This window comes from Streptomyces sp. NPDC101776 (assembly GCF_044766845.1).
In the GTDB taxonomy this organism is placed as follows: Bacteria; Actinomycetota; Actinomycetes; order Streptomycetales; family Streptomycetaceae; genus Streptomyces.
In genome coordinates, this window is the sequence record NZ_JBIWMV010000035.1 from 1 (window position 1) to 53,921 (window position 53,921).

52 protein-coding genes and 4 pseudogenes are annotated in these 53,921 nt (G+C 69.8%); 31 read left to right on the plus strand and 25 right to left on the minus strand.

Annotated elements, in window-relative coordinates:
- Positions 1-138 precede the first annotated feature (138 nt).
- Together ACIRRY_RS49105 and ACIRRY_RS49110 are read right to left on the minus strand one after the other, a co-directional pair.
- Positions 139-1,437: an MFS transporter gene (locus ACIRRY_RS49105; RefSeq protein ID WP_403986777.1), complete on the minus strand. Its 1,299-nt coding sequence runs from the start codon at positions 1,435-1,437 to the stop codon at positions 139-141.
- Positions 1,438-1,577: 140 nt separating this feature from the next.
- Positions 1,578-2,282, minus strand: a complete 705-nt coding sequence (locus tag ACIRRY_RS49110) for an SDR family oxidoreductase (RefSeq protein WP_403986780.1) — start codon at positions 2,280-2,282, stop codon at positions 1,578-1,580.
- An 80-nt stretch (positions 2,283-2,362) separates the two neighbouring features.
- Between ACIRRY_RS49110 and ACIRRY_RS49115 the strand changes: the two genes are divergently transcribed.
- On the plus strand, positions 2,363-2,722 hold the full coding sequence (locus ACIRRY_RS49115; RefSeq protein WP_403986783.1) for a winged helix-turn-helix transcriptional regulator: 360 nt from the start codon (positions 2,363-2,365) through the stop codon (positions 2,720-2,722).
- A 303-nt stretch (positions 2,723-3,025) separates the two neighbouring features.
- Here the strand turns inward: ACIRRY_RS49115 and ACIRRY_RS49120 are convergent, their stop codons facing one another.
- Complete coding sequence (locus ACIRRY_RS49120; protein ID WP_403986919.1) at positions 3,026-3,526, minus strand: GNAT family N-acetyltransferase; 501 nt, start codon at positions 3,524-3,526, stop codon at positions 3,026-3,028.
- A gap of 174 nt (positions 3,527-3,700) precedes the next feature.
- Between ACIRRY_RS49120 and ACIRRY_RS49125 the strand changes: the two genes are divergently transcribed.
- A complete protein-coding gene (locus ACIRRY_RS49125; protein WP_403986786.1) occupies positions 3,701-4,279 on the plus strand; it encodes a hypothetical protein in 579 nt (192 codons plus the stop codon).
- Between the two features lie 69 nt (positions 4,280-4,348).
- Here ACIRRY_RS49125 and ACIRRY_RS49130 read toward each other — a convergent pair.
- The 3 genes and pseudogenes from ACIRRY_RS49130 to ACIRRY_RS49140 all read right to left on the minus strand — a co-directional run.
- Positions 4,349-4,426 (minus strand): annotated as a pseudogene (locus ACIRRY_RS49130) (cysteine dioxygenase); the annotation flags it as partial.
- Positions 4,423-4,572, minus strand: a complete 150-nt coding sequence (locus ACIRRY_RS49135) for a hypothetical protein (RefSeq protein ID WP_403986789.1) — start codon at positions 4,570-4,572, stop codon at positions 4,423-4,425. The pseudogene ACIRRY_RS49130 and the gene ACIRRY_RS49135, both read right to left, overlap by 4 nt.
- A 376-nt stretch (positions 4,573-4,948) precedes the next feature.
- Positions 4,949-5,623: a TetR/AcrR family transcriptional regulator gene (locus ACIRRY_RS49140; RefSeq protein WP_403986792.1), complete on the minus strand. Its 675-nt coding sequence runs from the start codon at positions 5,621-5,623 to the stop codon at positions 4,949-4,951.
- Between the two features lie 69 nt (positions 5,624-5,692).
- Between ACIRRY_RS49140 and ACIRRY_RS49145 the strand changes: the two genes are divergently transcribed.
- Positions 5,693-7,168 carry an MDR family MFS transporter gene (locus ACIRRY_RS49145; RefSeq protein WP_403986795.1) on the plus strand — a complete coding sequence of 492 codons (1,476 nt, stop codon included), beginning with the start codon at positions 5,693-5,695 and terminating at the stop codon, positions 7,166-7,168.
- A gap of 225 nt (positions 7,169-7,393) precedes the next feature.
- Here the strand turns inward: ACIRRY_RS49145 and ACIRRY_RS49150 are convergent, their stop codons facing one another.
- Positions 7,394-8,200, minus strand: a complete 807-nt coding sequence (locus tag ACIRRY_RS49150) for an alpha/beta fold hydrolase (protein WP_403986798.1) — start codon at positions 8,198-8,200, stop codon at positions 7,394-7,396.
- Positions 8,201-8,533: 333 nt separating this feature from the next.
- On the minus strand, positions 8,534-9,004 hold the full coding sequence (locus tag ACIRRY_RS49155) for a response regulator transcription factor (RefSeq protein ID WP_403986801.1): 471 nt from the start codon (positions 9,002-9,004) through the stop codon (positions 8,534-8,536).
- Positions 9,005-9,283: 279 nt separating this feature from the next.
- On the opposite strand from ACIRRY_RS49155, the gene ACIRRY_RS49160 reads away from it, so the two are divergent.
- Entirely contained in the window at positions 9,284-9,850 is a 567-nt protein-coding gene (locus tag ACIRRY_RS49160; protein ID WP_403986804.1) for a TetR family transcriptional regulator, read from the plus strand.
- 82 nt (positions 9,851-9,932) lie between these two features.
- Positions 9,933-10,622 carry a LuxR C-terminal-related transcriptional regulator gene (locus ACIRRY_RS49165; protein WP_403986806.1) on the plus strand — a complete coding sequence of 230 codons (690 nt, stop codon included), beginning with the start codon at positions 9,933-9,935 and terminating at the stop codon, positions 10,620-10,622.
- Between the two features lie 725 nt (positions 10,623-11,347).
- Here the strand turns inward: ACIRRY_RS49165 and ACIRRY_RS49170 are convergent.
- Positions 11,348-12,520 carry an acyl-CoA dehydrogenase family protein gene (locus tag ACIRRY_RS49170; RefSeq protein ID WP_403986809.1) on the minus strand — a complete coding sequence of 391 codons (1,173 nt, stop codon included), beginning with the start codon at positions 12,518-12,520 and terminating at the stop codon, positions 11,348-11,350.
- A 146-nt stretch (positions 12,521-12,666) separates the two neighbouring features.
- Here ACIRRY_RS49170 and ACIRRY_RS49175 point away from each other — a divergent pair, with 146 nt between their 5' ends.
- Positions 12,667-13,872, plus strand: coding sequence for an RNA-guided endonuclease InsQ/TnpB family protein (locus ACIRRY_RS49175; RefSeq protein WP_403986812.1), 1,206 nt, complete (start codon positions 12,667-12,669; stop codon positions 13,870-13,872).
- A 213-nt stretch (positions 13,873-14,085) separates the two neighbouring features.
- Here ACIRRY_RS49175 and ACIRRY_RS49180 read toward each other — a convergent pair whose 3' ends face one another.
- A complete protein-coding gene (locus ACIRRY_RS49180; protein WP_403986815.1) occupies positions 14,086-15,069 on the minus strand; it encodes a ScbA/BarX family gamma-butyrolactone biosynthesis protein in 984 nt (327 codons plus the stop codon).
- Between the two features lie 898 nt (positions 15,070-15,967).
- On the opposite strand from ACIRRY_RS49180, the gene ACIRRY_RS49185 reads away from it, so the two are divergent.
- Complete coding sequence (locus ACIRRY_RS49185; RefSeq protein WP_403986818.1) at positions 15,968-16,615, plus strand: ScbR family autoregulator-binding transcription factor; 648 nt, start codon at positions 15,968-15,970, stop codon at positions 16,613-16,615.
- A gap of 1,055 nt (positions 16,616-17,670) precedes the next feature.
- Complete coding sequence (locus ACIRRY_RS49190) at positions 17,671-18,396, plus strand: HAD-IB family hydrolase (RefSeq protein WP_403986821.1); 726 nt, start codon at positions 17,671-17,673, stop codon at positions 18,394-18,396.
- Positions 18,397-18,625: 229 nt separating this feature from the next.
- On the opposite strand, the gene ACIRRY_RS49195 is transcribed toward ACIRRY_RS49190, so the two are convergent.
- From ACIRRY_RS49195 to ACIRRY_RS49210, 4 genes are all read right to left on the minus strand, one after another.
- On the minus strand, positions 18,626-19,105 hold the full coding sequence (locus tag ACIRRY_RS49195) for a hypothetical protein (RefSeq protein WP_403986824.1): 480 nt from the start codon (positions 19,103-19,105) through the stop codon (positions 18,626-18,628).
- 624 nt (positions 19,106-19,729) lie between these two features.
- A complete protein-coding gene (locus ACIRRY_RS49200) occupies positions 19,730-21,097 on the minus strand; it encodes an extracellular solute-binding protein (RefSeq protein WP_403986827.1) in 1,368 nt (455 codons plus the stop codon).
- Positions 21,097-23,706: a caspase family protein gene (locus ACIRRY_RS49205; protein ID WP_403986830.1), complete on the minus strand. Its 2,610-nt coding sequence runs from the start codon at positions 23,704-23,706 to the stop codon at positions 21,097-21,099. Before ACIRRY_RS49205 ends, ACIRRY_RS49200 begins: the two co-directional genes overlap by 1 nt.
- Positions 23,707-23,710: 4 nt before the next feature.
- Positions 23,711-24,103 carry a hypothetical protein gene (locus ACIRRY_RS49210; RefSeq protein WP_403986833.1) on the minus strand — a complete coding sequence of 131 codons (393 nt, stop codon included), beginning with the start codon at positions 24,101-24,103 and terminating at the stop codon, positions 23,711-23,713.
- A gap of 266 nt (positions 24,104-24,369) precedes the next feature.
- Here ACIRRY_RS49210 and ACIRRY_RS49215 point away from each other — a divergent pair, with 266 nt between their 5' ends.
- Positions 24,370-25,074 (plus strand): response regulator, encoded by a 705-nt coding sequence (locus ACIRRY_RS49215; protein WP_403986836.1) that lies wholly within the window; start codon positions 24,370-24,372, stop codon positions 25,072-25,074.
- 127 nt (positions 25,075-25,201) lie between these two features.
- On the opposite strand, the gene ACIRRY_RS49220 is transcribed toward ACIRRY_RS49215, so the two are convergent.
- Complete coding sequence (locus ACIRRY_RS49220) at positions 25,202-25,672, minus strand: M23 family metallopeptidase (protein ID WP_403986839.1); 471 nt, start codon at positions 25,670-25,672, stop codon at positions 25,202-25,204.
- Positions 25,673-26,532: 860 nt separating this feature from the next.
- Here ACIRRY_RS49220 and ACIRRY_RS49225 point away from each other — a divergent pair.
- From ACIRRY_RS49225 to ACIRRY_RS49235, 3 genes and pseudogenes are all read left to right on the plus strand, one after another.
- Positions 26,533-26,832 (plus strand): DUF1778 domain-containing protein, encoded by a 300-nt coding sequence (locus ACIRRY_RS49225; RefSeq protein WP_403986842.1) that lies wholly within the window; start codon positions 26,533-26,535, stop codon positions 26,830-26,832.
- Positions 26,829-27,215, plus strand: coding sequence for a fic family toxin-antitoxin system, toxin component (locus ACIRRY_RS49230; RefSeq protein ID WP_403986845.1), 387 nt, complete (start codon positions 26,829-26,831; stop codon positions 27,213-27,215). The genes ACIRRY_RS49225 and ACIRRY_RS49230 overlap by 4 nt, the downstream gene beginning before the upstream one ends.
- Positions 27,216-27,422: 207 nt before the next feature.
- Positions 27,423-27,575 (plus strand): annotated as a pseudogene (locus ACIRRY_RS49235) (IS256 family transposase); the annotation flags it as partial.
- Between the two features lie 61 nt (positions 27,576-27,636).
- Here the strand turns inward: ACIRRY_RS49235 and ACIRRY_RS49240 are convergent.
- Both ACIRRY_RS49240 and ACIRRY_RS49245 read right to left on the minus strand, forming a co-directional pair.
- Positions 27,637-28,377, minus strand: coding sequence for a methyltransferase domain-containing protein (locus tag ACIRRY_RS49240; RefSeq protein WP_403986848.1), 741 nt, complete (start codon positions 28,375-28,377; stop codon positions 27,637-27,639).
- A gap of 260 nt (positions 28,378-28,637) precedes the next feature.
- Positions 28,638-29,174 carry a TetR/AcrR family transcriptional regulator gene (locus tag ACIRRY_RS49245; protein WP_403986851.1) on the minus strand — a complete coding sequence of 179 codons (537 nt, stop codon included), beginning with the start codon at positions 29,172-29,174 and terminating at the stop codon, positions 28,638-28,640.
- Positions 29,175-29,249: 75 nt separating this feature from the next.
- Between ACIRRY_RS49245 and ACIRRY_RS49250 the strand changes: the two genes are divergently transcribed.
- The 5 genes and pseudogenes from ACIRRY_RS49250 (at position 29,250) to ACIRRY_RS49270 (ending at position 33,053) form a co-directional block, all read left to right on the plus strand.
- Positions 29,250-30,299 (plus strand): aldo/keto reductase, encoded by a 1,050-nt coding sequence (locus ACIRRY_RS49250; protein WP_403986854.1) that lies wholly within the window; start codon positions 29,250-29,252, stop codon positions 30,297-30,299.
- Positions 30,296-31,015: a DUF998 domain-containing protein gene (locus tag ACIRRY_RS49255; RefSeq protein ID WP_403986857.1), complete on the plus strand. Its 720-nt coding sequence runs from the start codon at positions 30,296-30,298 to the stop codon at positions 31,013-31,015. The genes ACIRRY_RS49250 and ACIRRY_RS49255 overlap by 4 nt, the downstream gene beginning before the upstream one ends.
- Before the next feature lie 10 nt (positions 31,016-31,025).
- Positions 31,026-32,060 (plus strand): NAD-dependent epimerase/dehydratase family protein, encoded by a 1,035-nt coding sequence (locus ACIRRY_RS49260; protein WP_403986860.1) that lies wholly within the window; start codon positions 31,026-31,028, stop codon positions 32,058-32,060.
- A gap of 308 nt (positions 32,061-32,368) precedes the next feature.
- A pseudogene (locus ACIRRY_RS49265) lies at positions 32,369-32,569 on the plus strand (ISAzo13 family transposase); the annotation flags it as partial.
- Positions 32,570-32,594: 25 nt separating this feature from the next.
- Entirely contained in the window at positions 32,595-33,053 is a 459-nt protein-coding gene (locus ACIRRY_RS49270; protein ID WP_403986863.1) for a hypothetical protein, read from the plus strand.
- A gap of 365 nt (positions 33,054-33,418) precedes the next feature.
- On the opposite strand, the gene ACIRRY_RS49275 is transcribed toward ACIRRY_RS49270, so the two are convergent.
- From ACIRRY_RS49275 to ACIRRY_RS49285, 3 genes are all read right to left on the minus strand, one after another.
- On the minus strand, positions 33,419-34,219 hold the full coding sequence (locus ACIRRY_RS49275; protein ID WP_403986866.1) for a maleylpyruvate isomerase family mycothiol-dependent enzyme: 801 nt from the start codon (positions 34,217-34,219) through the stop codon (positions 33,419-33,421).
- Positions 34,220-34,373: 154 nt separating this feature from the next.
- The gene (locus ACIRRY_RS49280) at positions 34,374-34,922 is read right to left on the minus strand and encodes a hypothetical protein (protein WP_403986869.1); all 549 of its coding nucleotides are present in this window, start codon (positions 34,920-34,922) and stop codon (positions 34,374-34,376) included.
- A gap of 438 nt (positions 34,923-35,360) precedes the next feature.
- Positions 35,361-36,350, minus strand: a complete 990-nt coding sequence (locus ACIRRY_RS49285; protein WP_403986872.1) for a GlxA family transcriptional regulator — start codon at positions 36,348-36,350, stop codon at positions 35,361-35,363.
- Positions 36,351-36,479: 129 nt separating this feature from the next.
- On the opposite strand from ACIRRY_RS49285, the gene ACIRRY_RS49290 reads away from it, so the two are divergent.
- From ACIRRY_RS49290 to ACIRRY_RS49305, 4 genes are all read left to right on the plus strand, one after another.
- On the plus strand, positions 36,480-37,445 hold the full coding sequence (locus ACIRRY_RS49290; RefSeq protein ID WP_403986922.1) for an NADP-dependent oxidoreductase: 966 nt from the start codon (positions 36,480-36,482) through the stop codon (positions 37,443-37,445).
- 30 nt (positions 37,446-37,475) lie between these two features.
- Positions 37,476-37,796, plus strand: coding sequence for an NIPSNAP family protein (locus ACIRRY_RS49295; RefSeq protein WP_403986875.1), 321 nt, complete (start codon positions 37,476-37,478; stop codon positions 37,794-37,796).
- A 63-nt stretch (positions 37,797-37,859) separates the two neighbouring features.
- A complete protein-coding gene (locus ACIRRY_RS49300) occupies positions 37,860-38,306 on the plus strand; it encodes a heme-binding protein (RefSeq protein WP_334586781.1) in 447 nt (148 codons plus the stop codon).
- A 448-nt stretch (positions 38,307-38,754) separates the two neighbouring features.
- Positions 38,755-38,904 carry a hypothetical protein gene (locus tag ACIRRY_RS49305; protein ID WP_402516218.1) on the plus strand — a complete coding sequence of 50 codons (150 nt, stop codon included), beginning with the start codon at positions 38,755-38,757 and terminating at the stop codon, positions 38,902-38,904.
- A gap of 13 nt (positions 38,905-38,917) precedes the next feature.
- Here the strand turns inward: ACIRRY_RS49305 and ACIRRY_RS49310 are convergent.
- A pseudogene (locus tag ACIRRY_RS49310) lies at positions 38,918-39,550 on the minus strand (ISAzo13 family transposase); the annotation flags it as partial.
- Positions 39,551-39,708: 158 nt separating this feature from the next.
- On the opposite strand from ACIRRY_RS49310, the gene ACIRRY_RS49315 reads away from it, so the two are divergent.
- The 6 genes from ACIRRY_RS49315 (at position 39,709) to ACIRRY_RS49340 (ending at position 46,597) form a co-directional block, all read left to right on the plus strand.
- Positions 39,709-40,320 (plus strand): hypothetical protein, encoded by a 612-nt coding sequence (locus tag ACIRRY_RS49315; protein ID WP_403986878.1) that lies wholly within the window; start codon positions 39,709-39,711, stop codon positions 40,318-40,320.
- A 616-nt stretch (positions 40,321-40,936) separates the two neighbouring features.
- Positions 40,937-42,469: a hypothetical protein gene (locus tag ACIRRY_RS49320; RefSeq protein ID WP_403986881.1), complete on the plus strand. Its 1,533-nt coding sequence runs from the start codon at positions 40,937-40,939 to the stop codon at positions 42,467-42,469.
- A 635-nt stretch (positions 42,470-43,104) separates the two neighbouring features.
- A complete protein-coding gene (locus ACIRRY_RS49325; RefSeq protein ID WP_403986884.1) occupies positions 43,105-44,280 on the plus strand; it encodes a 3-oxoacyl-[acyl-carrier-protein] synthase III C-terminal domain-containing protein in 1,176 nt (391 codons plus the stop codon).
- Positions 44,281-44,358: 78 nt separating this feature from the next.
- Positions 44,359-44,622, plus strand: a complete 264-nt coding sequence (locus ACIRRY_RS49330; RefSeq protein WP_403986887.1) for an acyl carrier protein — start codon at positions 44,359-44,361, stop codon at positions 44,620-44,622.
- Positions 44,619-45,851, plus strand: a complete 1,233-nt coding sequence (locus ACIRRY_RS49335; RefSeq protein ID WP_403986890.1) for a beta-ketoacyl-[acyl-carrier-protein] synthase family protein — start codon at positions 44,619-44,621, stop codon at positions 45,849-45,851. The genes ACIRRY_RS49330 and ACIRRY_RS49335 overlap by 4 nt, the downstream gene beginning before the upstream one ends.
- Before the next feature lie 311 nt (positions 45,852-46,162).
- Positions 46,163-46,597 (plus strand): hypothetical protein, encoded by a 435-nt coding sequence (locus tag ACIRRY_RS49340; RefSeq protein ID WP_403986893.1) that lies wholly within the window; start codon positions 46,163-46,165, stop codon positions 46,595-46,597.
- A 114-nt stretch (positions 46,598-46,711) separates the two neighbouring features.
- Here the strand turns inward: ACIRRY_RS49340 and ACIRRY_RS49345 are convergent, their stop codons facing one another.
- The 3 genes from ACIRRY_RS49345 to ACIRRY_RS49355 all read right to left on the minus strand — a co-directional run bounded on the left by ACIRRY_RS49345 (position 46,712) and on the right by ACIRRY_RS49355 (position 47,598).
- Complete coding sequence (locus ACIRRY_RS49345; protein ID WP_403986896.1) at positions 46,712-46,954, minus strand: hypothetical protein; 243 nt, start codon at positions 46,952-46,954, stop codon at positions 46,712-46,714.
- Positions 46,955-47,077: 123 nt separating this feature from the next.
- Complete coding sequence (locus ACIRRY_RS49350; RefSeq protein ID WP_403986898.1) at positions 47,078-47,380, minus strand: hypothetical protein; 303 nt, start codon at positions 47,378-47,380, stop codon at positions 47,078-47,080.
- A gap of 92 nt (positions 47,381-47,472) precedes the next feature.
- Positions 47,473-47,598 (minus strand): hypothetical protein, encoded by a 126-nt coding sequence (locus ACIRRY_RS49355; RefSeq protein WP_403986901.1) that lies wholly within the window; start codon positions 47,596-47,598, stop codon positions 47,473-47,475.
- A 1,889-nt stretch (positions 47,599-49,487) separates the two neighbouring features.
- Between ACIRRY_RS49355 and ACIRRY_RS49360 the strand changes: the two genes are divergently transcribed.
- The 3 genes from ACIRRY_RS49360 to ACIRRY_RS49370 all read left to right on the plus strand — a co-directional run bounded on the left by ACIRRY_RS49360 (position 49,488) and on the right by ACIRRY_RS49370 (position 51,910).
- The gene (locus ACIRRY_RS49360; protein ID WP_403986904.1) at positions 49,488-49,748 is read left to right on the plus strand and encodes a hypothetical protein; all 261 of its coding nucleotides are present in this window, start codon (positions 49,488-49,490) and stop codon (positions 49,746-49,748) included.
- Positions 49,749-49,881: 133 nt separating this feature from the next.
- On the plus strand, positions 49,882-51,090 hold the full coding sequence (locus ACIRRY_RS49365; protein WP_403986907.1) for a cytochrome P450: 1,209 nt from the start codon (positions 49,882-49,884) through the stop codon (positions 51,088-51,090).
- A 49-nt stretch (positions 51,091-51,139) separates the two neighbouring features.
- Positions 51,140-51,910, plus strand: a complete 771-nt coding sequence (locus tag ACIRRY_RS49370) for a crotonase/enoyl-CoA hydratase family protein (RefSeq protein WP_403986910.1) — start codon at positions 51,140-51,142, stop codon at positions 51,908-51,910.
- Positions 51,911-52,010: 100 nt separating this feature from the next.
- On the opposite strand, the gene ACIRRY_RS49375 is transcribed toward ACIRRY_RS49370, so the two are convergent.
- A complete protein-coding gene (locus ACIRRY_RS49375) occupies positions 52,011-52,256 on the minus strand; it encodes a DUF3761 domain-containing protein (protein WP_403986913.1) in 246 nt (81 codons plus the stop codon).
- Between the two features lie 86 nt (positions 52,257-52,342).
- Between ACIRRY_RS49375 and ACIRRY_RS49380 the strand changes: the two genes are divergently transcribed.
- Positions 52,343-52,588 (plus strand): hypothetical protein, encoded by a 246-nt coding sequence (locus ACIRRY_RS49380; protein WP_403986916.1) that lies wholly within the window; start codon positions 52,343-52,345, stop codon positions 52,586-52,588.
- Positions 52,589-53,921 lie beyond the last annotated feature (1,333 nt).

Consider the following 53,921-nt stretch of genomic DNA (forward strand, 5'->3'; position numbering starts at 1 on the left):
CGCAGAGAACTCCGGCGCTGCGCGCCTCCGGGCCGAGGATCGCATTCCCGCCCGGCCTGAAGGCCGGGATTCCCTGCGAAGAACAAGGGATGGACGCCGTTGCCCGTCACGATGCATGCAGGAGGAACACCCGCCCGCCTAGCCCGGATTGTGCGCACGCAGGCGGTCGGACCAGTTCACGACGAGCGGGATGACCTGGCCGGTGGCCAGGAAGAGGACTCCCATGGCGAGCCAGCCCGGTTCGCCCCAGCCGATGCAGACCAGGCCGAGCAGCGGCGGGCCGATCGCGTTGGACAGCCCCTGGCCGATGGCGAACAGGCCCGAGTACTGGCCCTGTGCGTATTCCGGGGCGAGACCGAAGGACAGTTCGAACGAGGCGGCGCTGTGCCACAGTTCGCCCACGGTGTGGACGACCACGCCGAGCACGACGACGACCACGGCGATCCATCCGGGCGCACCGCCCGCCGCCGCGATGAGAGCGGTGGCGAGGAGGAACGCCGCCCCCGCGCGGCGCGCTGTCCGGCCGGCCGCCGCGTTGTTGTCGACGCCGCGGCTGACCCGCACCTGCAGGCAGACCACGAGGGCGGTGTTGACCGCCACGCTGGCGCCGACGAACCATCGCGGCGCCTCGGTGTGCCCGATGATCCACAGCGGCAGGGCGAAGATCAGCACCTGGGTCTGGATGGACATGATGCCGTCCAGGACGGTGAGCACCACGTACGGCTTGTCCTTCAGCGCCAGCCAACGGCCTCCCTCCGCCGGGGCGTTGACCGGCAACACGGGCGGGACGCGGGAGGTGAAGGCCGCGGAGACGAGGAACGCGACGGCGGTGCCGAGGATGAGGCTCACGTACGCGGTCCTGGTGTCCAGCTGGACGGCGACGCCGGCCGCGAGGGCTCCGCAGCCGACGGCGATGTTGTTGAGGGCGCGCAGGTAGGAGCGGTACCGGGTGGGGTTCGGGGCACCCAGGGAGCGGGTCAGCGGGCCGCGGGCGGCCTGGCCGGCCGCGGTGGCGAGCTCGGCCACGCACAGGACCGCGATCAGCGACGGGACGGAGCGCACGAACACCAGTGCCGCCACGGCGAGGGCCTGCACGACGATCGCGAGCCGGAAGACCTCGCGCGGGCCGCGCCGGTCGGCCAGGTGGCCCACGGGGATGCCTGCGGCGAGTCCGATCAGGGCTGCGGCGCCCAGGGCGAATCCGACATGGGAGACCGGGAGGCCTACGGAGCGGGTGAAGAACAACGCGGCCCCGGAAATGAAGAGGCCCTTGCCGATCTGATTGATGAAGGTCGCGGTGGCGAAGGCGCGTTTGGGGCTCGTCTCGGGTATGAGGCCACGGGCCGCCAGCCAGGACAGTAACCCTCCTTCGGTGCCCCCCTTCCCTGCCGCCGTCTCGGTTGGTTCGCTTTGCCGGCGCCGGCTCCTGGTGTCCAACTGGCTCTCCCTCCGACTCTGGGTGATGACATGTGCTCGGGTGTCCTCATGCCGAGAACGCCGTCCGTCGCCGCCTGGCTGCCGAGTGCTTCCGAGGTCGCGAGCGCTGCCTCGCACGGCTTGACGGACGCCGTTGCCGGTCAGGCGGACTTGTGGCGGGCGCCGCCCTCGATGTGGATCGTCTCGCCGGAGACAAAGCCCGCGCGCAGGAGCCACATCACTGTGTCGACGACGTCGTCGGCCTCGCCGTGGCGTCCTACGAAGGTCCGGGCCGCGCTCTTGCTCAACAAGGCGGCCTTGTTGTCGCCAAGGCGATCCCATGCGCCCGAGTCCACGACACCGGGCGAGACGGCATTGACCCGTACCGGCGCCAGATCCGCCGCCAGGTGGCGCGCGGCGTACTCGACCGCACCGTTCGTGACGCCCTTGACGAGTGATCCCGGCCCAGGGCGCCAGCCGACCACACCGGAGAACAGCACCATCGACCCGGTCGGCCGCAGGATCGACGCGAAGTGCTTGGCCACCAGCATCGGGCCGACCACCTTCGCCGTGAACGCGGCCAGCAGCTTGTCGCGATCCAGCTCGCTCGCGCGAACGTCGTGCGGCGCCGAACCGGTCGTCACGATGTGGTCGATTCCGTCCTTCAGCCGTTCTGCCGCGGCTGCGAGCGTCGACTCGTCCTGCAGATCGACCCGCACCGCTGTGGCGCCGATCTCGCGCGCCAGCGCGTCGGCCGCAGCCAGCTCGCGGGCACCGACAACAACCTCGTACCCGTCCTTCGCCGCACGCCTCGCGACGGCCGCGCCGAGCGCCCGTGCACCGCCGATGACCAGGATCCGTTCCATGTTTCCCGACTCCCTTTCATAGGATCGAGCACCACGGTATGGTTTTGATACCGGTATCTTCAACGAAACTGGGAGCAGCGATGGGCAAGGCGTACAACGTGATGGCAGCGACCTGTCCGAGCCGCACGGTGCTGCACCGTATCGGCGCCCGCTGGACCGTGTTCGTCGTCAACGCCCTCGACGAGGGACCTCGTCGCTTCAGCGAACTGAAGGGGCACATCCGGGGCATCACCCCGAAGACCCTCACCGAGACTCTGCGCTCCCTGGAAGCCGACGGTCTGATCAGCCGCCACGCGTACGCCGAGAACCCGCCCCGCGTCGAGTACACCCTGACACCGCTGGGCCGCTCGCTGCTCATCCCGCTCCGCGCCGTACGGCTCTGGGCCGAGGAGCATGTCCCGGACATCGAGGCGGCCCGATGCCGCCAGCCGATTCCCTGACCCAGGAGTCGACTGCCGACATGCACCGTTCCTATTCCGGGGGCACCGACGGAACTCGCTGGTCAGGGGATACGCCGGGGCATCTGAAGATCGTTTCCCGCGCGGTACCCCCGTTTTTCCCGCATACCTGGTCAACTGCGCACTGGGGGAAGCTCACGCCAGGAGTCCACGGCCCTCACCACTCTCGCTGTGGACCGTGCGGTGCCGCACCGTTGTGGAGAAGTCCGCCGCCAGCACGTTGCTCAGGGGTCTCCACCTCGCCCTCCCGAACAAGACCGGACGCCCCTCGCCAGCGGCGGATAGTCACTCTGAACAGCCTGACGATGTTGGCCGCAGGCCCCACGTCTGCAGGGCATAGGGCCGTCCCTTCTCCTCTCCCTCGATCAGCGGCACGTCCAGCCGGCCGAAGCCCGCCTTGGTGGCCACGGCGACACTGGCAGCATTTTCGGCCTCCAACTCCAAGATCACCTGTTCCACGCCCAGTTGCCCGAAGGCATATGCGGCCATCACCCGCACCGCCCGCGCGGCCAGCCCCTGGCCGCGGTACGCCGGGCCGACCGCGTAGCCAATCTCTGTGCCCTCTGGAGCGCGCCGCAGCATCACCTCGCCGAGCGGCACGCAGCCGTCAACGGTGATGGCGAGCGGGATGGTCGTGCCATCCGCCCGCATCTGCCGGTCCTGGTCCAGCCGTGCGCGAGCGGCCGCTTCGTCGAAGGGTGAGACCATCGGCGTCCAGTGCGCGATGTCGGGATGATCGAACAAATCCGGCATCGCGGCCAGGTCTGCTTCCGTCCAGTCACGCAGGACGAGCCCTGTCGGCGGTCACGTAATTCCCCACCAGCGGCGTCAGCCTCCCCGCCCGCACGTTCGAACGAGGCGGGTTTCTCCTGCGACTGGTGATCCGCATGTGGTTTGATCCGGTCGGCTCAGCTGATAAAAGCTGGTTCGTGCCCCGTCTCGTGCGTGAAGATTCCCGGTGTGGCGGACAAGGAACCTACCGAAGAAGAAGCACCGGACGGACTGTTGGGGTGGTGCCTGGTGGCCAACGTGGCGCAGGAAACCACGCACGGCGAGGACGGCCTCGACATCCAGCGCGGCACGAAGCACTTCCCGGTAGGCGCCCTGCTGTGGATCCCGCCCACGATCTGGGACCCCGGCCCGGGCCGCTGGCGCGCGGTCGGACGGCACAGGGGCAACGGCCGCCGGTACGTCAACATGGTCGTACGCGCGGACGACCTGGAGAACTTCCGGGTCAAGGGTGTCTACAGCGAAGGTCTCGTCCGCAGCCTCAACGGCTACGGCCACGACCCCGCCGCCCCGCGCACCCTCCAGAACCCGTGGACTCGTGAGCGGGCCCAGAGCTGGGCGGACGGCCGGAACGACCTCCGGGAGAGGATCGTCATCGACGGCCGGCGTCACCCGCAGATCAGGGTCCCCAACCCGCCGCCAGCAGAACTCCAGGTCGGCGGCGAAATCCTGCACCTCGCCCAGTACGGCATCAGGGGACCCCACTACAGCCGCATGCCTCCTCCCGTGGAATGGGTCCCCGAGACCTGAGACATGGTGTTCGAACATGCGGGCGGGGAAGCTGACGCCGCTGGTGGGGAATTACGTGACCTTCCACACCGGATGCTCCCGCGGAGGCTGCATGAGGTGCGGGACCTCAAGGATGTCACCGGCGATCTGGGGGTCGCTGTCACTCACGCACCGACCGCCCTGGTCGCCGACAGCCGGACCGCAGTGGGTTTGGCGGCTGTCGCGGACTCCGGGCCCCGGACCTCGGCCGGGAGGCCCGCGGTGACGGAGGCGGTGTGGGCGAGGACTGTGAACGGACCGTCGTCAAAGGACATGAGGTGGGCACAGCACCGGGCACGCATCAGGCTGGAGGCTTCCATCGTGTTCATTACTGTTCGGGACGACGCCCAAGTCGCGCAGCCCGCCGAAACGACGAACCCGTGCATGGCCGGCGGAAACTCAACGATCGCATCCGGTAGGACAACGGCTTCGCAGTCCAGGGCCGCCCTGCCGATACCCGGCGCGCGGGCCGCACCCTGCGGTCGTCCGATATCCAGGCCCTTCATCCTCTGGCCGAAGCCCCGGCCCTCCGCGCCGCCGAGCAGGGCGTCGACGCGGAGCTCGCAGCCCTTGTCGCCGCACCTGGGCAGGTCACGGGAGACGGTCGATTGATGAGCACCTCCATCACCCAGCGCGTTCCCGGCTGCGGCGCTACCCGGGTGCGGGGGCCGATTCCTCGCGAGTGGCGTACGCGCGGATGAACGCGTGGACTCCGTCGACCATGATCTGGCGGACCTTCTCCGGGTCGACGGTGGCGGGAACCGGTTGGCGTTCGTAGGCCAGCAGGATGGTCAGGGCGCTGAAGTGGTCGGCGGCCAGGCGCGGGTTGTCCGTGTCCAGGAGGCCGGCGTCGACGAAGTGGGCGATGCGTTCCGTCAGCTCCTGCGACACGGCGTCCGTCGCGAGGTCGTCCTGGGTCGTCGGCGTCTGCAGGCGCTGCTGGGCGACGAGGGCGAAGGCGGCGGCGTAGTCGGTGGAGCCGACGATCGACGCGCCGAGGTCGATCGCCAACGCCGTGAATGCCTGCTCCAGTTGCGGCACCGTCGTGATCCGCGCGTCCGCGGGGAGGTGTTCGTCGAGCGCCCGGCGGCTCGTGGCCAGCATCGACTCGGAGGCGGCGGAGAGGATGGCCAGGAAGAGCCGTCGTTTGTCGCCGAAGTAGTCGTACACCGTGCGCTTGGACACTCCGGCCCGGGCCGCGACGGCGTCCATGCTGACGCGGTCCACTCCTTGGCGCACGAACAGGTCCCGTGCGGCGGCGAGGATCGCCGTCCGCTTCTCCGTGGACCCCTCGCGCACCGTCTTCTCCGTACCGGCAGTGCTCATCCGTACCTCCGGAGAGCCACACTACACCGTACAGTCCACTACTACACTGCACGGTGTAGTGTGCTCGTTATGACTTCACCAGCTACGGCCTCGCAGGCCGCGACACCCGTGCCCGATCGCCGGCTGAACCTGATCAGCCTCGTCCTGGCCCTCGGGGTGTTCATCACGCTCCTGGACACCACGATCGTCAACATCGCTCTCGACCATCTGCGTACCGTGTTCGACGCCTCGGTCGCCCAGACACAGTGGGTCTCCACGGGCTACCTGCTGGCCTTCGTGTCGGTGATCCCGGTGAGCGGGTGGCTGTCCGAACGGTTCGGGGCGCGCAACGCCTGGATGTCCGCCGTCGGCGCCTTCCTCGCCGGCTCGCTCCTGTGCGGCCTCGCGGGTTCGCTGCCCGCCCTCATCGCCTTCCGGGTGCTCCAGGGAATCGGCGGCGGCATGGTGATGCCGATCACGCTCTCCATCGTCACGCGGGCCGCCGGCCCGGAACGCATCCACAAGGCCACCGCCGCGGTCGCGCTTCCCGGCCTGCTCGGCCCGATCCTCGGATCGGTGCTCGGCGGCGCCATCGTGCAGTCGCTGAGCTGGCACTGGCTGTTCCTCGTGAACGTGCCGGTCTGCCTCGCCGCACTCATACTCGGCCGCTCCCTGCTGCCCGCCACCGCCGGACAGCGCGGCCACCGGCTCGACATCCCCGGCTTCCTCCTGCTCACCCCGGGCGTCGTCGCCGTCGCTTACGGCATCGGCGAGACGTCCGGAAAGGACGGCTTCGCGGCCGCCGGCGCCTGGCTCCCCCTCGTCACCGGCGCCGTCCTGCTCGCGGCCTTCACCCTCCACTCGCTGCGGGCTCGCCGTCCCGCCCTCATCGACGTGCGCCTCTTCGCGCGCCGCAGCTTCGGCCTGAGCAGCGTCATCACCTTCGCGAGCGGGTTCTCCACCTACGCCCTGTCATTCCTGCTCCCCCTCTTCTACCAGCAGGTCCGCGGCGAGACGGTGCTGCACACGGGCCTGCTGCTCATCACGCAGGGACTCGGCACGATGTTCTTCGTCGTGGCCCTGCGCAACCTTGCGGCACGGCTCGACAGCCGCTTCGTCATCGCCGCCGGCATGGCGATCACCATGATCGGGACAGTGCCGTTCGCCCTGGCGGACGCCCACGGCGGAACCGCACTGCTGCTGGCCGGGCAGTTCGCCCAGGGGCTCGGCTTCGCCGCCACCACCTTCCCGGTCACGACCCTCGCACTGGCCAACCTCAGCCACGACGAGACCCCCCGGGCCAGCGCGGCGTTCAGCGTCGTACAGCGCGTGGGCGCGCCCTTCGGCGTCGCGATCATCGCCGTGATCCTGCAGAACCGGCTCGACGGTGCGACGACCGCGGCCGACGCACTCGCCGCGTTCTCCGGAACGTTCTGGTGGATCTTCGCGCTGAGCGCCGCCCCGCTCGTCCTGGCCTTCCTCGTCCCGTCACGCAAGCACACCGCTGCCGCACCGGAACCCGCAAGGCCCGAGAAGCAGGCAGAGCCCGCCGCCCCGGCGCAGTAGACGCACGAGGGGCCGTGCGCGAAACGCGCCGGCCCCGTCCCCCGCCCCTGCCCGACCCGCCGCCGGGCAGGGGCGCAGGCCCCTGACATTCCCCGCCGGCGGTCTCGCCAGGCTCCTCATTCTCCACCGCTGCCGTCGACTGCGTCTTCCACGCGGCCCGCATCGGAGCACGGCCCGGCCTCGGCATGCGCGCCGATCGACGGAGCGGGGAACCGCCGCTCACCGTCATCCCTCCTCGACGAGGAACCTCCGCACCAGCTTCCCCGCCTCGTCCCGGCACTCCTCGAAGTAGGCGTGCCGGGCGCCCGGGAAGAGGTGGGTGCGGGCACCGGGGATACGGGAGGCGAGCAGCGGGAGGTTGTCCGGCGGGGTCAGCCGGTCCTGGTCGCCGTGGAGGATCAGGGTGGGTGCCGCAACACGCGGCAGTTCGCTCCAGGCATCGTGCCCGTTGCTGGCGATGAGATGACCGCGGCGCGCGTGGGCCGGCATCCGCGGGTCGCCGAGGGTGCGGTAGGGGCCGGGGTGCGCGGCCCGCCAGACGGGCGAGTACATCAGGTCGGCCAGCACCCGCCGTACAGCCTCCGCGTCCGGCTGTGCGAGGGACCGCCGTACCGACGCGTCGCGTTCCACGGCGTGCGGACCGCCCGGAGAGGTGCAGCCCAGGACCAGTCGGCGGACCCGCTCCGGGTGGCGGATCGCGAGCGCCTGCGCGACCCGGCCGCCCATCGAGGTGCCGTACACGTCGGCGCGCGCGATACCGAGCGCGTCCAGGACCGCGACGACATCGTCCGCGAACTGCCGGATGGAGTACGGCCCCTCGGGCTTGTCGCTGTCGCCCGTGCCGCGCAGGTCCAGGGTGACGGTGGAGCGCACGGTGTGGAAGTCCTCGCGCACGCCGTCCCACCAGTGGTGGTCGTTCGCCTGCCCGGCGAGCAGCACCAGCGGTGGCCCCTCCCCATGGTGCTGGTAGGCCAGGGCGGTGCCGTCCTGGGCGCGGGCGAAGACCGGAGCCGGCCGGTCGCGTTCGGTCATCGATGTCCTTCGGACGGGCGCGCGGGCGCGTGGGCGGCGCGTGGTGTCATATGAGTCCTCCTGACGGTAGCCCGGGCAGCAGGACGGCAGGAGCGCTCTCGGTGTTCTGCCCGACGAGGACCCAACGATCGCCGGCACCGTCCACGAGTTCGTCGACAAGAAGGTCCGGCCCGCCGCCGGGGAGTCCGCGTCGCCGGACCGGTCCGCGGCCGACGGGCGGCCGCGGGAGAGCGGGCGCGCCGGGCCGGAGTGGGAGTCCTCTCCCGACGGCCGTGCTCCGGCTCCCCCGTCCGGGAGGGATGCCCTCGGAGGAAGATCCCCCCTGCGGGCCGCTCAGGAAGCGAGGAGGTCGACGTGTTGGGCGTAGAGGGCGGCCTGAGTGCGGCCGGTGGCGCCGATCTTGAAGTAGATGCTGCCGAGATGGTTCTTCACGGTCTTCTCGGATATGCCGAGCCTGCGGGCGATGAGCCGGTTGCTCAACCCCCAGGCCAGCAGGCGCAGTACGCCCCGCTCGCGTGCGGTGAGGGCGGGGCCGGCGGGCGGCGCGTCTTTCCCGGGAACGGGCACCGCGGCGGACGGAGCCGCTTCCCCGGCGTCGGTCAGGCCGACGTGCTGGGCGTAGAGGGCGGCCTGGGTACGGTCGGTGGCGCCGATCTTGAAGTAGATGCTGCCGAGATGGTTCTTCACGGTCTTCTCGGATATGCCGAGCCTGCGGGCAAGGAGCCGGTTGCTCAACCCCCAGGCCAGCAGGCGCAGTACGTCCAGCTCCCGGCAGGTGAGTTTCGCGGCTGGTACTTCTTCCACGTCTTGCCTCCTCCTTGCTTCTCCCAAAGGACATGAGAAAAAGAGCTGTTGCCGGCAACGAGTGGTGACGCTGTGTCAGCAGGCTGTCGGGGCGGCGGCGTGACGGTGTGAAGCCCTTGCGCCAGGAACCTAGGTCGCAAAACCGCCCGGGTCGGCGCTGCTACGACTTCCGTCACACGCCACCGCGCTCAAAGGCACATCCGGCCCCGCGTCGTCGTTGCGATGGCACGCCCCCCTCAGTATGATTCGTTCGTGAAGGTTTTTTTAGGAGGAGGCGCGATGCAGGACAGGGCCCAGCGGACCCGCGAACGCATCCTGGACGCCGCCGCCGAGGAGTTCGCGACGCACGGCCACGAAGGCGCGACACTGCAGGCGGTGGCCGACCGGGTCGGCATGACCAAAGGCGCGGTGTACGGGCACTTCACCTCCAAGCAGGCAGTGGCGGCCGCGCTCGAGGCATACGGCGCCCTGGCACTGTCCGCACTCCGCCCCGACAGCCGAGCACCGGACCCGGTGGACACGCTGCGCCGGCTCGTCAGCGAGTTCGGCACACGACTGCAGTCGGACATCCGGCTGCGCGCGGCACTCCGGCTACAGGTGTCACACCCCGCCGCGCACCCGCCCACGGTCCTGTCCGACCTGCTCCAGCACACCAGCGAGACCGTGCGAGCCGCCCAGGAAGGAGGAGCGGTCGCCGCGGACCACCCGCCGCGCCTCATCGCCGGGTGTCTCCTGACGCTCGTCTGCGTCGGCGCCGGCGCGGTCACCCCCGAAGAGCTGCACCCCCGCCCCTGTGACGTACAGGAAGTCACGGACATCGCCCTCAAGCTCCTCAACGCCAAATGACAGACCGTCACCTCGGTTCTGGCCGCGTCCACCCGGGCGCGCCGACACTCACTCGACCCGGGAAACAGGAGTACCGCCCGCCATGCCCCATGCATCCATACGTGTTGTGATCGCGGACGAGCAGAGCCTGCTGCGCGAGTCCCTGTGCGCGCTGCTGGACACGGAGCCCGGCGTCGAGGTCGTGGGCCAGACGGGCCATGCGGCAGAACTACTCCCCCTGGTCGCCCAGACCCGTCCCGACCTCGTAGTCCTCGACGTCCACATGGCCCCCGCCGACAACCGGGAGGCCCTCGTCAACCGCCTCCTGCACGGCGTACCGGCCTGCCATGTACTCGTGCTGTCCATGCTGGACCAGCCGCGCATGGTGCAGTCCCTGCTGGACCTGGGCATCCACGGCTACCTGCACAAGAGCATCGGCTACGGCGTCCTCATCGACGCCGTGCGCGCACAGCGGGAGAGCCGCGCGCACCAGACGGTGACGCTGCCGCTGCGCCGGGGCCCCCTGCACGCGGTCGGCACCGATCCGTCCTGCGAGCCGGAGCTGTCAGCACGCGAGGTGGAGGTCCTCACCCACGCGGCGGCGGCCCTGAGCAATCGTCAGATCGCTGTCCGGCTCGGTATCGCGGAGGGCACCGTCAAGCGGCATCTCAGCAACATCTTCGAAAAACTCGACGCGGTCAGCCGCCTGGACGCCGTCAACAAGGCCGCCTCCATGCGGTTCATCCACCCCGGCGACACCCGCGGCGCAGTCCAGCTGCGCGTGGCGACCTGAGGAGAGCCGTGCCGGCCGAGGTCTCGGACGCCTGCCGGTAGGGCACCAGGAAGACCGTGCACGACAGCACGAAGGCGGCGCACCACACAAGCCGGGCCGACGCACGGCTGCGGGAAAGGCCAGTCGCCGGTGCCGCGCACTGTGTACGCGTCGATGGCGGCCAGTGCCTCTGCGGTCAGCGGCCGGGCGTCCAACGCTGCCCTGTCGGCCTTCAGCCGGGGAACACCGCCGGCCCCGATGACCGCCGAGGTGGCTTCCGGCCGGCGCAGCACCCGGCTCGGGGCGAGCGGCACGAGGCCCTGGCCACGTTCGCCCGCGACCGAGTCGAGCGCCCGGCCCGCTGAACACACGCGTCGACGATGTCGGCGGCGGACGGGAACATGCTGGTCGCGGCTCGGCTGTCCGATACCACGGTGGCGCCGCGGTACCGATCGGCGAGCAGGCCCTGCGCGAGCGGGGAGAACGCCGTGCCGCCGATGCCGGGCCGGGCCGGTTTGGTTCGGTGAAAAGCCCCTGCTCGGGCATCCGGTCGAACACCGAGCAGCGGTGCTGGTGGAGCGTCAGGGGGACACCGCTGCCGACGGGCACCTCGGCGGCCTGCCGGTCCTCGTCCGGGGAAGTCGCGCCAGAGCCCCAGGGACAGCGGCGGCGGCAGAAGCCCGCTGCGCCCGGCCGGGAAACCGATGAGGCGCCGCCGGGCGGCGGCGCCTCCAGACGGTGACAGGTCAGGCGCAGACCGCCGACGCGTAGGCGTCAGCCGCCGTCTCCATGCGCAGGACTCCGTGCGCCGCGGCAGTGTGCACGTCGCGCCAGCACCGCTGCAGGGAACCGCTGTCGCTCCGGGCATGCCGACCGCCCGTACGGAAGAGGCGCTCCACGGCCGACACCAGCAGGTCGGCGGCGAATGCGGCGTCACGCCGGTTCCGGGTGACGACGTCCGCGCAGACGGCGGCGGTGTCGGCCCGCCACGCCGCCCGCTCCAGCAACAGCGCGGCGGCGTCGATCTCCGCCGACGAGCGGGCCAACGTCTCCCGTACGGATGCCTGCGCACGGGCGGGAGCAGCGGCGCCGGCAGGCAGGCACGCCCACACCGACCAGGCCTTGAGGGCATGGCGTGCGCAACCCAGCACAGGCGCGGCAAAGAGCAGGCCTCCCCCCATGTGGGCGGGCACGGTGTGGCAGCGGGCCCGCCCGGGCCCGGGCATCCCGTACAGCAGGCTCGTGAAGGGAAAGGTGCGGTGGCCGGGCACGGTGACCGGGGCGACGACGACCGTGTTGCTGCCGGTCCCGCGCAGGCCCGTGCTGTGCCACACATCGCGGACGGCTACCTGCTCTCGTGGTACCAGGAAGACACGTGCGGGACGCTCGGCGCCGGAGGTGTCCCGGGCCGCGAGCAGCAGCCAGTGGGCCGACTCCGCGCCGCTGACGCACTCCCATTCGCCCTGCAGCCGCCAGCCGCCGGCCGCCGGCTCGGCGGAACCGGCCGGCGGCATCACACCGGCCGCAATGCGGACGTCGGGACTCGTTCCCCACAGCTCACGCTGGCCGGCCGGGGGCAGACAGGCGGCAAAGCGGCCGTGCGCGGCCCACAGCGCCGCGCACCAGGCGGCGGAGGCGCACGCCTCGCCCAGTGCGGCGACCGCGGGCTGCAGTTCGCTGAACGTGCCCTGCGCTCCGCCCCAGCGGCTGGGCACGAAGTGCCGGGGGAAGCCCGCCTCACAGGCCGCGCGCACCACCTCGGGATGCAGACCGCGGTCCCGGTCGGCCCGCGCGGCATGGCGGGCGGCCACGCCCGCCGCCTGTGCGGCGCGGGCCGCCAGCTCGCGCCCCGCCTCGGAGCGGGATCCGGGCGCGGACCTGGCAGAGGCCTCCAGGACGGGCCCGTCGACAGCGGTCATCGGATACCTCCGGGGAAACGCCGGCCTTCGGGCCGGGGAGGAATCGGACTCCTGCGGAGCAGGGCAGGGGGCTGGGATTCGCCGCCAGGGCGGATCGCGGTGCTCTGACGTGCAGATTTGGACGTGACCAGTAGTGGCCCTAGTTTGTGAGCGTGGTCACGAAGCACGTGAAGCGGGCGTTCAAGTACCGTTTCTGTCCGACGGATGCTCAGGCGGCGGAGCTGTCGCGCACCTTCGGATGCGTGCGGAAGGTCTACAACATGGCCCTCGACGCCCGTACCCAGGCATGGACGCGGCAGGAACGGGTCAACTACAACCAGACCTCCGCGCTGCTGACGGCGTGGAAGAAGACCGAGGAACTGGCCTACCTGAACGAGGTGTCGTCGGTTCCGCTCCAGCAGGCTTTGCGGCACCTGCAGGTGGCGTTCACCCACTTCTTCGGCAAGCGGGCGAAGTATCCGCGCTTCAAGTCGCGGAAGAAGTCCCGCAGGAGCGCGGAGTACACCACCAGCGGTTTCCGCTTCCGTGAAGGCGGGCTGACCCTTGCCAGGATGGCCGGGCCGCTGGACATCGTGTGGTCGAGGCCGCTCCCGGAGGGTGTCACGCCGTCCACGGTCACTGTGTCCCAGGACGCGGCCGGACGCTGGTTCGTGTCGATGCTCTGCGACGACGCGGTCACCCCGGCCCCGGCCACCACGAACGCGGTCGGTATCGATCTGGGGATCACGTCCCTGGCGACACTGTCCACCGGGGAGAAGATCACCAACCCGAAACACGAGCGCACAGACCGGGCCCGCCTCGCCCGGGCTCAGCGGGAACTGTCCCGCAAGGCCAGGGGCGACGGAGCCAACCGGGCCGGGGCCCGCCGTAGGGTCGCCCGTGTCCATGCCCGGATCGCCGACCGGCGCCGGGACTTCCTCCACAAGCTGACCACCCGTCTCGTCCGTGAGAACCAAACGGTCGTGATCGAGGACCTCACCGTCCGCACCATGGTCAAAAACCACAAGCTCGCCCGCGCCATCTCCGACGCGGCGTGGAGCGACCTGCGGACGATGCTGGAGTACAAAACCGCGTGGTACGAGCGGGAGCTGGTGGTCGTGGACCGCTGGTTCCCCAGCTCGAAACTGTGCAGTGCCTGCGGCACGATCCGCGGGAAGCTGCCGCTCAACGTCCGCGAGTGGACGTGCGCGCCGTGTGGTGCGGTCCATGACCGGGACGTGAACGCGGCGAAGAACCTTCTGGCCGCCGGGCTGGCGGCATCTGTCTGTGGAGCCGGTGTAAGACCTCAACGGGAGTCCTCCCGGACGGGGCAGTCGGCGGTGAAGCAGAAACCCCCACGGCGCGAGCCGTAGGAATCCCCCTCGTTCACGAGGAGGAGGAAGTCAAGACGATGACTCCTCAGGTATCACGGATACCTCACGCCGCTGACAAGGACGTGAGTCCGGCAGGCCTGGGCATGCCGTTGCGAACCGGGGAAAACAGGGCCGCGGCCCTGTGGGCACATGCAGGCGCCGGGTGCCCCGTGCGGTACGACAGCGCTGGGCGCCCGCCGGAATGCGGGTACGTCAGACGAGCCCGGGAGCGGCCGCCGGCGCCCTGCTGCCGGCGGCCCAGGACATCGACACGGTCGACAGCAGCACACCGGACTGAACCGCCTCGACACGCAGCAGTGCCGGGCTCCCGGCGTCCGCCGGCAGGCGGTGTTGCGTCATCACCAACCGGATGGGCGCATCGAGTTCCGCGAAGGCCAGGCAGTCCATGGACGCCCCGGTCAGCGTGTGCGGGACAGCGGCGTCCCCTTCGGTGGTCTGCAGGTATCCCAGCTGGCGGAAGCCCTCCAGCAGCACCATGAGCGGTACGTGATCGGTGGGGTGGTCGAAGAGGATGGCGTGGCCCAGGTCGAGTTCCAGGTCCCACTCCCCTGGCCGTCCGGCCGACTTCAGGACACTGTCCTTGGCCCGCAGCCGCCCCACCTGGTGGGCGGGAAGCCGCTCGGCCTGCGCTGCCCGGTCCGCCGCCCGGCCCGGCCCGGCCGGCAGGCCTCCACGCCGCCGGAGAAGCCCGTAACGCTTCTCGTCCACCGCGACCACCCGGAGACTGCCCCGCGCGCACGGCACGTCGCCGACGGTGAGAACGGCCTCGATGCGCATTCCGTAGCGCTGCGGCGGCCGGTGGCCGGTCCAGGCCCAAGCCACCTCGAGGACGACGGGCAGCGGCGTCGCACCGACCTTCAGCAGGTCGGGGTCGGTGATCTCGAAGTCCATGTCGCGGCCGACGAACCGGTGCGTCAGCGGCACCTCGTAGTACTGGTGCGCCAGATACACCAACGCTTGCCGAATCGTTTCGACAAACAGCAGCGGGTCCACGCAACCGTTGCCGTCCGGGTAGTACAGCGCGTGGTCGCGCGGCCATTGGGCGGCGACCAGGAAACGGTCCTGCCCCTCGGCGACGGCATCGGTGAGATAGACCTCCGCCACCGATGCCCGGTGAACCAGGTGACGCGGGATGGGCCGGACGAAGGCGAGTTGCTGCCGGATGGACGCGGTCACGGGAGTCAGTAGATCGACAGGCTCCCGCCCGGACGTTGCGTGACGCATGATTTCCCCCAGTTTGTGGTCACACCTGACGCCCTCTCGGGCCGACATTCGTCGCGCGGCCAAAAAATATACCTTCCAGAAGGTATCTGCAAGGCTTCCGAACCCTTCCCGGGCCCCGAGGGACACTTCCGGCCACCTTCCAGGGGCACGCCGGCAGCAGGGCGGCACAGGCGCCCCCTTACAGTCCGGCAACCGCCCGCGAAGGTGCCCGGGAGGGAACGGGACATGAACGTTCACCCGGAGGAGTTCCACGAGGCCCCTGGCCCGTTTCCGGCCACCGCACCGCGACCGTCCTCGGCGCGGACAGACCGCCGTGCGGGTTCACCTGCAGCGCGCCCTTCGCCCCGCCCATGGAACCGCCCCTGCCCGAGGTCTGCGCGGACCGGCACCCCAAGACGCCGGCCACCATCCGCGTCGCGGGCGGCTTTGCGGTGAGCTTCCCCGCGGACGAGGGGTGCGAGGCCGTCATGGCCCCCGCCTGCGGGACGGACCGCAGATTCAGCAGGGCGACACGAGTCCCGGCATCCGGGGCGCGCCTGTCCCGGCGGACACGGCCGCGACCTGCGCCAGCAGCACGCCGGCACAGGCACGCAAGGCCGGGGGCCACCGGCTCCCCGCCGGCCGCACACAGGAGACCGAAGCCTTCCCGCGCAGGGCGGCGCTCTACCACCGAAGCACCTTCGGATCCTGGCCCACCCGCGCCCCCTTGCAGATGGCCACGGGCACACCTGCCCCCGCAGCAAGGCAGCCCGGGCGCTAAACATACCTGATAAAAGGTATGTTTAGCGGAGTCCCGAGCCCCCCTCGCCGTACACACAGCACACCAGCGCCCAAAGCACCAGGAGAGTCCGTGCCATCCGATTCCGTCCCGGCAAGTTCGCGATCCAGCCGCACGGCCAACGCCAAGGGCCAGGCATTCAAACAGGAACGCGCGCTGCGCACGCGTCGCTTGCTGCTGAACGCCGCCGCCGAGGCATTCGCCGACAAGGGGTTCCCCGGCGTCACCATCCTCGACATCGCCGAACTCGCCGAAATGACCAAGGGCGCCGTCTACTTCCACTTCGCCAACAAGGAGGCCGTCGCCCTCGCCCTGGCCGACGAGTTCTACGAGCGGCTCGCGGAACTGGTCGAGTCCGCACGCCAGGGAAGCGGGTCCCCGCTGGAGGCCGTGCGCAGCATCCTGACACGAACGGCCGCCGCCTTCCGGGACGACAAGGTCATTCAGGCCGGTGCCCGCCTGCAAGTGGAGCGAGCGTTCATCGAGGCCGCGCTGCCCCTCCCCTACATCGGGTTCACCAACACCCTCACCGAGGTGCTCACCGAGGCACACGGAGCGGGCCAGCTACGCCCCGACTGCGTTCCGGAAGCTCTTGGCCGCGTGTTGACCTCAGCGTTCTTCGGTGTCCAGCACATCTCGTGGGTGCTGCACGACCGCAAGGATCTCCCGGAGCGTATCCACGAGGTGCTGGAAACCACCCTGCGCCCCAATCAGCTCTGACCCGATGCCACGACCACGCACCGCCCAGGCGTCCGAAGCCGGCGCTTGAACGCCGGGGGCGCGGCGCACCGAGCGATCCCCGCCGCGCCCAGGCGTCCGAAGCCGGCGCTTGAACGCCGGGGGCGCGGCGCACCGAGCGATCCCCGCCCCTCCACACCCGCACAACACACCCGCCGGCCCGGCGTACACCGCCGTCCCCTTCTCCCCCGTGCTCCCTGCCGGCAGCCGGCCATGCGCCTCGGGGAACCCCGTGCGACTGAAGTCGTAGACCCCGGCCGCCGGCTCCTGCATGACTTACTGATCGCAGGCCACGACGACCCAGCAGCGGGGAGTCTCCGTGCCGAAGCCGAACCGTCTGCATGACCGGTGGGGCGGAGGTGGACATCCTTCCGTCACGCAGCGGCGCCCACCCCGCGCCGGCTCGTCGGCGGGCGAGGGCGATAACGGCCTGGACGTGTCTGCAGCCTTCGCCGCGCTTCTCGAGGCAGAAGTCCCGGCCGGGGCCCTCGCGGACGATGCTGGTCTGCGAGCACCCTCCCCTCCGGCTTCGACGAGTTCATGGGAGCCGCACCAGGTGCCGTTCATCGCCACCGGCCCCACTGTCCCAGCCTGGTCGTGCCGAGGCTGCGCGCGAACCCGCCGCACGGGGTGTGAGCTCCGGGCACCTGGGCATGCACACGGTCAAGCCGCTCGACCGGGAGCACCCGCGCAGAGGTGGTGGTGACACAGAGGACCCCGCGTCGCGGGATGCCTCGGGGGCGCGGTCTGCGAAGTGGCAGAGGTCCGGGGGCCCGCCTGTGAGGCGAATCGGCGTGCCGGACATCCACTACGACCTCGGGGGCGGGGAGCAGTACCTGCTGCACCATGCCGGGATCAACGCGGACAAGGCGATCACCCAGGCGCTGGAGGCCGTGGCGTAGTGCGCCCCGCCCGGTCCGGGCGGCAAGACCAGGACACGGCCCCGGCAGATCACGGCCTTCGAAAACCGTTGGCCGCCCAGGGACCGTGTCCACTCCCACCGCGAAGCGGGCAACTGCTCCAAGACGCTCCTCGGGTTGAGCAACGCCAAGGGATTCAACGCTGCCGAAGGACGGTCTGTGGGCTCAGTGGACACCTCTCCTCGCCATTACGTCTTCAGCGATGTGGACGAAACGTTGATCAGCCGCAAGAGCATGTTCGACTTCCTCTCCTTCTACTTCACCCGGCGCTACGGTCCCGAGGGGGCCCGGAGGGCTACGGCTGTCCAGGAGGACCTGGCCGCCCGGGCCGCCGCGGGCGTCCGCCGGGAGGCGGCCAGCCGGACGTACTACCGGTCCTGGGCCGGGGAATCCGCGTCTGGCGTCACCCTCGAGGGGATCCAGTGGCACAGGGAGCGCTCAGCGGACAGCGACTTCTACGTTCCCGAGACATGTGCCGCACTCGCGCGGCATCGCGCAGAAGGGGCGGCAGTCGTGCTGGTCTCCGGGGCCTTTCCCGCAGTGCTCGGACCCATCGCGCACGACGTGGGGGCCGCTCAGGTCCTGTGCACCGTACCCGAGGAGCGCGATGGCGTGCTGACCGGAGAGATCGTCGGCCGGCCGATGCTCGGGACGGGCAAACGCAAGGCGGTACGTGCCCTGCTGCGCGACAACCCCCGCGTCGATCCTGCGGACTGCTTCGCATACGGGGATCACATATCCGACCTGCCCATGCTGGCGGAGGTCGGGCATCCAGTGATCGTCGGCACCAGCAAGGAGCTGATGGCCGCGCTGCCCACGGCCCAGCGCTTGGAGGCAGGGTAGCCGCAAGGGCAGACCAGTCGGGCTGCGCGCTGGGGCTGCACGACCTGACCTTGTTCCTTGTTCCTTGTTCCTTAGCCTCGGGCCCGATCGTGCGGTCACTCTTTGGAGTGATCCAGCTGGTGTGGTCCGGCGGGCGTGAATGTCACTCGCCGTCTCAGCCGACGGGATCTGGCGTGGGAAGAGAGACGCACGGCTTCAGCGTCGGTGAGTACTGGGCACCCCCGGTCGGTCAGGGCACGGCGGTGGCGGCCTGACCGGTCGGGCGCGTGCCGTCGTAGGCGTAGACGTGGACCTCGACCGACGTGCCGGGCTTCGCCGGGACGAGGGAGAGCACAACAACGCGGCCGGCGGCGTCCCGGGCGACCGTGCGCACCCGTACGGAGGAGGCGGGAGAGACGACGACCGTACGGCCGTGGGAGCAGTCGGCGGAGACGGACACGACGCGGGGCGGCGGACCGCCGTCGTGCAGGGCGACGCGGGCGGGAAGCCGGGAGGCGGCCGGAGCGGCGGGCATGCCCCGGGTGGATCTGCTCAAAGACACCGCGCCGATCCCCTCGGCGCCGCTCCAGAACGTGACCCCGCACAGCTTCAGCGGAGGCGCGCCACTGCGGATGTCCGGCCCGGAGCAGCCGGCGGCTGCGGCGGCCACGAGGGCCAGACAGACGGCCGACAGCGTGGTGCGGCCACGGCAGCGCGGAGCTCGGGCCATCGGCGTCTCCTCGTACGGATCGGCGCTTCACGCGCGGTCGGTCCTTGCCGGCCGTTACGGAGACGCCGATGGCCCGACGTTCGTTCACGCGGCGATCGCACACCGCCGAAGCGGAACCGCGTTGACTACCGCTGCCGAAGCAGCCGGGACATCTCTCGTCCTGCGCTTCCCTGCCGCCCAGGAATCGCAACACGCGGTGCAGGGCCTCGCGGGCCACCGTGGTGTCGGGGGCGCGGGGGGCGGTTCGGGGCACGCGCGCGGGCGGCATCCTGGATCCGGTCGAAGCCGCCGACGATCTGGGGAGGGCTGATCGTGAACCGCCCGAACTGCGGGGCCCAAGCCCACCGGGCCGGCCACGGCTCCTGGTACTGCCAGACCTGCGACCCCATCTCCAAACACGCCCCGGAGCCCCGGACAGGGTCACGTACTACGAGGCGGCGACCGGAGCGTCCGTTCAGTTTGCGCATGCGGCTCGAATTCCGTCTGGCTCAGAAATATCTGGAATCTTCCCAAGGTGCCTTCCAGGCATTTCAGGCTGTGTGCACCGGCGACGAATGCGGCACATACCGCTGAAAAGGTCGATGTGGATCGACGTCAAACGCCCACTGACAGTGCACGCGGTGATCAGTCCGGCAGTGCCTTCCGCAGCGCCGCGTCCAGCGTCTTCGCGAGCGCCGCGTCGCTCGGCGGGTCGTCGCCGAACAGCGGGCCCAGCTGGGTGGTGAAGGTCTGGGTGAACGCGCCGTAGAGCGGGGTGCGCGGACGCTGGACCGCCTTGCGCAGCGCGGGAAGCAGGGTCGTACGGGCGTACGCGGGGCGCCCGGCCGCATCGCGGAGCATGCGGCCGGCGCTCTCGCCGGTGGGGGAGGCGGACGGGGTGCCACCGGCGCCGACCGGGCAGGTCACGCTGTCGTCGTCGTAGGCCGAGGTCCGGGTCGCCGCGAACCCGGCGTCCAGCAGACAGCGTTCGCTCTGGCGGCCGGTGAGGTAGCGGATCAACTCGGCCGCTTTCGCGGCCTGTGGGGACGACTCGGTCACCGCGAGGTTCTGTCCGCCGAGCACCGCGCGCCCGGGCAGCGGGGCCACGCCGAGCTGCGCCGTCGAGAACGACTGGGACAAGGAGCCGTAGGCGTACGGCCACTGCCGCAGGAACTGTGTCCTTCCGTCCGCGAAGTCGCTGAGCGAGGCGGCCTCGTCGGAGTGGAGGGCGTCCGGGAGGGTGTACGCCGTCTCGGTGCGGGAGCGGAGTTCGGCGACACCGGCCGTCAACTCCCCCACGGAACCGTCGTAATGACCGTCGTTGTCGGTCAACTCGAAGTCCGGCACCGCCGACGCGAACGCCTCGATCGCGTTGACCGTACGGCCCTCGTAGGCGGCGAGCTGTGTGGTCCAGCCCCCGACCTTCGGCAGCGCTCTGGCAACATCGCCGCTCAGGGTCTGGAGCTGCTTCCAGCTGATGCCCTTGCTGAGATCCGTCTGCCGCACGCCCGCCTTCTGCAGCAGGTCGGGGCGGTAGTAGAGGAGCCCGACATCGCTGTTGAAGGGCACCGCGTACACCTTGCCGCCCCAACGGGCCGTACCGGCGACGGAGGTGATGACATCGGCGTCGATCTCGTCGTCGGGCAGCGGGCGGACGAGGCGGGCGGCGGCGAACTCCGGTACCCAGGTCACATCGAGGTTGACCACATCGTAGGCGGCGCTGCCGGACTGGAGGGCGCCGAGCAGTTGGCTGCGCTGTTCGTCGGCGTTGCCGGGGAGTTCCACCAGCCGGGCCTGGTAGCCCGAACCCGTCTTGCCCTGCTGCCGGTTCCAGGCCTCGATGAGCTGCTCGCGGACCCCGCCCTTGCCGGTGACGTCCCGCCCGCTGGCCACCACGATCACGCCGGGCCCGGAGCCGGAGTCGGCGGGCTGTCGTGAAGTCTGCCCGCCACCGCACCCGGCGACCAGCAGCAGGGGCAGCAACACCGTTGCGCACAAACGCCGTCGAGCCATCAGTCGTCTCCCGTCCCGGTGCGCGCGACCTCGTCGTGCAGGTCCGCGCCGAGGTCGTCGTCGGCGTCCAGACACCGGCCGCCGCTCGCGTCGGAGACCCGCGCGTCCGGCTTGCCCTTGTCGCAGCCGCCGCTGACCAGGGACACCATCGCGACGGGCACCTTCACCGAACGGGCCTTCTTCAGTACGGCGTCGAGACCGGCGCCGGTCAGCCGGTTGTTGTCCTCGTCGTCGGTGACGTACACGATCAGCCGGGGATGCTCGTCGTCGGCGCCCCGGTGCGCCATGTAGTCGAGCGCGGCGAGCAGCGCGGCATGCGGATCGGCCTCGGCGTCCTGGATGTCGGCCTTGTGTGCGATGGCGCTCTCCGCGTCCGCGCGCTGATGCCGGGCGAAGGAGAGCAGCTCGGTGTAGGAGTGCCCGCCGGTCAGCCCGGAGACGCCCCACACCCCGTACTCGTCGTTGCTGTCGAGGCCGCCGAGCCCGCCGAGGGACTGCTTCAGCAGCCCGGGTCCGCCGCTCGCCCCCTCCCAGAAGGCTTCCATGGAACCGGAGTCGTCGATGAGGAAGAGCACCCGGCCGGGCCCGTTGGCACCCCGGTAGGCGGCGAGCTCGGTGTCCATCTGCCCCGCGTTGGGCCCGGACACCGGACCGGGTGTCCGCTCCACCCCGGGGGCGACCGAGCGGGTGTCCAGCAGGACCCGGTCACCGGTGGCCGAGCGGAACCCGTCCGCCGCGAACACGGCCAGTCCCCCGTTCCCGGTGAGCCAGGTGTGGAAGTCCTCGGCCGCCGCGTCCCGCGCCGACTGGTCACGGGTGGCGCCCTGCCAGCCGACACGGACGTACGTCGGCTCGATGCCGGACGTGTCGTCCGGGTACTCGGCGATCCGGCGACTGCGGGTCGTACGGTCGCAGCCGACCCCGCTCTTCAGCAGGAACTCCGGGACCAGCGCGGCCGTCCGGTTGTCCACGACGTCGTCGTCGGGCAGCGTGCACAGCAGATCGGCGGCGGTGGGGGAAGGCGGCCCCGGCTGACGCACCAGGCCCTCCGCGGTGTCCGGTTGGGCCACGTCCCGGTACAGGCCCATCGTGGCGAGCAGCGCCGCGTCGGTGAACTCCGGATCGGGCCGGGCGACTTCGGCAGCGGAGTCCCGGCCGCGCAACTCCTTGATCAGCTCGCTGAGCTGATGCCCGGTACGCAGGGCCTCGGGGGCGGCGATGCCCTCGGGGACGGCGAGCACGAGCGGCGAGTAGGCGAAGGGCGCGGAGTCCGGGGTGAGCGTGACGACGGAGTGCGGGTCCGGGTGGGCGGTGACCCGTCCCGTGTCGGCGGCCGAGGCGGGAATCCAGATGTCCGGCTGCGGACCGACGTCCCGCTGCGGATCGGTGTCGGGGTCACGGGGTTCCTGCCAGGCCGCGGACTGCCGGCGCAGCGCGGTGACCGCGGCGGCGGCACCCGCGCTGTAGACGGTGATCCCGCTGCGCCGGCAGCCGTCGCCGGTGGTGTTCGCGTCCGACGTCAGATAGGCGTCGGACGCCGCGCGCACGGTGGACTCCAGGTCCGGGTCGGTCAACAGCCGCAGTTCGAGGGGCGGACCACAGGAGGGGGAACCGGCGGCGAGGGTGTAGATGCCGTAGGAACCGAGTCCGGCGGCGGCGAGGGCCAGGACGAGGGTGATACGGGTGGCGGTCCCGGAGACCGACCGGAGGCGGCCGATCCGGGTGACGACCGCGGCGGCGCAGGTGCGCAGGAAGGTGCGGAGCACTTCCCGGGTCCGCCGTAACACCGGTGTTCTGAGCGGATGCTGGGGCCGGGAAGGCGGAACCGGAGGCGGAGCCAGCAGCGGTGCCGGAGGTGAGGGCGGGGGTACTTTCCGTGCTGTCAGGAGCACGTCCTCGTCGCTCTCCGCCCGTCCGCGCGGGTCCCAGGGATCACCGCGCACGGTCCTGTGGCTGCCGGTGCTCATCAACTGCCGTAACTCGCGGGAGAGTTCCCCGAACCACACCTCCTCGTCCCGGTCGAGAAGCCGTACCAGCTGCTCGGTGAACGGCGTCGGTGTCCTCGGATCACCCGCGTCGATACGGTGGTTGGCCTGCACGCTCGTCAGCAGCAGCACGCGCCGCTTGTCCCGGAAGTCCTCCCAGACCGAGCCCGCGTTCCCGGCGAAGCAGCAGTCGAGGACGACCACGATCCGCTCGGCCCGGCTGGTGGCGAGCACGGACAGCACGGTGGTGAACATCTCGGCGCCGGGAAAGACGGCGTGCGCGCCCGCGATCACGCTCGCGTTGCGCATCTGCAGAAACAACTCGTGGCCCGCCATGGGAATGGCGCCATGACCGGCGAAGTACAACAGCAGCAGGCCCTCGGACTCCTGGACGGCCGTCCGCAGCGCGTGGTTGAACTCGTCGAGCGTCGGCGACCGGACCGCCCTGACCTCGTGCTCGCCGAACACCCGCCCCTGGGTCAGCACATCCCGCAACCGGTTCACGTTGTGCTTGACGGCCGGAAGATCGCCGGGCACACCGTGCGGCGGCTCGGTGACGTCGTACTCGGACACACCGACCAGCAGCGCCCGGTTCACCTTTCCACGCGGGTCGAAGGCGGGCACGGGGCTACCCGTCGTCGTCGGGGTTCGCCACACGTACATCGGCCCCCGGCGACGGCCCGTGCTCGACATCGCGCCGGTTGGCGCGCCAGGCGTCGACACCCCGCCTGATGTCCTGCACCAGCTGGCTGAAGACGGGTCCGGCGGCAGCGCCGACCAGCACCACGACGATCTCCGACCCGACCCCCATCGGCACACCGGGTCCCGGCTCGCTCGACTGCCCCTCGTCGATCCGCAACCGGTTCGCACGCAGCAGCTCTTCGAGCGGCTCCTCCCGCGCCAGCCACGCCATCAACGCACCGACATCCCGCTCACCGGCGGTTCTGTCCAGCCGGATACGGATCTCCCGGTCGCGCTCCCGGTCACTGTCCTGGTCGGCCACTCCATCCCCCTCAGCCATAACTCACCATCATGGCACCACTGTTGACTATGGGGGAAGGTACAAAGCGTGCGGTGGATCTCCCGGGTCATCGCAGCGATCACGGGAATGAAGTACCGCAGTCCCCCATGCCCGTGCGTCATGGCGCGAAGGTGCTCGCGCCGCTCGGCCGCGGTCGCTGACCCCTGAGGCACGGCCTCGTTGAGCTGCAGGGCGCCGTGGCCCTCCGGGTAGCGCGTGCAGTCAGGCGCACCGCCTGGTCCGAGAGCGTCACATACGTAGCTCTCGTGACCGGCGACGGGCGGACAGGAGGCCAGAAACGCGGTCAGGGCATCGTTGGTGCCGGCGTCGATGACCATCCCCTCTTCCGATTCGGCCTGCGGGCCGCGCTGGACAGTGCCGGGGACATCACCGTCGTCGGCGAAGCAGGTGACCTCGATGAGGCGGTGCGCACGGTGCTGGAGACCGGGCCGGACGTCGTCCTGATGGATCTGGAGCTGGGCGCGCCGGGTGCCTCGGGGATCGAGGCGACCCGGCGGCTGTCGGTGGCGGCGCCGGCGGTCTCGGTGCTGGTGCTCACCATGTCCAAGGACGACGACCATCTGCTCGCCGCCATACACGCGGGCGCTCGCGGCCATCTGGTGAAGGGCGCGGGCCGGGAGGAAGCGCTGGGCGCCGTGCGGACCGCGGCAGCCGGCGGTGCGGTGTTCGGCGGCGAGGCCGCGGAGCGCATCACGCGGCTGCTGACCGGGGCGGGGCGGGCCCGGAACCCCGAGGTGCTTCCGCAACTGACAGCGCGGAAGCGGGAGATCCTCGACCTGGTGGCACGAGGGCTGACCAACCACCGGATCGCCCGCCAGCTGAGCCTCGCCGAGAAAACCGTCCGCAACCATGTCTCCCGCGTCTTCGACAAGCTGCAGGTCACCTGCCGCGCGGAGGCGGTAGCCCGAGCCCGTGACGCGGGCCTCGGACAAACCGCCCCCGAGCACTGACCGGCTATCCCTCCACGGGACCGACCGTCACCTCCTGTTCCCCGCAGCACACGGCCGACGTGGACTCCTCCAGCTCCTGCGCCTCGTAGTCCTCCAGCTCCACCAGCTCCACCAGCCCGTCAGCCCGTCAGCCCGTCAGCCCGTCAGCTTCGTCGAACTCCCCGCTGTCCTCCAGTGCCGCGAAGAACGCCACCACCGGCGGGTTTCCCTTCAGCAGCGGCAGCGGGTCGACCGTCGCGCCGGAACCGTTGCGGCCCCTGCGGACCTCGAAGTGCAGGTGCGGGCCGGAAGAGTTGCCAGTGCTGCCCGACAACCCGATCCGCTGCCCTGCCACGACCTTGGCGCCGACCCCGGCCAGACGCTTTTCGAGGCGTGCGTACAGGGTGAACACACCACCTCCGTGGGACACGATGATGTGGTGACCGTAGGACCGCTCCATGTCGACGGACCTGACTACGGCACCCTCGGCTGAAGCGAGAACAGGGGTGTTCCTCGGCAGGCCGAAGTCGACCCCGGTGTGGTGACGGGTGTAGTCGGAGCCGGTGAAGCCCCGGATGATCCGGAAGCTGCCCCAAAACGGCGTGTAAAGCGTGGTCATGACCATTGCCTCCAACGGCGTGAAGGGCCCTCCGCCGGTGCGGCGAGCGCTTGGCCATGACCGTTCCGCGCCCGGCGTCCCGGGCACCTGGGAGCACAATCCCCTCCCTGCCCAACACTGTTCCCAGGACCCCGCCCCCACCCCATCGCCTGACGGTTCGCCGGATACAACAGCAACATCCGGGAAAACGGCGTGCACTGCAACGCAGATCCGACAGCGAAGGCCATCTCAGGGAACGGCGTCTCGGCTACGGCACCACGGCGGACCACTCTGTCCGTCATCGAAGAAACCATCGTCCGCCTGATCGTGGAGAGGCTGCCCAGCGGCGGGGTGAACAAGCGGGTATGGCTGTGTTGGCCAGGCACCGGCGCCACCGAGACTGACGTCAACCGCTGCCGTCAGCCCCTCTCCCCCGCCGCTTCAACACCGGTGCGGCCAGCAACACCTTCTCTGCCCAGCGGGCCTGGGTAACGGCCGGGCTGCACATCGCAACCGTGGTTCGGCGGAACCTTCAAAAGCGGGCTGCCGGGGATGGTGTCCGGGACGGCCACCACCGCGTCAGCCGATCACTACGTGGCAGACCACAAGCGCCGACGCCACAGCGCTGCAGCTGACGGCAGAAAGTGGGCGGCTGTTCGGGTCAGAAACCCCGCGCCGACGCCACCGAGCACGGCCAAGTGGATGGTCAGCGCTGATACGAGCGGACCGCAGGTCAAACGACCTGAGCAGGGGTCCAGGACCCGTCGCAGCCCATCTGCGGCACCGCAGGCCAACGGCACACGGTCACCGCAACAATCGTGCGACCTCACACTTGGGTCCACGTCTGGCTCACATGCGGTACCGGCGATACCATCGGTACCATGTCGCAGCCCAAAGCAATGAATCTACGTTTTCCCGATCCGGCCCAGCGGGCCGCGATCGAGGCCGCCGCACGGCAGGAGGGCGTCAGTCTGCAGGAGTACATCCTGTCCGCCGCCTACACCCGCGCCACAGCCGTAGAGGCCCGTTTCCTCGATGCCTTCAAGGAGTCGGTCTCCCGCAGCGGCGACGCGTTCGCCGAAGCGGCCGGCACGGCCGGTCCCGGCGGGGAACTGCGCGCCGCGGAACTGGCTGCGCGGCGCGGTCTTGAGGAGCAGCACGAGCAGGGCCACGCCGCGTGACACAGCACGAACCCCTCCACCCTCTCGATGTGACCTTCCTGCTGCACGCCGCCGAGGTACTGCCCGGGGACCCGCAGGTGGACGACTACGGCCCCCTCTACGCAGCCGTCGCCCGGGTCAACGCCCGGGCCCTGGAACGCGACATCTACGGGTCCCTGTACCTCAAGGCGGCCGCCCTGCTCCAGACGCTGGTGAGGCTGCCGTGTCTGGAGCACTCCAACGAGGCCTTCGCCTGGCACTGCGCGGAGGCCTATCTGGCGCTGAACGGGAGCCGTCTCGACTATCCGCCGAAGGAGGCAGTCAGCCTGGTACGGGACGCGGCTTCCGGTGCGATGGGTGTTGGCCTGATCGGCCGTCAGCTGCGGGCATGGAGCGTCTCCTGACCTCGCTGGTGTCGTGAGCTCCCTCTCCGTGGTTCACCGTCTCGCCCCGTCCTCACAGGGTGAGACGAACGTGTCGTATAGACCTCAGATGTATCCGAGCCTGACATGCCCAGAAGCCGCGGACCTGTCGATCTACAGCGCCGAAGGTCTTGGCCTTCGAGCAATGCTCATGACCTGTGGATCGACGTCGGGGAGACATGAGAAGGGGCCGCCGCACTGGCCATGGTCTTCAAGCTCATCGAGTCCGCACAGGCCCGGTGGCGGGCCGTGAACGCACCCCATCTCGTCGCTCTCGTCCGCGCAGGTGCCCGCTTCGAACGCGGCCAGCTCATCGAACGACCCGAGACCCTCGCGGCATGAACAACTCCAGCTGCAGAAACACAGATCTGCCTGACTCAGGAGTCGGGTCGCCCGCCTGCTTCTAAAGGTCCGCTACGAGAAGTCGGTAGCCGACGTCCAGGGTGTCGCGGTCAAGCAGGTCAGTATGGTGTGCCTGCCACAGGCCGGAAGACAGGTCGCTGGACAGTCGGCCCAGGCCCGGGCGGAGGACCTCCTCGCCGGTTTCGGCGAGCATCGATATGCCGGCTCGCACGTCCGGATCGAGGTATGCCTCAGGTCGGCGCCAGAAGGCAGCGCCGAATCCGTCGGTGCAGTCGTGCGGAATCGGGACCGTCTCGATACGGGCGCCTCCCAGCAGCGCAAGCAGCCGGTCAATCAGAACAGCGCGTGCGTCGACGAACGCGGCTACCTCCGGCAGGTACTCGTCCAGCAGCCAGAACCTGCGGAAGACGGCCTGGTCCCACGTGAAGATGACGACACGCTGCCGGGCGATCCGGAGGAGTTCTTTGATGCCGGCTTCCAGGTTCGTCCAGTGGTGCACGGTCAGCAGGGCCATCGCCGCGTCGGCCGAGTCGTCAGCGATGGGGATCGACTCCGCGGATGCCTGTAGGGCCCGCGCGGATCCGGCCGGACGTTGGGCGATCATCACCGCACTGGGTTCAACCGCCAGCATCGTTTGCGGTGGTTCGTAGGAGCCAGCGCCAGCACCGACGTTGATGACAGTGCCGACATCGCCGAGCGCCTCGTGGATCTTGACAGCCAACCGATGGTCGGGGCGTCGCGTGTGATTGTAAGTCGCACCGATACGGTCATACGTCGCCACGACGGACAGTATGTCTCGTCGCTCACCACCTACCGTTGCTAATGAGCCATCCACAACTCTAGACGACTACTCCGGTACTTCCGGGATCCCTAGGTCCTCCCACTCCAGGTCCAGGTTGCGTCCCGCCGGCTCGTAGCAGACGGGGTTGCGCAACAGTTCTTCATCGCTCTCGGGCTCAACATCGTCTTCGCACTCACTGTCCAGCACGGCCCAGCTCCCTTCGGCGAACACAGCACGCACTATCCATTGTGCGTTCCCACTCACGGGTGCATGCGGAGTCCGTCGAGGATGAGCGCGAGCATGTGGGGTGCTCGGTCCTCGGGGCTGGAGGGGGCGCGCCACATGGCGCCGGTGAGCTGGAGGAAGTCGCCTGGGTCGGCGTCGGGGCGGATGCTTCCGTCTCTTTTGCCGGCGTCGAGGAGTTCTGTGATGGCGGCGATGACCGGCCCGTAGCTCTGCTCGGTGATCGCCTGGTGCGCGCCCGGGCCGAGGGCGTCGCCGAGGCCGTGCTTTCTGCGCATGGCCTCGACGAGGTCGGCCGTCCAGTGGCGGAGTGCTTCCAGCGGCGGCATCCGGGCCAGCAGGTCGGGCACAGTGCCGGTGATGCGTGCCACTTCGTCCTGGTAGACGGCCAGGACCAGTGATTCACGGGTGGGGAAGTTGCGGTACAGGGTGCCCGCGCCGACTCCCGCGCGCTGGGAGATCTGGTTCATCGACGTGCTGCCGTCCGCCGCGAGCGCTTCGCGTGCGGCGGCGAGGATGCGCGCCCTGTTCTCACGGGCGTCCGAGCGGACCACGAGACCTCACCTTGCTAAGTGGAGAGTTCTCCACTACGTTAAATGGAGAGTTCTCCACCTACTCTAAGGAGCGTCATGCATTACATCAAGCTCGGCACGACCGGCCTCGACGTATCCCCGATCGCGATCGGCGCGATGACCTACGGCGAGCCCGACCGCGGGCACCCCGTCTGGTCGAAGGGCGAACAGGACGCGCGCCCGCTCATCCAGCACGCGCTGGAGGCGGGGATCAACTTCTTCGACACCGCGAACATGTACTCCAACGGTTCCAGCGAGGAGATCCTGGGCCGCGCCCTGAAGGAGTTCGCCGACCGCGACGAGGTGGTGATCGCGACCAAGCTGCGCCATCCGATGCGGCTGGGACCCAACGGCCGCGGCCTGTCGCGCAAGGCGGTCATGACCGAGGTCGACCATTCGCTGCGCCGCCTGGGCACCGACTACATCGACCTCTACCAGATCCACCGCAACGACCACTCCACCCCCTGGGAGGAGACCCTCGAAGCCCTCAGCGACCTCGTGAAGGCCGGCAAGGTCCGCTACCTGGGCGCGTCGTCCATGCACGCCTGGGAGTTCGCGAAGGCGCTGCGCCTGCAGAAGGAGCACGGCTGGGCACGGTTCGTGTCGATGCAGGACCACTACAACCTCCTCGCCCGTGAGGAGGAGCGGGAGATGATCCCGCTGTGCCTGGACGAGGGCGTCGGCACCATCATCTGGTCGCCGCTGGCCCGCGGCCGCCTCACCCGCGCCTGGGACGACGCCCGCTCGACGGTGCGCTCCGAGACGGACGGCGCCTACGCGGACCTGCTCTACTCGCCGGCCGAGGAGGCCTCCAACCACGTGATCATCGACGCCGTCGGGAAGGTCGCCGCCGCACACGGCGTCAGCCGCGCACAGGTCGCGCTCGCCTGGCTGCGACGCCAGCCGGTGATCACCGCGCCACTGGTCGGCGCCGGCTCGACCCGGCAGATCGACGAGGCCGTGGCCTCCCTCGACATCGAGCTCACCAACGACGACGTGCGCGCCCTGGAGGCCCCGTACACCCCCCGCTACGACTGGCAGGGCGTCTCGGACGAAGCCGAGATGGAGGCCATCCGCCAGCGCGTGCCCGGCATGGCTCTCGCATGAACCCCATCGTCCGCTCCGGCGCTGCTGCCCGCGCCGGAGCCCTCCTCATCCTTGTCGGCCCGCTCGTGTCCTGGGCCGCCGAGTTCATCACCGCCGCCGCTTGGCAGGACCCGCCGTACTCGCCCCTGTACAACTGGGTCAGCCACCTCGGCCTGACCGGCCCTCCGCAGACCGCGTTCGGGCAGGTCGCCAACTCCCCCCTCGGTGCCGTCATGGACACCGGCTGGGTGATCTACGGCACCCTTCTGATCATCGGCACGTTCCTCGTGTTCGACCCGCGCAAGGGCACCCGACCGATCATCATCATGGTCCTCGCCGTCCTCGCCGGCGCCGGAGTCTCACTCGTCGGCATCTTCCAGGGCTCCAACGCCAACGTCGACAACGGCCTGATCGCCTTCCACACCGTCGGCGCGCAGGGCGTCATGCTCGCCGGCAACATCATGGCGATCGCCGTCGGAGCCGGCGGGACCCGCATCGGTCTCACCAGGGGCCGGTCGCTCGCGAGCATCACCCTCGGCACCGCCGGGCTGATTGCGTTCCCCCTCTTCATGACCGACGTGTTCACCGGCTGGATGTGGGACATCGGCCTGTTCGAGCGCGCCGTGATCTACCCGATCATGATCGGCCACGCCCTCCTCGGAAGCAGCGTGGCCGCCATCCAGCGGCATCGTCCGACGCACCCGCCGGCACCCCTTACTGCACGAGTCGCGAGCTGAGGAGAGACAGATGGCACGAGTACTGGTCACCGGCGGAACAGGATTCATCGGGAGCTGGTGCGTGACGGCCCTGCTCGACGCCGGGCACACCGTCCGCACCACGGTCCGCGACCTGCAACGCGAACCGGCGCTGCGGTCATGGCTGCACGCGGCCACACCGTTCGACGACGACCGACTCACGGTCGTACGCGCCCACCTCGAACACCCCGACGGCTGGGACACCGCCGTCGCCGGCTGCGACTTCGTCCTCCACGTCGCCTCGCCGACCCTGCGCCACACGCCGGCCCACGACGACGACCTGGTAGTTCCGGCACGCGAGGGCGTCCTGCGGGTGCTGCGCGCAGCACGCGACGCCCGCGTGCGCCGGGTCGTCCTGACCAGCGCCTTCGGCGCCATCGGGATCGGGCACCCCCCGCGCTCGACCCCCTTCACCGAGGAGGACTGGACCGACGTCGACAGCGACATCCCGCCCTACCAGCGCTCCAAGACACTCGCCGAACGCGCCGCCTGGCAGTTCGTCCAGGACGAAGGCCGCGGTCTGGAACTTGCGGCTGTTCATCCCGTGGGGGTCCTCGGCCCCCTGCTCGGCCTGGACGACCCGCCGTCCCTGCGTCTGGTCCGCAGAATGCTCGAGGGACAAGTACCTGCGTGCCCACCCTTCGGGATGGGCTTCGTCGACGTGCGCGACGTCGCGGATCTGCACCTGCGCGCGATGACCGATCCGGCAGCCGCCGGCGAACGCTTCCTCGCAATCGCCGGGCACAGCCTGCGCGTCATCGACATCGCACGCATCCTGCACGACCGCCTCGGTGAGCGCGCCGCGAAGGCCCCGACCCGTGAACTGCCCGTGTGGCTCGCCCGCACACTGGGCCTCGTGAACCCGGAACTGCGACTGCTCAAGCACCAGCTCGGCCGGGATCTCGACGCCACAAGCACCAAGGCGGAGAAACTCCTCGGATGGCGAGCGCGTCCCATCGAAGACACCATCGAGGACACCGCCGAGAGCCTCCTCGCCCACGGCATCGGGACAAAGACCGCCTCGTAACCGACCGCCGCGGCAACCTTCCGACGGCCGGGTGACGGCGTTGACGTCGCGGCCGGGCAGAGGTGGCCCTGCTCGCCGGCGGGGCCATGATGATCAGTCCCGTTCGTGCTCTCGGGAGAGCTGCTGGCCGGTGCGACGGGAAGTCCGGCGGGTGATGTGGCTGCTCATCAGGGTGGTGGCAGCCCACGTGATCAGCGACTCGCGCCCTGAGTTGCCTGCAGCGCACCCTCGACCATCCCGTCGGGGCCGCCCACGCAGACCGCTTTCCGTCCGTAGAGCGGCCTGAGGTTCCCCCGGGATGGGATGTGGCGGGCGCGGCCCCCTTGGGCCGGACCCGCCGGGAGGGCGGAGGCCGAAAGCGCGCGGTGGATCTCGATCCTGGACTGCGGCCCGCCCTGCTGGCCCTCGTCGAGCCGGACATGCGCGGCGATCCGATGTCGCCGCTGCGCTGGACGACGAAGTCGACCCGTCACCTGGCCAGCGTGCTGACCGGGCAGGGCCACCGCATCGGCTTACCGGTCCGGGCCCGGTGGTGTGCCGTTCCTCGCGGTGCTCCAGCACCAGCAGCTCTACGACGCCGCCTTCCCCGCCCGGTGGCGGGCCCGGGTCCTGGCGGCCGTCGCCGGAGAGGACACCGGTCCGGACGGGGTCGAGGCCGCCGCGCTGCGTGCTGCTGCGCCCGAGGGGCTCGACGCGGGCGCCCTGTCCCGGCAGCAACTCGCCCACTGGCTGCATCCGTTCGAGCTGCGCGCCCTGCCGCCGGGCGAGGCGCTGCTGCGGGTCGTGGTCCGCTCGGCCCGCCTCGACGGCGCGTGGTCGGTCTGGCCCTCCACCCGGGCCGAGGCCGGGGAACTGGTCGACGACTCCTTGCCGACGGCGCAGAACATCGCCGGGGCGTACGCCGTGAACGCGGCCATCGAGGCGGCCGATCCCCGCCACACGACCGCCCGCCTGTCCCCCGAGCGGATCACCCGGCCATCCACCCGCCCCTAACCAGGCGGCAGGGGAAACCCATCACCCACGCGGCGGATTGCCGTCTGGGTGACACACAGGATGGAGTGCGACGGAGGCGTTGCGTACCGTAATCGGGTGTGCAACACCCGCACTGCGGTGTTGCACACCGCAGCCTCACCAGTAAGTGCGGCGTTTACCCAGGCCACATAGACCTGCGGCAAGATCGTTGCCAAGTGCGTTGCATGCAACGTGGGCATCCGCGCACAGCTCCGCTACCCGACCGGCCCGGTGATGTCGTACGGCTCGGGCATCCGCCGCTCCCGCCGCCTCCGCAATTTTTCCTACTTCAATCAGACGGCCGTCCGAAACGCGTTCCAGGCGCGGCCAACCGCCCCCGCTACGTCCTACTTCTCCTCCGGCTCCCAGGCGCGGAGCAGGTCGAGCAGCCCTGCGTCTCCGTCAACGTGCAAGGAGTCCGCCTGGATCCGGTCGTACAGGTAGAGGACCAGCTCACTGGCCGTGCCGTGGACGGAGGCGCCGGCTGCGTCCGAGTCCTCACCGGTCGCGGCGGTGGGCGCGGGGACGCGGGTGGTGCGCGCGCCGTCGCCGTCGACGGTGAGGCGCCAGGAGCGGCCCTCGGCGGCGTGGAAGTCGAAGGCCGTGGGCTTGTGCGGCCAGGCACTCGGCGTCGCGCAGACGGTGAACAGGAACTCCTCCACACCGTCGAGTGCCAGCTCGACCGGCAGCGGCTGCGGGGCGCCCCCGGCGAGCTGGGCGTCGTAGGTGTGCACCGCGGTCTCCTGGACCCGGTGCCGGGCGGTGCCGCCGGCGGTCTGCGGTGACTGCGACGCGGGCCACCACGTCCAGCAACCGCTCTCCGGTCCCGCCGCGCGCAGGGCGCCCAGCAGAAGCTGCGTCGACGAGTCCAGCCAGGCCAGCAGGGCCTCACGCTCCTGCGGCACTTCCAGCGCGGCGCGCGCGGCGACGGCCTCGGCCGGGGGCGCGTCGGCGGGCCCCGCGCCGACGATGGCGGCCCAGAAGCGGTCTCCCCCGCCCAGGTGCTTCACCAGATCGAACAGCGTCCACCCAGGGCAGGTTGGCACCTGTGCGTCGAGACCGGGCGCGGCGGCGACCACGGCGCGGAAGGCGGTCGACCGTTCATCGATCAGCCGCAACAGGTCGGGGAACTCAAGGTTCTCTTCCACGCCGGATGTCTATCACCGTGCTCGGTTGATCGGACAGCGATTTTCACAGTCGCCGCCGGTTGGCCAGCGGCCCCATTGCGGAGCCACGAAGAACATGACTCGGGGGCGTTTCATCACGTCCCCGGAGATGTCGTAGCCCTTCTTCCGCTGGTGCCTAGATGTCGCCGACAGAGAACTGGTCGATCGTCGCCGCGTAGCCGGTGACGCCGCCCAGTACGCATCCCGCGCCGAGCTCGATCGGATTGCTGGTGGTACGGCCGTTGGCGCGCGCGGTGCCTCCCGCGAAGGTGCCGGTGGCGATGGAGCCGCCCTCCAGGGAGAAGGACTGTGCGTCGCCGCGGAACGTCGACTGGTCGATGGCCGTGCGGCTGCCGTCGTTCCAGTCGATCGTGACCCTGGCGTAGCCGGGTCCGAACGGGCCCGGACAGGCGGCGGTGAGCGAAGCTTCGACGCGGACCGTGCCGCCGGTGATCTTCGGGTGCTCGCGGGAGGAGCAGATGCCCATCTCGCCGCTGGCGGTCAGCCGCACAGTGTTCTTGCTGAACGTGACGCCGGGGTTGAACTGCACGTTGAGGAAGCCGCCGTTGCAGGTGATGTCACCGGGGCCGGGGTCGGACGGGGCGGCGGCCATGGCCGGGCTGAGCGGGGACAGGGCGATCACCGCGGCGACGGCGACCGCCGCCGACATGAGGGGACTACGCATGTCAGGGGCCTCGTTCCACTTGTGGGATGGGAGCGGACCCCGGTAGCCAACCCAGTTGCCGCGTGTATCGGCGCCCGCCCACGCTCGAAGGCCCCGCCATGCCACCCGCACGGCGCACCCCGCAGCGGGGGAAGGGGAACCTCCACGGTCCGGCGCGGGACAACCACGCGCTGCGGGCCGTGATTCAGCAGGTCAACGTATGCCGTCGGCTGCTGCCTTGCGTACGTTCCCGCAGTCCGCCACGAGAACGAGAACGATCCCTCCTCGACGGCGATCGGCGTCGGGGTTTCCTCTCCCCCTGGTGCAGGAGTGGTGGGGTCAACAGGTGCGCGGGGCCTGGTGGATGGGGCAGCGTAATGGCCAGCGGGGCCATCCTGGGCATCACCAGCACGGATGGAAGGCCCCGCAGGTCCGCAACGCGCTGATCACGCCGACCGCTCATCCCGGCCCAGACGCCGTCATAGGCTCCGGTGCGTTGTGGGCGTGACGGTAGGCCAGTGGTGACAGGCCGAGGTGCGTGTGGAAGTGCTTGCGCAGGGCGACGGGGTCGCCGAAGCCGGAGGCGGTGGCGATCCGTGCGACGGTCAGGTCGGTGGATTCCAGCAGCAGGCGCGCGTGCGCCAGCCGTCGTTGTGCCAGCCACTTCAGCGGGCTGCTGCCCACCTCGCCGCGGAAGCGCCGGGTGAAGGTGCGCACGCTCATGTGCGCGTGCCGGGCCATGTCCTCCAGTGTGATCGGCTCGGTCAGTCGGTCCAGCACCCACTGGCGGGTCGCCGAGGTGGAGCGGTCGGTGTCCTGCGGTACCGGGTGCTCGATGAACTGGGCCTGGCCGCCCTCGCGCCATGGCGCCACCACGCAGCGCCGCGCGGCGGCCGAGGCCACCGCCGCTCCGTGGTCCAGACGGACCAGATGCAGGCACAGGTCGATGCCGGCGGCTCCGCCGGCGGACGTCAGGATGCGTCCGTTGTCGACGAACAATACGTCCGGATCGACCTCGACGTCGGGGAACAGCCGCGCCAGTTCGTCGCACAGCATCCAGTGTGTGGTGGCCCGGCCGCCGTCCAGCAGACCGGCCGCCGCGAGCAGGAAGGCCGAGGTGCACAGGCTGACGATGCGGGTCCGCGGCCCGATCCGGTCCAGCGCCGCGGCGAGTTCCCCGGGAAGCGCGCCGGTCGCGAGCAGGTCCTCGCCGGGTTCCTGCGTGGCGAGGACGACGGTGTCCGCGCTCTCCAGCACCGACTCGTCGTGGTCGACGACGATCCGGTAGTCCTCGTGCGTGCGCACCGGCCGGCCGCCGAGGGAGAAGGTGACCACGGAGTACAGAGGAGTCCCGTCCGGCTTACGGGCCTCGTTGAACACTCGGGCCGGGATGCCCAGATCCAGCGGAAGGACTCCGTCGAGGGCGAGAACAGCGACACGATGCGACATGGCTGGAATGGTACGACAGGTGACCCTCCGGCCACTCACCCGCCTTGGTAAGCACACGCCACTCTTCCTTCAGCGGGGGACGCGGTCCCCCGCTGAAGGAAGAGCAAGACAGACATGAGCGAGGACATCATGAGCGGGAACACCATGCGGGCAGTCACCATCAGCGAGTTCGGCGGAGCGCAGGTGCTGACCGTCGAGGAGGTCGCGCGCCCCGAGCCGCTGCCGACCGAGGTGCTGGTGCGGGTGCACGCCGCCGGGATCAACCCGGTGGACTGGAAGACCCGCGAGGGTCAGGGAATGGCGGGGCTGCAGACGCTCCCGCTGATCCTCGGCTGGGACGTCTCCGGCGTCGTCGAGGAGGTCGGCTTCGGCGTCACCACCCTGAAGGTCGGCGACGAGGTGTACGGCATGCCGTGGTTCCCGCGCGCCGCCGGCGGCTACGCCGAGTACGTGACCGCCCCGGCCCGCCAGTGGGCCCGCAAGCCGGCCGCCCTCGACCACGCGCACGCGGCCGCCGTGCCGCTGGCGGCGCTGACCGCCTGGCAGACCGTGGTCGACACCGCCCACGTCCAGGCCGGCCAGCGCGTCCTGATCACGGCCGCCGCCGGCGGAGTGGGCCACTTCGCGGTCCAGTTCGCCCGGCACCTGGGCGGCCACGTGATCGCCACCGCCAGCGCCGCCCGCCACCCCTGGCTCAAGGAACTCGGCGCCGACGAGACCATCGACTACACCACCACCCACTTCGAGGACGTCGTCAAGGACGTCGACGTCGTCATCGACCTGGTGGGCGACGCCCACGACAACACGAGCACCCGCTCGCTGAAGGTCCTGCGCCCGGGCGGCCTGCTGGTTGCCGTACCGTCCGGTGTCTCCCCGGACCTGGCCCGGGCCGCCGAGGCGGCCGGCGTGCGCCTCACTGCGTACCTGGTCGAGCCGGACGGTACCGCGCTGACCACGATCGCCGGCCTGATCGACGCCGGTGAGGTCGCCGTCGAGGTGGAGGAGACCTTCCCGCTGGAGCAGGTCGGCACGGCCCAGGCCCACGTCCAGGCCGGCCGCACTCGCGGCAAGGTCGTCCTCACCGTGACCGACTGACCATCCCTGCAAAAAGTTAGGAGCAGCACCGTGTACTACGAGATCCGCCGCTACCAGGCGCAGCCCGGGCGCCGTGAGGAGTGGGTCCGCTACATGGAGGACGTGGTCATCCCGTTCCAGGCCTCGCTGGGCATGGACGTCACCGCCTCCTTCGTCGACGCCGGGGACGAGGACGGCTACGTGTGGATCCGCCGGTTCGAGGACGAGGCCCAGAGCGAGGCTCTGTACGCGGCCGTGTACGAGCACGACCGCTGGAAGAACGAGATCGGTCCGATCGTCTACGGCCTGCTGATCCCCGAGAAGTCCGTCGTCACCCGTGTGGTCCCCACCCCGGCCTCACCCCTGCGATAACCCGGCTCACGGCCTCTTCATCCGCCACCGCACAGCGACAGCGACAGCAACAAAGGAACCATCATGAGCACCGAGACACTCCAGAAGTCGGCCCCCGCCTCGTCCATCACCCAGGCCGCCGCCGGCGCACTCATCGCGGCGGTACACGCCGCGGCTGCCCGGATCGGCTTCACGGCGTCCATCGCCGTCACCGACCAGGGCGGACATCTGAAGGCATTCGACCGCGCCGACGACGCGCCCTTTCTCACCGCCGAGGTGGCCCTCGACAAGGCCTGGACCGCGGCCTCCTTCCGCATCCCCACCCACACGTGGAACGACTTGCTCGCCAACCCGCAGATCGCGCCGCTGGGCGGCCACCCTCGTGTGATGGCCGTCGGCGGCGGCTACCCGATCATCGAGAACGGCCAGTACGTCGGAGGGCTGGGGATATCCGGTGGCACCTACGACCAGGACCAGCAGGCCGCCGAGGAGGCCCTCGCCGCTCTCGGGTTCGAGCTGCCCGGTCTCTGACCGGCCACGGAGGGTCGGCCCGTGGCTGACGGGCGCCAGGCCAAGCCACAGACCGACATGTGCGCCGTCACTGATGGCTGCAGCCATTGCCCTGATCAGCCGGCCCCCCGGCAGCCTGCGTCCTGACGTCGCGCGGCCGCCGGCCGCGGTGGCTCAGCGGGTGGAGAGGGACGCCGAGCGCCCCGCGTCCGTAGCCCGCCCGCCGCGCCGAGGGCGAGCAGGGCGCCCCGGGTGGTGGTGACGGCCGCACAGTTGTGGGCGGCGTAGGTGATGAGACCCGTGAGAGTGTCTACGCCGTCACCAGCCTCGACGCCCACCAAGCCGGCCCCGCCGACCTGGCCGCCGCGATCCGCGGGCACCGGGGAGTGGAAAACTCCTCGCACCACATCAGGGATGTCACCTTCTCCGAGGACGCCTCCACCGTCCACGCCGGGACGCACCACGGGCCATGGCAACCCTCCGCAACCTCGCCATCGGCGTGCTGAAAACCCTCGGAGCCGACAACATCGCCAAGACCACCCGGGCGATCCGCGACGAGCCCCAACGAGCACTCCCCATCCTGGGCATCACCAACGATCCGGACACCTACGGAACTTGATCAAGCCCTGTGTGCCGGCCGGCCGCCACTGGCGTTCGGCGTTCTTGAACTCCCCGACGACTTCCTTCTTTTTCGTGTCCACGCTGACCACCGGCTCGCCGTCCGCCTGATGGTTTTGGGCCTGGTCGTTGATGTACCGGAACTGCGCGTCCCGGTCGGGATGCTGAGCACCCTCAAGGGTTTCGGCATTGGCCTGCAGACTGAAATCGTTCTCCCGCAGCAGCCTGCCCACGGTCGGCGCCGAAGCGGCGTGGCCCTGCCGCGTCAGCTCCCCGGCCAGAGACCGCAGCGACTTGGTCGTCCACCGCAGCGGCGACATCGGATCGCCCCGTTCATCCGGCTCGACCAGGGCCAGCAACGCCGGAACGAGCAGCACGTCGAGCTCTTCGGCACTCTTGCGACCGCCGCCGTCCCTGCGGACACGGCCGTCAGGCAGCGGATCCTCACCGCCCTCCAGCTCGAAGACGCCCTTGCGCACCGTCGTCTCGCTCACCCCTGCTGCATACGCGACGGCCCGGACCCCGCCGTGCCCCAGCAGCCAGGCCCCGGCGGCCAGCGCCAGCCGCTGCTGCCGCTCATTCAGATGAGGGAACAACACCCCGAATCTCAGGGCGAGTTGGTCACGGACCTCACTCGGTATGGGCAAACCACATCAACGACAGAGAGACCGTGAAGCAACGTGTTGATTCTTTACGGGCCCTTAGCCAGGCCGGCCGAGGGGCGTCACCTGGACCCGGTGGGCGCGCTGACGCGTCTCGGGGCGGCCGACGAGTAATCGGGTTCCGATCTGTGCAGAAAGTAGGTGTGGCCGGTTCTCTGCTCCTCTCGTTCATGGGAATGTTCGGAACCCTGATCGGCAGTGGTCTGACGGGTTTCTTCGCTCTGCGGTCGGAGCGCGCCAATCAACAGGCTCTGGAACAACAGGAGGAACGCCAGTCACGTCGGCGGGAAAGGCTTGAGGAACTCGATCTCCGCCTGGAGCACCACCGGTGGCGTCGAGAGCATCGGAAGGCGATCTACGAGGAGTTCGCTGTGAACTCCCAGACGGCCCGGATCGCCGCTCTCGACTATCACCGATGCTGCCTGCCCGGTGGTCCGGAGGCTGATCAGCGTGAGGAGATCCGGCTGCGCGGCAGGCTGGCGTACCGGGAGGCGCTGCAGACCTCCTGCGCGGTCGAGCTGCAGGGACCCGAGGAGGTGGCCGCGCGGGCGGGTGACTGCATAGCCAGCCTCAGGGACCTGCTGAACTGCGCAGAGGAGCACGAGGCGAGGTCCGCGGCAGGGCCGTTGAACAGCGCTGATGTCATGGACATGGACCAGCAGATCACAGCGTGCCTCGATGACGCACAGCGCGTGCTGCGGCTCTTCATCCGCGCCGGACGCGAGGCCCTGGACCGGCCCACACCGCCCGGCTGAATCCGGCTCCCAGGCAGGGCTGGTTCAAAGTCCTGAGGCTCGTGGAAAAGTGCAGGTCGTTGGGGTGTGACGATCCGGTGGAAGACCGTCACGGACACAACGAAGCTGCGGTTGACGGGGTGACCTTCCCAAGTCGCCCTGCCCGTCCGGAGCTTCGTTGTGTCCGTGACGGTCTTCCACTGTCTGTCTGGCCAAGTCGCCCACTGTCGCCCGGTGCGGCGTGAGCGGTGTCGCCGAACGGCTGGCCGTTCTTCGTGATCCCAGAGACCGGCGGGGACGGCGCCAGTCGACCAACTGCGCCTGCTGTCCGCCGGAGTGACCCCTCGATCAGGCCACCGCTGGCTGAGGCTCTCTGACACCGCCCGCGAGTTCCTCGAACCCGCAGCCCTCCTCGAAGGGTGAACGACGAGGCCTGAGCCCTGAGCATCGACGCCACCGAGCGGGACGCGCTCACCCAGCAGCTCGCCGACTGCCCCGGCCAGCCGGTCACCGTCACCCTCGCCCGGTGAACCACGGGCTGTAGTACCAGGCAGGCCCGGGGCACCCGCGGGCCAGGGGCCCTGGCAGCCCTCGTACGCTTCTCCGATCGCTCACAGCGGAGGAGACGACGCAACCGATGATCGCCAGCTTTGTGGGGCTCGTGGTGATCCCCATGGTCATAGCCGGGCTGGCCCGGTGGGCGGCGGCAAGGAGGCTGCGCGGCCTTGCGGCGGGCCGGGCCGTGCACTTCCGCTGCCGACTCGGCGGCCGCAAGGGCCGACTGCTGGTCGACCCACGCCTCGACGGGCCCGTCTTTCTCGACCGTTCCGGGAACGTCACCGCCCTGCCACGCGGTGGCGAGGCCCTGGACGCGACAGTCTCCACCAACGGCCGGCCCCCCTTCGAGAAGGTCGACCTGCGCTACCGGACACCCGAAGGCCAGGTGCTGCGGCTGCGTTTGGCCACGCACGATGCGCGGACCCTCGGCGCCTGGCTGGGCGAACAGACCCGCCCGGTTTCCGCGCCCGCCCGACGGCTGCTTCTGCCGGTCACGCCGCTATGGGCGGCACTCGCCCTCGCGGCGTCCCTGTTCGTGGGCCTGGCCACCGCGGACGTCGCGCTGCTCGGGAAGCACACCGCCGCCGAGGTCGTCCGTGTGGACCAGGACGACGACAGCTGCACCGTCGGCTGGGACGGCGGCGCACAGCGGGCGGCTGTGGACTGCGCCGCGACAGACGTCCGCTCCGGCGACCGCATCCGGATCACCGCCCTGCCCTGGCCTTTCCTGGGTGAGGCCGTGAACACGGGAACCGCCCTGAGTGTGGTCGCCGTGCTCGGAGGCGGCCTCGGCCTGCTCGGCCTGGGCGGTGCGTTGATAATCAACCCGCTGGCCTGCACCCGACGCGTCCGGCTGGCGCGCCGGGCCCGGTCGGCGATCCCCGCGCAGGCGGCCGCGGGCGGCGAGGCGGGCGAGGACAAGTGGCCCGCCCTCGATGGCGACCTGAGCTACGCGAGCCTCGCCGCCGCGGCCCGGCACGGCGATCGACATCGCCCGGGCCCCCTGGTTACCCTGCCGCGCCGCGGTTTCGGCCGTACGTCCATATCGCCGCGCATCTGGGTGCTGACCACCGTCCTGGGTACTGGCGCTTGGTACTTCCTGGGGTTCTCCTCCGCCGCCATCCTCGACGACCACTTCTCCCTGGGGCACTGGCGCTTCCTCGTGTTCGGCACGGTCGGCATCGCGTCCCTCGCCCGGATCGGCTGGGTCGCGACCGACCGCTCCGCCTTGTGCGGTCCGGTACTGCGTGCCGCGCGCTCGGACGCCGGGAAGGGCACATGGCAGCCCATGCGCTACGTCCGTCTGTGCCGGGATCCCGGCGAGATGGCGCTGGTCCTGTTCCGGCCGGAGGGCGGCGAGGTGACAGCACCGCTGTTCCTCCAGCCGATCTCCCGATCCCGTGGCAGTGAGCGCCGCACCGTCGGCGGTCCCGCTCCGGTCGGCGAGGCCCTGGTGCTCAACACCGGCGTGGGGCCGCTGATCTGCGAGATCGACGGCGTCCGCTACCTCCCCAGAGGCCGTGCCACCGAAGCCGCGACCGACCCCGCACGAACCCGCGACGAACTGCGCAGCTTCGCCGAGAACCACCTTCGGCCGGCCGGACGGAGCTAGGCCGTGTGTCGAAAGTAGATCTTGGGCTGTGAATGATCACCTTTCGTGACTCCTCCCCCGGCTGAAGCCGGGGGCTTCTCGTTACGCCGGGTTGGCGTTGCGACGGACCAGCCCGGCCCATGGGGCGGGGAGATCTCACGGACGAGCAGTGGGCGGCTTCGTGTGTCTGAGACAAGCGGAACCGGCGATCTGTGACGTTCTGTAACGGGAGCTCGGCCTGGGCTCGGCTTCATCGGCCGGGAGGCAGAGGGCGGACCCTGCCGGGTGTGGCTAGGTGTGCTGTCTCATGACGTTGGTTCCACGAAGTTCTCAACGTGGGCCGCTGCGGGAAAGCATCGAGTGGTTCCGGCGGCTGGTTGGAGGTGACGCGGTAGTCGTTGCCGCCGGGGCGCGGCTGATGGGTGGCCAGTCTCCGAGTGCGGCGTGCGCCGCTCGTGGTTGCAGTAGGTGAGGAAGTCCGTGACGTACGCCGGGCGGGTGAACGTCACGGGGGTGGATCACCCGCACGTGTCATCGCACCGGTGGCCGGGGCGATCGCGGTGATATTCCTTGCCGAGGTTTGAGGCACGTGCTCCTGGCATGGGGCCCGCCGTTGCGGAGAGTCCCCCGCGTCCGAGCCCATGACAGGAATCTCGATGACGATCGTCCGCCCGTTCCCGTACCGGGTCGCCGGAATCCATGCGCAGATCGGTGAGGTGATGCCGATCGACGAGTGGGCGCGGCTGGTTCGGGTTCCGCACCGCTATCACCCCGAACGCAGTGTCAGCGGCGAGGAGATCACCCGGCTGATCGGTGTCCACGGCAAGAGCTGGGATGCCGAGCGGCGGTTCGCGTCGCTGGACGCTCTTGTGGAAGTGGCGCGCGGGGCGTTGGCCTCAGCCGATCTGCGGCCCGGGGATGTCGAGCATTTCGTGCTCTCCACCAGCTCACCGCACAGGATCATGCTGGACCAGGACAGTTTCAGCCTCGCCCGGCGCATCGGGGTGCCCGACGATGTCGTGCCGCTGCAGATGGGCGCCGGGTGCGGCGGGCTCGGCCGCGCGGTCGCGGCACTCTCCCGTACGGGCCTGAAGAACTCGCTGGTCATCTGCTTCAACGCGGTCAGTCCGATGATGGAACCGGACGGGGCGTCGCCGCCCCTCTACATCGACAACGCCCTGCACCCCTTCGCGAACACTCTCTGGTTCACCGGGGCGCTCTTCTCCGACGCGTGCACGGCCATCGTCTTCCGGCACGACGCCGACAGCCGGGGCCTGTGCCTGTACTCCCGTGACTCCCACTCCTTCGGTGAGGAGCCGGGATTCCGCGACTCGCTGGTGCACTATCCCGGGGGCGGACTGGAGAACCCGCCGTGCCGCCCTGGATCCGAGCAGATGTCCGCCTTCGGCCTCAACACGCAGGCTCTCGCCAAGTACTACGCCGGCGGCATGATGCTCAACCATCGGGCCCTGGAGGAGGCGATGCCCGGCTATGTGCAGGCCGTCCGGCGCATCTACACCCACCAGGCCGGACCGCAGATGGTGGAGAACTTCGCGGAACTGGCCCGGCTGCCCCGGGGCAAAGTCCCCACCAACGTGCGGCAGTTGGGCAACCTGGTCTCGGCCGCCACCCCCGTGCTCTTCTACACGGACTACCTCCACGACGAGATCGGCAACGGCGATCTCGCCTGCTTCTCGGTCGTGGGGGCCGGGCCCGAACGCGGAGCGTTCATCGCCCCCGTACACATCCCTGCCCCCGTCGCCCGCACCCGCCCCCAGGTGCCACGTCCCATGGACGCGCGGGACCCCGTGCAGCCCCGGGCGCGGGTCTGAACACAAGCAAACCTCGTCCGGGCGCGTGGAGTTGCCCCACGCCTGGACGGCCGGACCTCAAGGACAGGAAACGGCGCGATGGCCGACGAGACAATGCCAGAACTGAACGAGGCGGCCCTGACCGAGCTGCTGCACGGCTACTTCGGGGTACCGCGCGAGCTGATGCGGAGCGAGGCCACGTTCGAGAGCCTGGACCTGGACTCCCTGGCTCTGATGGAACTGGTCGTGGTCCTTGAGGAACGTACCGGCGGAGCACTCATCGACCGGCTCGGAGACCTGTCACCCGCCAGTACCCTCGCCCAGGCCCTGCACGTACTGCGCGCAGCCGCCACCCCCGCATGAGCGCCGCACGCGGTGAGGTAGCCGTCACAGGACTCGGTCTGCTGACCCCCGCCGGCAACGACCCCCAGACCGTGTGGAAAACCATGAGCGCCGGACGGTCGATGGCCCGCACGGACCCGTCCCTCCAGGGCCTGCCCGTCGCCGTCTCCTGTCCCGTCACCGGATTCGACCCGGACGAGGAACTCGGCCGACGTCTCGCCCGCCGGATGGACCGATTCGCCCACCTCGCCATCGCCGCCGGCCGGCGCGCCGTCGCCGACGCGGGCCTCGACATCGGCGGGCGCACCGCCGGCCGGATCGGCGTCGTCCTCGGCGTCAGCTCCAACAGCGTCTACACCTATGTCACGGAGTTCACCCGTCTCGGCCAGGGCCAGCCGACCAGAGTCTCCCCGCTCGCCCTGACCCGGAGCGTGCCCAGCATGGTCGCCGGCGAGGTCGCCATCGACCTCGGTGCCAAAGGACCCAACTTCACCGTCTCCAGCGCCTGCGCCTCCGGCACCACTGCCCTGGCCGTCGCCCGCGACCTGCTCCTCTCCGGCGCCTGCGATGTCGTCCTCGCCGGCGGCAGCGATTCAGGCCGCGCCCCGATGAACGTCACCTGCTTCCACCAGATGCGCGCCCTGACCAGCGGCACACCCCGCCCCGAACTCGCCTGCCGCCCCTTCGACACGGCCCGCGACGGATTCGTCCTCGGCGAGGGCGCCGCCGTCCTAGTCCTGGAACGCCTCTCACACGCCCGCGCCCGCGACGCCCGCGTACGAGCCCGGCTGCGGGGCAGCGGCGCCTCCGCCGACGCCCACCACCCCTTCGCCCCGCACCCCCAGGGTGCGGGAGCGGAACAAGCCGTGCGCCAGGCCCTGGCCGACGCCGCCTGCGCACCCGCCGACATCGGGCACATCAACGCTCATGGCACCGCCACCCGGGCCGGTGACACCGCCGAAGCCCTCGCCCTGCTCCGCGTCTTCAACGCAAACCCGCCTCCGGTGACCGCGCCCAAGAGCATCGTCGGCCACGCCCTGGGGGCGGCCGGTGCCATCGAAGCGGCGCTCACCGTCCTCGCCCTGGAACACCAAGAGGTACCGCCCACCGCCAACCTCTTCTGCCAGGACCCCGGCGCCGAGATGGACATCGTCACCACCCGCCCCCGCACACACGGCTTCGACCTCGCCCTGTCCACGTCCTTCGGCTTCGGCGGCCAGAACGCCGCCCTCGTCTTCGCCACGGCCTGAACAACAGTCACGCCCCCACACCTCAAATCCCATCGCAGCCCAGGAGCCACCCCACCACGAACCGCACCACGACCTCGGCCCTCTCCGGCAAGGCAATGAGAACACCGGCGTCCCGCCAGCCACGCAACCGCCCGCACACAGTTGGCCGGAGGCTGAACCGATGAACTCCGAGTCCAGGTCCGTCAGTTGCGCTCACGTCGCTGAAGAAGATCCACCGATCCAGCCCTCGCCATGAGGATGACCGTCGAAATGATCACGGCCCGCTTTCTGTCAGTTCCGGCCGACTGGTGCGCGCCGCGCACTCGGCGGCCTTGACCGTCGAAATCGACCTCGCCCACCAACTCCTGACCGGCCTCAATCTGCGCGCCACCACCATCAACGTCCGCCGGGCCGAACTCATCCGCGACGCCGGCAGCGACAGCACCGACGACCGGATCGCCGTGCTGCGCACCGAACTCGATGTCGCGGGCATCACCTCGCTGGCACCCGCGATCGAGCTCGCCGGAGCCTTCCACCAGGCCGTCCTCGACGACCACACCGCACTGAACGCCACCCTCACCCGGCTACGGGAAGAGACGTCCGACGAAGACCACGCCTACTTCGTCGACATCGCCCACTTCATGGCCGGCCTCCCGCTTCCCGCCGAACACACCGCACCCCGATGGCTCGACGGCGGACAGGCCACCCGCGGGCGGTGGCGCGACCTCGTCACCGCCCGGCGCGACTTCCTGCGCACCAGGCGGTAAACCCCGGATTGCTGGAGACGGGACCCACACGGCAGTGCCGCGGCGCCCCAGGCACAGGCAGGCCGGAGCTTTCCCTCCCGTCGGCGGACGACGGCCCCAACTCCGGGCCGCGGCTCAGCCGGTGGACCAGGCGCGCAGCTGCGCGGCGACTTCCTGGACACGGGCGCCCTTGTGCTTGGCGCGCATCACGAGAGTGAGGGCTTCCTCAGGCTCGTAGTGCAGGTACTGGCCGTTGGTGTTGAGGAACGCCTCGGCCACCAGCCACGCGAAGAACTCGTTCTTCGCCTCCAGCGGTTCGTGCAAGGCGACGGTCTCCAGCATGGCCGCGGCCTTGAGCCAGTCGCTCGTACACGTCACGGCCCATGTAGTGCGCCCGGACCCGCGCGCAGACGGCGTCCAGGACGCCCAGGTCGAGGCAGTCCGGGTCTCCCGGGAGACTCTGTGCGATCTGCAGAAGCTCCTGCGGAGTGAGGAACCGGGTCACGCGGCGTGGCCGTGAGACTGGCCCTCGTGCAGGTCACGGCTGCCCAACGGAGCGGGGTCGGGCCAGACATCCGTGCCGCTGCCGGCGGTGCGGGTGTCCTGGGTGGCGAAGACCTCGGCGAGCTGCGGAACGCGGTCGCGGGTCTGCCGCAGGGCGCGCAGGAACGGGTCGTCGGCGGCCGTGAGCGCCGCGTCGCGGACGAAGTCCTCGGGGGACTTGCCCACGAGACGGGCAGCCGCCTCGACCCGCGCGTACTCCTCCGGCCCGAAGGACGGCACCGGGGATCCGTTGTGGTCCATACGGGCGACGGTACCAGCGCAGCCCCGCCCTCAGGAGTGCCGCCATCACTCCGAGAACCTCACGCCTCGCGGGCGCGGAGGCGGCTCAGCTCTCAGGTGCACTGCTTGTCCGGGTGGGGCGGGGTACTGCGACCGCGGGTGATCTGGAAGTCGATGGGGATGTCGAAGTCTGATTTGGTCGCGTCGTTCGCCGTGGACTCCGGGAAGTCGAGGATCACCAGGCGGATCCACTGCCTGGACGGTCCGGTGACGGTCGACGGCGTCGTGCAGGCTGAAGGTGACGTCGATGGTCCGGATAACCATTGGACAAAAGTTGCGTTGTTGTATGTGCCGATATCCAGCGGAGCATGTCCTGGACCCTGGATGATGGGTAACTATTCAGTGACTGAAAGTGAAGAGGGGCGATGCCGTGGGGACCGCGATGACCGCACAGGAAACCGATCACGCGGAGGGACTCCCTCCGCACTGCTCCTCTGCGCACCACCAGGGCGGCGGACACCGCCGTCCGCGTTCCAGGGACGGCCAGTCCTTTTCGTCCGCCGTGTTCGTCGCCGCCTGCACGGCCTTCGGGCTCGCCGTGGCGACCGCGGCAGCTCTCGCCGCCCCCCGTTCCGCACGCACAGCGGTCTTCCTGGCCGTACAGATGGGAACAACCCTCCTGGGGGCCGCCCTGGGACTCATGCGCCGCACACGCCATACGGCAGACCCCTTGCCCGGGGTTCACTGGACTGCAGCCAGCGGACACCATGGCACAACCGTCAACGGCGGTGCGATCCCTGACGCCGGTTAGCACGGGGACCGCTCCCCTGCTGCCCCGGCGCCCGGTCCGTCCCCGAACGGCCGGCCCTGCGGCGGCTCACCGTCAGCGCACCAGCCCCGCCGGCCGATGTCACGGTCCCCGTGGCGATCGCCCAGCCGGGAACACCCGCCGCATGGGCCGCCAGCACGGTTGCGATCACTGATGCCGGCAGCAGCAGCACGAGCAGGGCGAACTGGACCACGGCAGGCCACGCCGTGTCGTTCTTTGCGATGAGCCGGGCCGAAAGACGGTCCAGGAAATCAAGAAAGCTTTCAGGCGGAGTATCTGAACGGTCATTTACCGTACCGGTTCTCCGGTCATAGATATTTGCATCATCCACAGACGGGCCGCGTGAAGTGCCGCGCCGCACCGCCCGCCGCCCTGAAGCGTGGCTTCCATTCGGGCGGGCCCCGTTCTGCGACGGGATATCCGGCGTTCCGGAACCGGACTCAGGCATGCCCGGTGCCGTGGTAAAAGGATCGGGCACCTGGAACTCCTGACTGATACACACCAACATAAAGCAGCACGCGCCGCCTCCACCGCACCGAGCGGCTCCTCAGCCGCCGGTCACGGGCACGATGCAGACGCACCAGGCACAGCCTGCGGAAATCCCCCGACCGCCGTTGCCTCTCCGCGCACCGTCCCGGCCATCAGCCCCGTGGAACGGCCGCACACGAACGGAAACACAATCTATAGCCCCAGGACTCCCGGCACGCGCGCGCCCAAGAATTCGGCACCGGTAATCGGAAACCTCTTGCGCCCCGACGACCGACAGCATGACCCGCTACGTGTCTGTGTGGACTCCGCGTACCGGCAGCAGGTTCCTCAATAGCGCCCGTTTCACCCCCGGGAGTGACACCACGCGCCCCCTCCACCGCGAAAGTTCCTCCGCGTTCCCGGATACCGGGAGTAACTCGAAACCGGTACGCCAGAAAGACCGGACTCCAGGCGCGATCTTTTTTGCCCGGTGCGGAACCTGTCGGCGCCCTCAAGGCCCGGACTTCACCACATGCCCCGGTGCGACGAGACCGAGCCCGCCATGACGCGTCCACGACGTACGCCGGGAACGGCCGCCGGTTGATGTGTGTGCTGCCGGTCCGGTACTGCGGCTTCTCGTACATGCCGCCGCACGGCCGGCATCGGGCCCGGGAGAGTGCGGCGGTGGGACCCATCCGGCCGCTTGGCTCAGCGCGGCATTCGGCGAACCGCTCTCCTCCTCCGGGACCGCCGTTCGTCCTGGAGCGATCTTGGGTGCCCTGCCCGCGTCGCGGCCCGTGACCTCGCCTCGGCAGCGGACGTTGCCAGGCCATGGACACCACACGTGCACACCACCTCACGCAAGAGTGCCTGGCCGCCACCCAGTCCGAGGACAAAGGGCGGCGTGGCCTGGCCCTACGGGCCTTGGGTGAACGACTCGAAGAGGCCGGCCCGGGCTTGTACGGGGAGCGGCTCCAGCAGGCGGTGGAGCACTCCACCATGGCTGCGACCGCGCATATCGCCATGCTCACGGGCTTGGACACCGAAGAAGCAGCCATCGTCACCCAGGCCCTCATGAGACGCCTCCTGTGAACAAACCCATCCGGAACAACTCGTCTGGTTTCTCGGAGTCGGCTGGGTGTGGCGTAATGGATCTGTTTCACATCTTTTATGGCGCTAGGTCGTTGATGCGGTGTCTGTATCAGTTTTCGATCCCGGAGCCCTCGTGCCCGCTCCCGCCGTACCGTCCCCGCCCGCCGGCCTGCTGGCCGCGCGAGTGCAGGACCCCTACCCCTACTTCGCGTGGCTGCGCCGGCATGCGCCCGCCTACCCGGATCGCAGACCCGGGCGTCCCGCCGTATGGCAGATCTCCCGCTACGACGACGTGCACGCGCTGCTGACCGACGGGCGGCTGAGCAAGAACCCCGGCCGGGTGCCGGGCTACGTTCCGGGGCCGGCCGGACTGAACCGGCATCTGGTCCACGCCGACCCCCCGGACCACACCCGCCTGCGCACCCTGGTGAACGCCGCGTTCGTACCGCGCCGTATCGCCAGGCTGGAGCCCTTCGTCGCGGACACCGCGAACCGGCTGCTGGACCGCATCGGGCAGCACACCCACATCGATGTGATCGCCGCGTTCGCGGCGCCGCTGACCTTCCGGATGATCTGCGCGATCCTCGGCGTCCCCGTGGAACTGGACAACGCGGCGACCCGACAGACCCTGATGGCCACCATCGCCCCCGCTGCGGGCTTGGACCCCGCACGGGTAGAAAGCGATCTGCACGCTCTGCTGGACATGCTGATCGCGGGCAAGCGCGAGGGCGGCGAGGCAAGCGAGGTCGACCTGCTGGGCGCTCTGGTGCGGGCCAGCGACGAGAGCGGGGCGATGAGCGAGGAGGAACTGCGCTCCACCGCCTACCTCCTGCTGCTGGTGGGACACGACACGACCATGAACCTCATCGGCAACGGCATGCTCGCCCTGCTGTGCAACCCCGGTGAGGCCGCCCGGCTCACCGGAGCCCAGGCCGGAGGGACCCTGCTCACCACCGCGGTCGAGGAACTGCTCCGCTACGACTCGCCGGTGCGGGACGCCACATTCCGGTGCGCCGCCGAACCCGTCACCCTGCACGGACAGCTGATCGGCGAGGGAGACATCGTCAGCCTCCTGATCGGCTCCGCCAACCGCGACGAGACCCACTTCCCGGACGCCGGCCGGCTCGATCTGAGCCGCACACCCAACGACCACCTCGCCTTCGGCTACGGACCCCACTTCTGTATCGGCGCCGCCCTGGCCCGCCTCGAAGGCGCCGTGGCCTTCCCCCTGCTGCTGCAACGCCTGGGTCCGGTGGCGCTGGCCAAGCCCGCCGACGAACTCCCCTGGCGCCCGGCCCGGGTGATGCGCGGGCTGGCCGCACTGCCCGTCGTACGGACCTGACCGCAACGGCCCGCACCGCCGGAACACCCCCTGACCTGGAGCACACCGGATGGACAGCGAACACTCCGTGCTGGTGACCGAGCCGCGTCCCGGCGTCCTGCTCATCACCCTCAACCGGCCCCATGTCCGCAACGCGATCGACCGGCCGCTGGCCGAAGCCGTGGACGCGGCCCTCACCCGCCTGGAGACCGACCCCACCCTGACCGTCGGCATCCTGACCGGCGCAGACGGGCACTTCTGCTCAGGCATGGACCTCAAGACCTTCCCGGCCGACGGCGTCCCGGTCGTCGCCGACCGGGGACTCGCGGGACTGACCCGGGCCCGCCTCGGCAAACCCCTCATCGCCGCGGTCGAGGGCGCGGCCGTCGCCGGCGGCTTCGAACTCGCCCTCGCCTGCGACCTCATCACCGCCGCCGACACCGCGTTCTTCGCCCTGCCCGAAGTCGCCCGCGGACTCATCGCCGCCGAAGGCGGAGCCATCCGCCTCCCCGGGCGTGTCCCCTACCACGTGGCCATGGAGATGCTCCTGACCGCGGCCCCACTGCCCGCCCCCGACGCCGCCCGCTACGGACTCGTCAACCAACTCACCCGCGAAGGCGAAGCCCTCCAAGAGGCCCTCACCCTGGCCGACCGGGTCATGGCCCCCTCCCGCGACGCCGTCCTCGTCACCAAACGGATCGTCCGCGACACCCGCGGTCTCGACGACACCGCCGCCTACACCGTCCAGGACCCCCTCAGCACCCCCGTCTTCACGACCGCCGCGGCAACCGAAGGCGCCCACGCGTTCACCGAGAAACGCCCACCGACCTGGCACCACTGAGAAAATTGGTCAAGCGGACGCCCGGCGTGATCCATACCGACGCCGACTGTCAGATCCTGCCGCTCCCCGGAGTCCGTCCGGGGCGGCGCTATTTGCCGTCCTACCGGTACCAGTACTTGACGCCCCGGTGGTGCGAGCACGTCCCGCGGGCGTGAGCACTGTAGGAGTACGAGCCGTCCTTGCATTTCGCGGCAGCGCCGCGCGGATGCGGCGAGTTCGCCTTGCACACACCTGTGGTGTGCCGCGCGCAGGACGCCGCTGCCGCGTCGCTCGCCGCGGCTACGGGCACCAGGAGCGCCCCCGCCATCACCGCCGCCGCAACCGTGCCCCGGACTTTCGTCAGCATGATTCCCCCTCTGAATGGTTCACGGAGGCGAGCATGTATCCGCCGGCTTCGGCACCCCGGCCGACCGGGCGCACTGTCACGGACCAGTGACCGCCGTAGCAGGGCCGTCGCCCTGGGTTCGAAGCACGCGAACAAGTGGCCGGGCCAGGACGCCTCCAAGTCCCGGGTACGCGAACCCGCTCCTCCCGCCCCCGTACGCGGGCTACCGCTGCCAGTACGACACCGGCTGGATCGCAGACAAGACCCGGTGGAGCCTGAGCGCGAGCGGACGCTTCGGCATCGACCGGAACGGCAACCGCACCGACCCGCCCGTCACCATCCACCAGGACTGACCGCATATCACGCGCCCGACGGGGCCAGGCGCATCCCGCGCCCGGCCCCGTCTCCCACACTCCGGCCCGCACCACACCTTGTGTGACTTACCGCCCCGAGAGGGTGAGGCAGGGCCGAGCGCCGGGCGTGGCGGCGGCCGGCACCGCTACGAAGATCACGGACTGTCTGTGATCTTCGAGAGGGAAACTCTGATGCGCCCCGTCCGTACGGCACGCACCGCGGCCGCCATCCTGTCCGTCCTCACCGCGCTGCTCTCCCCCGTCACCGCCCACGCCACCGAACCCGCACCAGTGCGTGCCGCCGCCCCACCCCGGCCCCAATGCAACGTCGCCACACCCGCTGTTGTGTACGAGCACTGGCGTGGTACCCGCCAGCACATACAGTACTGCCGTCAGACATCCAATCGGCCCCGCCGGAATCAAATCCGACGGGGCCGCTGCAGCATTCCTATACGCCAACTGTGGTGGACCAGAGAAATTCTATTAAGAACGCAACATCTTCTACCCGGCCGACTTTGCCACTTGGTTTGGATCTCTAATCAGGCACGCTAGGATAGATTCTGCGGACTCATCTAGAACAGCGATCACACGCCACGAATCGCAGATTATCGACAGAATTCCAACGCGCCCTTCGACTTCACCGAGGGCCCAGAATAGGGCATCCCACCCAATTCGCGATTCCCGAAATTCCGGCAGCGATTCAAACCTGTGCCGATAGATTTCCAGCAGCTCATGCGAATTGGGAAAGGTGACCTCAATATCGACATCCGGGTTGCTGAAGAGGGCCTGCGTCAACCGCTCGACAAGCCGCACAGGAACATCTAGGTCGGCCTGCTCAATGAGATGAGCCGCCCTTCGTCTAGTGATCGACTGCACAGTCATCACGGTCTCCAAACCGGATACGGGTTTCCTTGCATCGGCCCTTCAATCAACACTTCGAACTCACCCCTCAGATCCGGATCCGCCCACGGCTCATCGTTGACGTGGACGTGTGGGCGTCCGGCCGGAATTCTACTCTCGAGAACGACACCCACTCCCGTTTCTCCGCGGGTGGCCGCACGACGAGCCGCAGCTTCACTTGTTGACCAACTCGTGTAAATGCTTTCCGTATTACCAAGCTGGTGCGCTTCCGCTGAAGCCGTGCCGCCACGAGGAACAACCGATCCGTCAACTGCAGCGTCAAATCCCGGATGGCCTTCCGGAACACCTCGATAGACAGTAGTCCCGCCACCGCAGTTGGGTCTGTACGCTCACCGGTGTAATTGATGATCATGGAAGAGACATCAAGTGACTGACACCGTGACCAAGTCCGCGACCGCCGATGACCAGGCGG

Coding starts and splice junctions, on each gene's coding strand:
- ACIRRY_RS49150 (WP_403986798.1), bottom strand. CDS start 8,200: ATGACCGAACGCGACCGGCCGGCTCCGGTCTTCGCCCGCGCCCAGGAC.
- ACIRRY_RS49110 (WP_403986780.1), bottom strand. CDS start 2,282: ATGGAACGGATCCTGGTCATCGGCGGTGCACGGGCGCTCGGCGCGGCC.
- ACIRRY_RS49200 (WP_403986827.1), bottom strand. CDS start 21,097: ATGGCTCGACGGCGTTTGTGCGCAACGGTGTTGCTGCCCCTGCTGCTG.
- ACIRRY_RS49140 (WP_403986792.1), bottom strand. CDS start 5,623: ATGAGCACTGCCGGTACGGAGAAGACGGTGCGCGAGGGGTCCACGGAG.
- ACIRRY_RS49290 (WP_403986922.1), top strand. CDS start 36,480: ATGAGCGGGAACACCATGCGGGCAGTCACCATCAGCGAGTTCGGCGGA.
- ACIRRY_RS49375 (WP_403986913.1), bottom strand. CDS start 52,256: ATGCTGACGAAAGTCCGGGGCACGGTTGCGGCGGCGGTGATGGCGGGG.
- ACIRRY_RS49170 (WP_403986809.1), bottom strand. CDS start 12,520: ATGACCGCTGTCGACGGGCCCGTCCTGGAGGCCTCTGCCAGGTCCGCG.
- ACIRRY_RS49320 (WP_403986881.1), top strand. CDS start 40,937: ATGATCGCCAGCTTTGTGGGGCTCGTGGTGATCCCCATGGTCATAGCC.
- ACIRRY_RS49250 (WP_403986854.1), top strand. CDS start 29,250: ATGCATTACATCAAGCTCGGCACGACCGGCCTCGACGTATCCCCGATC.
- ACIRRY_RS49335 (WP_403986890.1), top strand. CDS start 44,619: ATGAGCGCCGCACGCGGTGAGGTAGCCGTCACAGGACTCGGTCTGCTG.
- ACIRRY_RS49165 (WP_403986806.1), top strand. CDS start 9,933: ATGCCCCATGCATCCATACGTGTTGTGATCGCGGACGAGCAGAGCCTG.
- ACIRRY_RS49325 (WP_403986884.1), top strand. CDS start 43,105: ATGACGATCGTCCGCCCGTTCCCGTACCGGGTCGCCGGAATCCATGCG.
- ACIRRY_RS49305 (WP_402516218.1), top strand. CDS start 38,755: ATGGCAACCCTCCGCAACCTCGCCATCGGCGTGCTGAAAACCCTCGGA.
- ACIRRY_RS49195 (WP_403986824.1), bottom strand. CDS start 19,105: ATGGCCCGAGCTCCGCGCTGCCGTGGCCGCACCACGCTGTCGGCCGTC.
- ACIRRY_RS49145 (WP_403986795.1), top strand. CDS start 5,693: ATGACTTCACCAGCTACGGCCTCGCAGGCCGCGACACCCGTGCCCGAT.
- ACIRRY_RS49160 (WP_403986804.1), top strand. CDS start 9,284: ATGCAGGACAGGGCCCAGCGGACCCGCGAACGCATCCTGGACGCCGCC.
- ACIRRY_RS49300 (WP_334586781.1), top strand. CDS start 37,860: ATGAGCACCGAGACACTCCAGAAGTCGGCCCCCGCCTCGTCCATCACC.
- ACIRRY_RS49285 (WP_403986872.1), bottom strand. CDS start 36,350: ATGTCGCATCGTGTCGCTGTTCTCGCCCTCGACGGAGTCCTTCCGCTG.
- ACIRRY_RS49225 (WP_403986842.1), top strand. CDS start 26,533: ATGTCGCAGCCCAAAGCAATGAATCTACGTTTTCCCGATCCGGCCCAG.
- ACIRRY_RS49260 (WP_403986860.1), top strand. CDS start 31,026: ATGGCACGAGTACTGGTCACCGGCGGAACAGGATTCATCGGGAGCTGG.
- ACIRRY_RS49255 (WP_403986857.1), top strand. CDS start 30,296: ATGAACCCCATCGTCCGCTCCGGCGCTGCTGCCCGCGCCGGAGCCCTC.
- ACIRRY_RS49370 (WP_403986910.1), top strand. CDS start 51,140: ATGGACAGCGAACACTCCGTGCTGGTGACCGAGCCGCGTCCCGGCGTC.
- ACIRRY_RS49360 (WP_403986904.1), top strand. CDS start 49,488: ATGGACACCACACGTGCACACCACCTCACGCAAGAGTGCCTGGCCGCC.
- ACIRRY_RS49220 (WP_403986839.1), bottom strand. CDS start 25,672: ATGACCACGCTTTACACGCCGTTTTGGGGCAGCTTCCGGATCATCCGG.
- ACIRRY_RS49280 (WP_403986869.1), bottom strand. CDS start 34,922: ATGCGTAGTCCCCTCATGTCGGCGGCGGTCGCCGTCGCCGCGGTGATC.
- ACIRRY_RS49330 (WP_403986887.1), top strand. CDS start 44,359: ATGGCCGACGAGACAATGCCAGAACTGAACGAGGCGGCCCTGACCGAG.
- ACIRRY_RS49135 (WP_403986789.1), bottom strand. CDS start 4,572: ATGTCCTTTGACGACGGTCCGTTCACAGTCCTCGCCCACACCGCCTCC.
- ACIRRY_RS49210 (WP_403986833.1), bottom strand. CDS start 24,103: ATGGCTGAGGGGGATGGAGTGGCCGACCAGGACAGTGACCGGGAGCGC.
- ACIRRY_RS49350 (WP_403986898.1), bottom strand. CDS start 47,380: ATGGACCACAACGGATCCCCGGTGCCGTCCTTCGGGCCGGAGGAGTAC.
- ACIRRY_RS49115 (WP_403986783.1), top strand. CDS start 2,363: ATGGGCAAGGCGTACAACGTGATGGCAGCGACCTGTCCGAGCCGCACG.